Here is a 55,438-nt window from a genome sequence, read left to right as displayed (position 1 = left end):
GCCGTCACCCGGGTGACGCGTCGGCTGCGGATCTTTCCGCGGCCGGAGATGAACTTCCGCAGCAGGTCCTGTCCTTGTAGTCGAGGTAGGTGATCTCGGCCGCGTCGAGCAGGTTGGGCCGTGGCTTCACGGGCTTGCCCGGGGTGCGGGCGTCGGGGCATGGGGCGGCTTCTCCTTGCATGAACGATTCGGTTACGGCCTCGCCGGGCCGTGATCAGGTATGTGCGTATGTCAGGCGGCGTCGAGGAGGGCGTCGAAGGCGGCCGGCAGGTGCTTCCAGCCTTCGCGTCCCGACCCGTACTCCGCATCCGTCAGCAGGCAGGAATGGAGCAGCTGTTCCAGCCCCTCCCGGTCCAGGCCGGGCGACGTGAAGACGAGGTGCTGGCAGCAGTCGCCGTGGTCCGGGTGCCAGTCGAGTGCTGCAGCGGCCTGGCACATGGGCGGGACCACGTCCCAGGCCGCTTCGGGCAGTGACGCCAGCCACGGCCCGGTGCTCTCCACGCCAAGCGCTCCCCCGGCCGCGTCCCAGGCGAGCAGCGTGTCGGGGCGGTCCGCGAGCCAGATCCGGCCGCGGCTCCGGGCGGCGGCACAGCACAGATCTTCGAGTGCCTGGTAGAGGTGTTCGGGATGGAACGGCCGTCTGCGGCGCCACACGAACGTGGTGACGCCGCCCTCGTCCGCTTCCTGGGGCAGGAGCGCGCACGCGGGATGCTGGGCGGCTGCTGCGGCCTCGACGTCGAACCCGGCGAACGCGGCCCTCGCGAGTTCGGCGGACGCGGACGGCACCCGGCGCGCGGTGGGATGCAGCTGCGCGAGCAGGGCGTGGTCCCCTCGTCGGCCTCCTCACTGTCGACGATGGCCAGGACGGGCGCGTACTCCAGATGAGGTCTACTCTTACGGGGACAGCTATGGCGGGCTGCACGAGATGATCCGCACGATTGTCACGGTTCTACGGCCCGGCGGCATGTTCGCCTACCGGGACGTGTACGCGGTCAAGGCCCCGTCCCTGCTCGAGAGGGTCATCCAGACCTGCAGCGCGCTGTCGTGGGTGCGGTTCTTGCGGATGCTCTTGCCGCAGTATCTGCGTCAAGGTACGCATCCGTACCACCGCTCCGGTGACCTGGTGGTCCTCCGTCAAGACTCACGGATCGTGCCGGGGAGCCGCTTATGCAAGCTGCCGTTGTGGCCGATCAGGATCAACGAGGACGGTGCGGATCCAGGCGTCCACGGGATGCCGGAGATTGCGCCGAGGGTGAAGCCACGTTGCCGAAGTGCTCTTGAACGGCGCTCCCGGACGACCTATCACCTAACCGTGACCCCGATTGAAGCACCCATGTCGATACCGCGCCATGAGATCGGCAGTGGTGGCTGTAGTTCACCAAAGGCTTTTGCGGATGCTCCGTGACCGGGTACCTCCTCACCACATAGAACACGGTCTTGATCAGGTCATCCGGCCTCCCACGACCGAACCGTCGCTCTCCTGCCGCCTCGCTTCAGCCGCAGCGAGCAGCGGCCGTCCCCTCCGAGGGCACTATCTTGATCTTGCTCATGGAAATCTTCACGGCATGTCGATCCTTCGGATCCCACAAGACGGCTCTTCCGTCGGCGTCACCCAGCATGAGGTAAGGGTGTTCAGGCCGGAACTCCCCGCCCTCGACGGCGGTTTCCGTAGCTCGGCCGACCGGTGCTACACAGACCCACTCCGGCTTGATGCCGTAGTACGCGGCCGGGGTACGACCTGCCGCAGCTGCTGCGATGGCTCGTCGACCGGCTTCATCTGCGGGCTCGACAGCGAGCGCCCATGGGCCGGCTACAAAGCTGAAGAGGGCGATGAAGCACAGCATCAAATGCCCAAGCCACCGGTCGCGGATTGCAAAGTGGAAGTGCTTGGCATACCCCCAGAAGGCCGGCGCCAGAAGCCACATGCTCATCACTGCGATGACCTTCAAGGATGCGACAACCTGGTACACCACAGGTACCTCGACGTCCTCCAGACGCAGGTCAAAAGCATCAAGATAGAAGGTATGGACCACGAGGCCAATTCCGGGAAACACGCCGAGCACCAGCGGCAGAGCGACTGGGAGCAACCACGGGATCGCCGTACGCCAACTCCATTGCCGCACCAACAGCCAAATTCCCGCAAGTACGACATAGGACGCGGCGGTCAGGAACAGGATACGTGAGCCAGACGGGCGGTCCGGGGCCGTGACGGCCAGCATTGCGCCCATTCCTACAGCTGCCGCCCCGAAGACGAGGCCGACCAAGGGGCCAACCCATCTCGGCTGAACCACGATGCCTCGCCAGGTCAGCGCGATAGTGCCCAGCACCGCGAACACTGCGCTTACACCCATCAACCACCAGGAACGGAAGCCGCTGGACCACCGATCCGCGATACCCGCTCCGGCCACAATGGCGATCAGTACGAACTGGAGCAGCCACCACATCTGCCGGCGCAGGGCATTGCGACGAGGAGGCCCACCCGGTAGCGGACCGCGCTCAACACCCAGCAGGCGACGAACATCTACACCACTGGACGGGCTGGCTATGCCGGGCAACTCCTGCCTGGCCAGTTGCAGGGCCCGTCCTCGGTCAGAGGCAGTAATCCGCCTGGCGGTGTCACGGGTGCCCAAGGTCCTGGCCAGCCATGGACGAGCTTGCTCGTGCCAACGCCTGTACCACGGCCAAGACGTCAGGTCCGGAGGAGAGGCAGGTGGGAGGTAGGCGATCCATTCAGGGTGATCGGGCGGATCCCTGTGGACCATGCCCACGACTTCCACCACGAGATCCAGACACAGCCCATCCGCGAGAAGCTGCAGGCGTTCACGTGCTCCGGAGCACGCGCGAACTCGCGATCCGGTGAAACGAACTTCCACGGTGTAGCGGACGAGCCCGGCAACCACCGCATCGGCGCTTCCCTCCCGCGCCATGACGGGCCAGCCTCGTTGGGCAAGAGCCTCTTCGAGCATCTCACATTCGAGGCGCGTCCCTTCCAAGGCAACCACAGCGACAGCACGCTGATCAAAGGCGCTGATTAAGACCATTTTGCGACAAGCCCCCAGACGATGTACGGACGACCAGGGCCGCCCGTCTTCGCGTGCAGCCACCGACCTCCGACGATCTTGGCACCCGCTCTCGGTGCAGACGTGGCGAGATCGCGAACATGGGTCGCCGACCTGGCCTAGGGAAATCACTCACGGGACCGATTCCGCATGATCGGGGCAAAGCAGGAACGAAGCTGTCCGGCCGCCGGCGCCTATACCGCCCGCTGGACGGTGTCCAGACATCGAAGTCGTAGCTCATGTGCGCGAGGCTGCGACACAACACTGACGCTCAATGCACCTCAAACTGGTCAAGCATCAAGATATTGACGCCGCAATACCACCTATGCCTGGGATCGCTCTGCGTAGTTGGAGGGGCCGCGCATGCGCGGCCCCTCCAACTCCTCCAACAGGCTCAGTCGCCCAACTCCGCCATCGCCCTCAGCTTCGGCCGGTCGACCTTGCCGTTGGGCATGCGCGGCAGCTCGGTGATGGTGCGGAAGTGGCCCGGGACCATGTAGTCCGGCAGTCGCTCTTCCAGCGCTTCACGGAGCCCGGCGACCGGTACGGGATCGTCTCCCGGCTCGGGGACGACGAACGCCACCAGCACCTTTTCGATGCCGTCGTCGCCGCGCACGGCCACGCCGCAGGTCTCCACACCCGGAAGGTCGGCCAGGGTACGTTCGACCTCGGGCAGTTCCAGGCGGAAACCGCGGATCTTGACCTGGTCGTCGGCCCGGCCGAGGTAGTCCAGGCCGCCGTCGGGCCGGAGCCTGGCCACGTCGCCCGTCCGGTACATGCGGGCGCCGGGCCAGCCGGGCTCGGGGATAAAGCGCTCGGCGGTCACGTCCGGGCGTTGCCAGTAGCCGTAGGCCACCTGCTCTCCGCCGACGTAGATCTCGCCGATTCCGCCGGGGGCCACCTCCTCCCCCGCTTCGTCGAGCACGTAGACGCGGTTGCCGGGCACCGCCGTGCCGATCGGCGGCAGGGCGGGCCAGCGGTCGGCGTCGGCGGTGAGCGGATACCAGGTGACGACGTGCGCCTCCGACGGCCCGTACTGGTTCACGAGAGCGCACTGCGGCAATGCGGAGAACACGGCGCGCAGGGCGCGTGTGCACTGCAGCTGCTCTCCTGCCGTGATCACCTCACGCAGTGCCAGCGCCTCGGTCGGCACGCTGTCACTGACCAGCACGAGGGTCTGCAGGGCGACGTACGGCAGGAAGATCCTCTCGACGCGTTCGTCGAGAATGACCTGCCACAGGCGTGCCGGGTCGCGACGGTCCTCCTCCGCGAGGCACACCACCGTGCCGCCCACGGCGAGCGAAGCGAAGATCTCCTGGAAGGCGACGTCGAAGGAGATCGTCTGGAACTGCAGGGTCCGGCTGTCGGGGCCGCACTGGGAGACACGTGTCTGCCAGGCGACGATGTGAGCGAGCGCGCCGTGCGGCATGGCGATGCCCTTGGGCGCTCCCGTGGTCCCCGAGGTATACAGCACGTAGGCCAGGTCGCCGCGCTCGGCAAGTGCGGGAAGCGGAGCCTCCGGAACCGAAGGCGCTGCCTCTTCGTCGTCCAGGAGGATCAGCGTGCGCCTGCCGTCGGCGAAGCGGAGCGCGGTCTCCTGATGGCCGACGACCACCGTTGCTCCGGTGTCATCGAGCATGTACTCCAGCCGTGACTGGGGGTAGCTCGCGTCCAGAGGGAGGAAGGCCGCGCCCGAGCGCAGGATCCCGATCAGTGCCGTGATCAGGCCCGTCGACCGGCGGGCAGCCAGGCCCACCACGTCCCCGGGCCCGATTCCGGACCTGCGCAGCCGGTTCGCGAGGAGGCCGGACTCCTCCCACAGCTCCTGGTAGGAGACGTCACCGTCGGCACCGGTGAGTGCCGTCTTCTCCGGCCAGCGCGTGACGGCTTCGGCAACGAGGACCAGCACGGAGGCCGGCTCAGCGGTTTCCGCTCGCATCTCCGTGGGAAGTTCAGCCGTGGTCATCGTGTGTTGCCCTCCAGCGCGGCACCGGTCTTGCGCAGCACGTCATCGAGGATGTGCGCGATGCGTGTCAGGTGCGGGTTGCGCATGATGCTGTAGTGGTCTCCCGGCACGTGGTGGACGATCACGTTGTCCGCGACGCGTCGCCAGCCTTCCGCCGCCTCCGGAGAGTCCGCGGCCTGGATCAGGTGGACCTCGCCCGGGTAGCGGCCGGTGGGCCGGTATCCGGCCAGGCCCAGCATGTTGTCCCGGTAGATGCCGTGGCGGCGCATGATCTCGTCGAGGTCGAGCCCCTCGGGAACGGTGTCGCCGAGGCCCTCCAGGATGTCGGCGAACAGCCTTCGGGTGCCCAGGCGTTCGCTGCCGGGCGTGAGGGCGGGCATGGGCAGTCCCAGGTCGGCCATCAGGTCTTCGAGGAAGCTGCGCAGCAGGTACTCGTGGGTGCCCGGGTCGTTCGGGTCACCGTCGTAGAGGAACGAGTCGATGAGCACGATGGGCCCGGGGTCCACTCCCCTGGCGTGGAGCTGACGTGCCATCTCGAAGGCGACGGTGCCGCCGAGCGACCAGCCGCCCAGCAGGTAGGGCCGGTCGGTGGCGGCCTCCAGCTCGGCCAGGTACATCTCGGCGCGGGCGGCGTGGCTGGGGGCTGCTTGTCCGCCTTCGAAGCCGTAGACCGTCCGGTTGGTCAGGGCCGTGGCCAGCGAGGCGTAGCAGAAGACGCTGCCGCCTGCCGGGTGCACCAGTGCCAGGGCGGGGGCTTCGGTGCCGGACTGGATCTGGGCGAGGGCTCCCGGCCTTTCCTCGGTGCTGGCGCCCAGCTCGGTGATGCGCGCGGCCAGGTCGGCGACGGTGCGGTAGCGGAAGAGCACGCTGACGGGCAGGTCGACGCCGGTGGCGCGCCGCAGTCGCGCCATGACCTGCACCGCGAGCAGGGAGTGTCCGCCGAGCAGGAAGAAGTTGTCGTGAATGCCGATGTTCTCGGTGCCCAGGACGGATTGCCAGATCTCGACCAGGGTGCGTTCCACCGGTCCGGTGGGGGCCGCGTAGGGCGTGGTCTCGGGCTCCGGTTCGGCTGCTGGCGGGGTCAGGGCGGACCGGTCGACGGTGCCCTGGGCGGTAAGGGGGAAGCTGTCGACGAGCACGTAGGCGGTCGGCAGCAGCACCTCGGGCAGCAGTCGCTGGCAGTGGGCGCGCAGGGAGGCGCGCAGCGCCGGGTCCTCCGTGGCGTCGGCCGGGGCCGGGGTGGGCACGACGTACGCGGTCAGGGTGAGCTGGCCGGCGTCGTCGAGCATGGTCTGGACGCGGGCGTCGCCCACCGCTTCGTGGGTGAGCAGGACGGCTTCGATCTCGCCGCGGGGGATCCTGACCTGCTTGAGGTAGACGTGCTCGGCACGTGCTCCCAGGATTTCGAGGGTGCCGTCCTCTCGGAAGCGGCCGAGGTCGCCGGTGTCCGTCTCGGGGCTTCCGGGCACGGAGACGTGGACCTGGCCGGGCACACCGATGGGCGTGGGGTGCCCGTACTGGTCCAGGATCCGGACGCGGCGGCCAGGCAGCACGCGTCCGGCGATGTCGTGGCCGGCGGGGGCGTCGCCCTGGCAGCGGCGGGCTGCCACGTCGCCGAGGGAACCTGCCTGGTAGAGGGTCCACAGCTGTGAGTCGGGCAGTGCCTTGAGGCACCGCTGTTCCAGGTCGAGTGACAGCGCCTCGCCCGTGGTCACGATGCGCCGGGGGGCGTGGACCGAAGCGCCGGCTTCGACTGCGGTGACGATCTGGTGCAGCAGGCCGGGGCCGATGCGGAGTTCGCCGACGCGTCGCTGTGCGAGGGTGGCCAGTGTTTCGTCGGCTCGGCTGCTCACGAGCACGTCGGCCTCGGTGGCGAAGGCCACCTCGGGCGCGGTGATGTGCTGTTCGAGTTCGGCCAGGTCGTCCTGTTCCAGCAGGTTCAGGCTGGCGAGCGGCTCGTCGGGGTTGGCCAGGGCCCGGGCCAGCAGTTGGCCGAACGTGCGGCTCATGCGGGCTACGGTCTGCGGGCTGAACAGTTCCCGGTTGTACACCCAGGAGCCGCCGAGGCGGCTCTCGTGGGCGAAGAGGTTCATCTCCAGGTCGAAGCGGACGATGCCGCTGTCGAAGGGCATCAAGTCTGCTTGCAGGTGCGGCAGCCGCAGTCGCTCGTCGCTTGCGGTCTGGTAGTTGAACAGAACCTGGAAGACGGGGCTCACGGTCGGGTTGCGGTCGGGCTGGAAGTCGACCACCAGCTTTTCGAACGGCATGTCCTGGTGCGCGAAGGCGCTCAGGACCGCGTCCTTGCCGCGGCGGACCGCCTGCCGCAGCGTCGGCTGCTGCTTGAGGTCGGAGCGGATGACCAGGGTGTTGACGAAGAAACCGATCAAGCCTTCGAGCTCCTGGTGCGACTGGCCGGCCACGGGCACGCCGAGGACGATGTCCTCCTGGGCGCTGTAGCGGCTCATCAGCGCGGAGAAGCAGGTCATCAGGACCGTGAAGGGTGTGGTCTTCTCCTCCAGGGCGAAGGCGTGCACCACGCGGGCGAGGTCCTCGGGGAGCTCGAACTCCTCGACTCCGCCGTTGACCCGGTGGCCGTTGGGGCGTGCCTGGTCCATGGGCAGCTGGAGGATGCCCGGGGCGCCGGTCAGGCTCTGACGCCAGAAGTCGGTGAGCTCGCGTTCGCGGTCGCCGGTGAGCCGGCCTCGCTGCCACACCGAGTAGTCGATGTACTGCTGCGGCAGGGCGGGCAGGTTCGCCTCGGCTCCTCCGGTGAACTGGTGGTAGAGCGCGTCCAGCTCGCGGAAGAGGGTGGAGACGGACCAGCCGTCGCAGACGATGTGGTGGACGCACAGGGCGATGAGGTGCTCGTCGTCGGCGACGCGTACCGTCATGGCGCGCAGCAGTGGGCCCGTGGCCAGGTCGAAGGGCTTGCTGGACCATTCCTTGACGAGGGCGTCCGCGGCGTCACGGGGGTCGGCGCAGGTGCTGGTGTCGTGCTGAGTGATGGCCGGCTGGTACGGCGGGCGTACCTGCTGCACGGGCATGCCGTCGGTGGCGAGGAAGACAGTGCGCAGGACCTCGTGCCGGCGGATCACCGCTGCCAGGGCGCGGCCGAGGGCCGCGTGGTCGGGGGCGGCGTGCGTGCGCAGGACGATGGGGATGTTGTACGCGCTGCTCCCGGGCACGAGGCGGTCCAGGATCCACAGCCTTCGCTGGGCGAAGGAGACGGGGCCGGTACGGGTCTCCCGCCCCTGGTCACGTTCCGCGAGCAGCTTGGCCAGACGCTGCCGCTTCTGTTCGAGGGTGTCAGTAGATATGTGATCGGTCACGGGTGTTCCCGTCTTCGTCTGCAGATTGAGGGCGAGCCGGGCCCGGCTGGCGCGTGCCGGCCGGGCCCGTGGGGTTACGCGGCCTGGAGCTCGGCCGGTACCTCGTCGTGGATCCGGTGCACCGATCCGGCGACCACCCAGACGATGGCCGTCCAGGCGAGGACGCCGGCGAGGGCGAACGCGGAGGCGTTGCCCCAGGCCGAGGCGGCGGCGGCGCCCAGGACGGGACCGAGCGCGTTGGCGCCCCACACCAGCGGCAGGGACACACCGCCCACGCGGCCCATCATGTGCGGCGGCGTGGCCTTCTGCACCATCGTCATGATGCCGACGTTGGCGATGGGGGTGGTCAGGGAGGAGAGGAACTGTGAGAGGGCGACGACGACCACGCCGGCCGGGCCCTTGCCGGCTGCCAGCAGCAGGAGGAGGGCGGCGCCGAGCAGGGCGTGCGTGAGGATCAGCGTGCGGCCCACGCCCAGGTGGTGCAGGGCCTTGCGGGAGAAGATTGCGCCGATGACGAAGGCGACACCGCCGATGCCCATGACCAGGCCCAGCTGGGCGGGGCTGAAGTCGAGGTCGTCGTAGGTGTAGACGACGAGCATCGCCATGGTCATGGAGACGGCGAGGTTGCCGAAGAAGCCCATGAGGGTCAGGTTGCGCAGCAGTCGGTTCCCCACGAGGGTGGTGAAGCCGTGCTTGAGGTCGCTCACGGCCGCGCCCACGCCGCGGCCGCTGGCCTGGGGAGCCGGCTCCGGCTTGCGGATCGTCATGAGGGTCACGGTGGAGACCAGGTACGACACCGCGTCGACGGTCACGGCCTTGGCTGCGCCCAGCGCGCCGACCAGCAGACCGCCGAGGCTACGGCCGAAGACGGCGGCCAGCGAGCGGCTCATCTGCGTCTTCGCGTTGGCCTCGGCGTAGTCCTGGCGCTCGATCAGCGCCGGGAAGTGCGCCTGGTAGGCGAGCTGGAAGATCACGTCCAGGGTGCCCTTGACGACGGCGACCGCGTAAAGGTGGCCCACCGTCAAAGTGCCGGTGACGGCCACGAGCGGCAGGGAGCCGAGGGCTATGGCGCGGCCGATGTTCGCCGTGATCATCAGCGGCCGTCGGCGCATGCGGTCGGTGAGGACTCCGGCGATCGGCCCGAGGAGGACGAACGGGATCCACTGCAGGGCGGCCAGGAGGCCGACTGTGCTGACCGAGGCGTCGAAGACCAGGACGGCGAGGGAAGGCAGAGCGATCAGCGACACTTCGCTGCCGAGGAGACTCACGGACTCGCCCGTCCACAGCTTCATGAAGTCGCTGTTCTGGGTGAGTCCGGCTTTCTTCGGGGCTTCGGCCTCTGGGCTCTCTGCTTTCGCCTGCGTCGTCATTTCATTGACCTCATTTCACGTGGGGAGGGGGTGTCGGCGGCTGGAGGCGCGGTTACTGGGCGCCAGCAGCGGCGAGGCGCTGCCGCAGGCTCAGGGGCCGCATGTCGGTCCATACCTCGGCGATGTGCGCCAGGCAGGCGTCCTTGGGGCCTGAGAAGCCAGTGGGGGTCCAGCCCTCGGGGACAGGGCGGGCGTCGGCCCAGATGGAGTACTGCTCCTCGTGGTTGATCACCACGAGGTAGGTGCGGCTGTCGTCAGTGCGCACGGGAGTCACCTCGGTCGTGTGTGCGGGTTTTACGGGAAGGAGATGCGGTTGCCGAGTTCCTGCTCGACGGCGCGCCGGTAGACCAGTTCGCAGGCGACGGCGTCCTGGACGGGGAGGCCGAGGGTTTCGAAGACCGTCAGCTGGCTGTCCTCGGTCCGGCCCTCGGCCTGGCCGACGAGCACCTGTCCGAGCTCTGCGGCGATAGCGTCGGCGGTGATGGCGCCTTCGGCGATGGGAAGGAGGAGGTCACCCGCCTCGCGCAGGGCTGCTTCCTTGCTGTCAACGATCAGCCGGGCGGAGGCGACGGTGGCGGTGGGCAGCTCCCGGCAGCCCGGGCCGAAGGCACCGATGGCGTTGATGTGCACGCCGTGGTCCTTGGGCAGCTCCTCGGCGTTGAAGACGGGCTCGTCGCCGGAGACGGACGTCGCCGTGCAAAGCACGTCCACGTCGCGCAGGGCTTCGGCGCTGGAGTCGCAGACCTCGACCTGGGGGTAGAGGGTCCGCGCCCACTCCGCGAGCTGCTCGGCCTTGGCGCGGGTGCGGCTGTAGATCTTCACACTCTCCCAGGGGCGCACCGAGGCCAGTGCCTCCAGGTGTCCGCGCGCCTGCACACCGGCTCCGATCACGGCGAGGTTGGTGGCGTCGCGGCGGGCGAGGGCGTCGGTGGCGACAGCGGTGACCGCGGCGGTGCGGATCTCGGTGACGGATATGGCGTCGACCAGGGCGAGGGGCTGGCCGTGGACCGCGTCGACGAGGATCACCAGGCCCTGGACGCTGGGCAGTTCCCGCTCGCCGGCGCGGGGGAACATGCTGAGCATCTTCAGGCCGAGGACCGGCTCCTCGGCCTGGCCGCCGACGGCCGGCATGAGCAGGACCATGCCGCCGTGGCCGGGCGGCTCGACGGTCACCCGCGGGTGCTCGTACAGCTCGCCGCGAGCGGTCTTGGCCATGGTGTCGGCCATGGCGGGGATGGCGTTGTCGTAGTCGAGCAGCTTGCGTACGGCTGCTCCATCGATGACGTGCAGGTGTCCCACGGGCTTCTCCTTGTGGCGTGCGGCCTGTCGGCTGCGGCTTGATGCGGTCACAGGCCCGAGCGGGCCAGGTCGTATTCGGTGGTCCCGTCCAGGGCCAGCTGTGCCAGCGCCCGGCCGAAGACCGGCACGAACTTGAAGGCCCAGCCGGCCGCCTGAACGAGTACGCGTTCGCAGCCGCCGCCCTGCGGCAGGGGCCCGAGGTAGAACTGCCGGCTATGGTCGCGCGGCAAAGCGATCACACAGGAGCCGGTGTCGAGCGGCTGAGGGTCGAGCATCGGCATGTGCCGGGCGACAAAGTCGGTCGTGCGGCTGATCTGGTGCGCGTCAGGGCCCGGGCGGGGCTCGGCGGGCAGTGCGCGGGGGGCGATTTCGAAGTCGGGCGCGACGCGCACGAGACCGCCGGGGCTCCACGGGTTGCTGCCGAAGCCGTAGAAGAGGTTGCTGTCCTCGTCCGTGGGCTGCTGGAAGGCGAACCAGGTCGGCAGGTCGGCTCGCGGGTCGCGCTGACGGAAGTAGGCGGTCGCCATCTCGTACACCTCGACGTCCAAGTGGACGCCGAGCTGATTGAGCAGGTTGTTGGTCCACGCTCCGGCGGTGACCACGACGTGGCCTGCGCTCACGCGCTCTGCGCCGATGACGACGTCGACCCGGTCGGCGTGGGGTTCCAGCGCGGTGACGGGCGTGTTCGTACGGATCTGTGCGCCGTGCTGGCGCGCGAGATGGGCCAGGGACCACAGGGTGCCGCGCACGTCGACGGTGCCGCCGTCGGGCTGGAAGAAGCCCTCGTAGTGGCTGGGCAGGCGGGCGAAGCCGAAACGCTCCTCGATCGCCGCGGCGCCCAGCCACTCGTGTCGCAGCCCCAGGTCTTTGAGCACCTGCGCGGCGTCGGCGATCTGCCCTTCGTTCGTGGCCTCCAGCGTGTCGCCGAACCACAGGCTGCCGGTGCGGTGCACCAGCCGGCGCCCGGTCAGCGCCTCCAGCTCGTGCCACATCGGGAGCGCCTGGAGCGTGAGCTCCGCCAGGTCGCGCTGCGTGTACTGCACACGCCACTGCCGTTCGGCCCCTGCGGAGCTGCCCGTCTCGTTCGGTATGTCCCCGCTCTCGAGCACCAGCACCGAGGCGCCACGTGCGGCCGCGTAGTAGGCGGTGCTCAATCCGACGGCGCCGCCTCCGACGACCGCTATGTCATAAGAGTCATGAGCCATCAGGCTGTCCTTCCGAGAGACGTGTGTGCGGCGGGGCATGTGGCGATGGAGTGCTCCACCGCGTCCATCAGATGGGTCGCCTGGGTATCGTCGATGCTCGGCTGGCAGGGAAGGTTAAACATCTCCCGGAACCACCGGCGCTCGGCGACCGGGCATTCGCCCTCGCCATGGCCACGGGTGCGCCATTCCGGCATCAGGTGCAGCGGGAAGTACCGCAGCTGCAGCGTGCAGCCTTCGACGTCCATGGCGGCCAGCAGCGCGTCGCGGTCGATGACGTCCGGATCGACGAAGGCGGTGAACAGATGGAAGGGGTGGCCGACGTTCCCTGGTGTCTGGGGCACGCGGACGCCGGGGATCACGGAAAGCCGTCGCGTGTAGTAGCGGGCCAGTTCCCTGCGCCGTGCTTGGAGGGCGGGCAGCCTTCGCAGCTGGACGAGGCCAACCGCTGCGGCCGGTTCCGAGAGCGTGCCGTTGATGCCAGTGCCCCGGACCATCAGGCAGTCGCTCGAGTACGCGTCCTCCGGGAAAAGCGCGCCGACCGGAGCCTGTCGGGTGCCGTCGAAGACGTGCCTGGCGGGCACATACCGCGCGTCCACGAGGTTGTCACGCAACGCCAGGGCCCGGCGTGCGACGGCCGCGTCGCGAACCACCAGCATCCCGCCCTCGCCGAGGGTGGTGATGTTCTTGGAGGAGTGGAAGCTGAAGACGGCGAAGTCCCCGAAGCTTCCGAGGGGCCGCCCGTCCAGCGAGCCACCCAGGGCGTGCGCCGCGTCCTCGACGACTTTCAGCCCGTGCTTCTCCGCGAGCGCCATGATCTTCGGCATGTCCGCGGCCCAGCCGCCGTAGTGGACCATCACGATGGCCCGGGTACGGGGGGTGATGAGCTCGGCGATCCGGTCGGCGTCGATGTTGAGCGAGTCAGCTTCGACGTCGCAGAAGCGCACGCGCACGCCATAATCCAGCAGGGGCTGCACCGTCGCCAGGTAGGTCTGCGGCGTGGCGATGACCTCATCGCCCGGCCGGAGGCCGAGCAGATGGACAGCCAGCCTCAGGGCCGTGGTACCGCTGGTGACCGAGATGGCGTGCTCCACCCCCAGGTGGGCTCGGAACTCCTCCTCGAAACGGTCCCGCCACATGCCGCCGGACAGCGTCCGGCCCGAGCGCAGGACCTCTTCGAGCACCGCCAGTTCCTCGTCGCCGAGGATGCTGCCCCGTGCGGGCCTGGTGTGAGGACTTATAGGAACGACTGCGGTTGGTGCGGCATCCATGGTGTTTCCCCGCATCATCTGGGTCTTCTCCGTCGGCCATGGGCCGGGAACACAACACAAGTGGCGACAACTAAACAAACACACTACACAAGAAGCTTCAAGAGGCTCCGTAGAGTATAGGAAGTCTCCAGCGATTCAGTAGCGTTTCTATGGAGAGTCTTCAGCCAGTCCTCAGCGGCTGCTGACACAGTGTTGACAGACAGGCTCCATGTGACGGAGAGGAAGCCTCCCCTTGACCACCTGCCCGATGCATCAGACGCCGCCGGCCTACCCCTTCGGCAACCGACGCACCGTCCTGGACGCTCCCTCCGAGTTGGACGGCCTGCGCGACCGGCCTGCTATGGAGGTCACGATGCCCAGCGGAGACACCGCCTGGGTGGTGACGCGTTACGAGGACATCCGCGCCCTGCTGTCGGACCCGCGGCTGCATCGCGACCGCACCAGCGACGACCTGCCGCGAATCACCAAAGACAACTCGATGTTCCAGGACCCCAACGTCAGCCTGGACCCGCCGCAGCACCCGCGGATGCGCCGTCTGATCGCCAAGGCCTTCAGCGCGGCGCGCGTCGAGCGCATGCGGCCGCACGTCCAGGCCCTGGTCGACGAGCTGGTGGACGCGATGGAGGCCAAGGGCGGTACCGCCGACATCGTCGAGGACCTCGCCTTCCCCTTGGGCATCCGCACCCTGTGCGGCCTGCTGGGCGTGCCGGTCGAGGACCAGAAGAACTTCCGTCTGTGGACCGACGCCTACCTCTCGGTCAACCGCTACTCCGCCGAGGAGGTCGGCCGCTACCGCGGCGAGCTGTTCGGCTACATCCAGCAGCTAGTGGCCGCCAAGCGCGAGCAGCCCGCCGACGACCTCATAAGCTCGCTGATCGCCGTCCGCGACGAGGACGAGAACTTCCTGAGCGAGTACGAGCTCCTCTACTGGGTGCAGGGCCTCCTGATGGGTGGTTACGAATCCACCGCCAACCACCTGGCGGCCGCGGTCGTGACCCTGCTGGCCCACCCCGAGCAGCTCGCCAAGGTGCAGGCCGACCCGTCCCGGGTGCCGGCCGCCGTCGAGGAGCTGCTGCGCTACCAGGTGCTCTTCTCGCAGCTCGCAGCCGTGCGCTACGCCGCCGAGAACATCCAGGTCGGCGAGGTGACCATCCCCGCCCGCTCCGCCGTCATCCTCGCCCTGGAGTCGGCCAACCGCGACGAGGCCGTCTTCAAGAACCCCGAGCGCCTGGACATCGACCGTGACGACAACCGCCACCTCGTGTTCAGCGCCGGCCCGCACTTCTGCGCCGGCTCGGCGCTCGCCCGCCTGGAGCTGCAGACCGCGATGGAGACGCTGGTGCGCCGGTTCCCCGGCCTTCGCCTGACGAAGCCGGCCGACCAGCTCGTGCGCAACACCGGCGTCCTGGTCGAGGGCTTCACCGAGGTTCCGGTCACCTGGTAATCAGCCACTGCGCCGTCGACGGCCCATGGAGATGATCCCGTGGGCCGTAGAGGCGTTTCGGCTCCCCGGCTCCGGAGTACTCAGCGCCACCGGGCCGGTAGGCGGGCTTGTCGCTCGGGGCCGCGGCGGCTACCGAATGCCGGCTCGGGTCATCATGTCCGACACGGTGCGTTACAGAGCAGCGAGCACGCCAGATACCAGTGGCCATGTCTGCTGGCACTGCATCCATCAGCCGCTGGGCTTCGGCCACGGAGAAGGAACTCGCGAGCGTGGCTCACGCTGGAAAGCCCTGGTATCCGAATAACGCCACGGCGATATTACAGCGGACCACGGCACCTGGGGTCCGGCGGTCCGCTGGTGATGCATCAGGCTGCGACGCCGAGTTCCTTCCGGGTCCGGTGGATGAACTCGCGGACAGCCGGTTCGCGCCGCCAGGGGGCGAGGGCGGTGTTGAACTCGCGGACGTAGTCCAGCGCGCGGGTCGATTGCACGCGGGCGAGGATATCGACAGATCGGTTGCCCAGCTCCAGGCCGTGGTCGAGGTCACGGGCCTGGAGGTGGGCGGTTCCGACGATGGCCAGCCGCATGCCGACGGAGTGGGTGAATATCCCGGGCCGCATGGCGGCGGCCTGCTGGTTCCAGGCCAGGGCGGCCTAGGGGTTCTTCAGGTCTCGGAAGACCTCGGCGGCATCGGCGGAGAGCCGCGCGTGGTGATAGAAGTCGATCCACCCCGGCTCGTCACCGCTGTCCTCACGGGTTCGCTCGAGGAGGTTTTCGGAGGCGGCTAGGGCCCGGGAGGCGGCCCGCTCGTCTCCGGTCCGCGCGTGAGCGCGGGCTTCGATGAGCTTGGTGAAGGCCAGCACCCGGGGCACCGCGTCGTGCTTGGCACGTTCGAAGGCGCCCTGGGCCATATCGATGGCTTCCTCGGCGAATCCGCGCATGAGGGCCTGCATGGCCATGGTCGTCAAGACATAGCAGCCGAGCTGGACGTCCCCGCCGGCCCGGGCGAGGCGAAGGACCTGAATGAAGTGCCGCTGGGCGACCTCGTGCTGCCCGACGTCGAAGGCCGTCCAGCCGGCGAGGCGGGAGAGCTCGGAGGTGACGGAGAACAGCTCGCAGCCGACCTCGTCGGAGAACGAGCCCCGCAGCAGCGGGACGGCCTGCTGTTCCAGGCAGGTGGTTACGGAGTTCGCCCGCCAGTTGCCGCCCCCGAATTTGGAGTCCCAGCGGCGGGCCTCGTCGGCCGCGTCCCGCAGTTCGTCCAGGTCCAGGCGGCCGACTTGAGTGCCGCCGCGGTGGTGGGCGGTGTCGTCGGCGGGGGTGACGAGCCAGCGGGTGACGGGGGTGGTGAACGCGGAGAGCGCGAAGCTCGATCCGGTCAGGAAGTCGCGGCGGTTCACACTGCTCCAGAACGAAGTGGCGACGCGGACGGCATCAACGGGTTCCCTGGGGAAAACCAGCCCCAGATCCGCATCCGGTGTCTCGGCCTCGCCCATCCCGATCTCCGTCATCGAGACCGGGCGGCCGAGCCGTACAGACGTCCTCGATGCAGCCGCCGACAGCACGGCCAACCGCACCCTCGGCGGTGGCATATCCGGCCTTCCAGATCCGCCCAGAAGACTCATCAGACCGATAATGGGGGTACTGACTTCTTGGCGTGGCTGGCCCGCTCCGAATCGGAGACGGACGTTACTCCCGCGTCTCACACTTGGCCGAGCCTCCGCCGACCGAGTGCCGAGGCAGCCTCATCCGGCCCGACGGGCGCGCAGTCGCGGACCGGGCGCCCGATATCGGACGGCCAACTGGGCCTGACACGCGCGGCGAAGTCCGCGAAGTCCTCCCGCAGGTACCGCGGATCCGACGGCTTCAGCCGGACCCGCTGACGGCTGTCCGCCCACCAGACCTCGAAATCAGCGATCGTGCCTTCGGCGGGCCAGCGCTCTTCCTGCTCCGGCAACATCAGGGTGTCGACGAAGCCCACAATGGCCAGGCTGATGTCGACGAAAATCCCGATTGCCCCCGGTCTGGGCACCTTCACGACAGTGCCCCGGAAGACTTGTCCGAGACACAGGTCGCCCCGGATTCGCTCCCACGCCGCGCTCGTCATCACGAAACGCATCTTCGCAGCCTCGCCGCATGTGGAATCAGCCCGGCCCTGGAGTGAGCGTGAGCTCACACCGAGACCGGGCCGAATTCGCCGACAGCACCAAGACCTGCCGAGACCCAGACACGGAATTCCTCGTACGACGATGGCCTGGGCAGCGCGGCTCGCACCACCGCACCGTCCAGGCCATCTACTGATAGCTCAGGCTGCGAGCGGCAGAGCCGCGGCGGCCTCGTTGGCGATGCGCAGGAGGTCGTTCGGAGCCTTGGCTTCCTCGATGACCTCGTCGCCCAGGGTGAAGCCGAACTGGCGCTCGAGGACGCCGACCGTCTCCAGAAGGGCCACGGAGTCGTAGCCGAGGGCGGCGAACTCCAGGTCCGCCACGTCGCCTGCCAGGTCCGCCTCCGTGCTGTCGCCCGCCGCGGTACGCAGGGCGTCGAGGATGTCCTGCAGGGTGATCTGCTGAGTCATTTCTGCACTCCTGAGAAAGGTTGAGTTGGTCTGATGAAGGAGTCCGGCGCCGACAGGAGCCGGACTCAAGAGCGGATCAGTGACTGGAGTCGACGGCCTTGACGACCACGGCGGAGTTGAAGCCTCCGTGTCCGCGGGCGATCACGAGCGCGGTGGTCGTCTCCTGTCGCCTCGGCTCGCCCACGACCAGGTCCAGCTGGTGGTCGGGGTGCGCCTCGCTGACGTGGGCCGTCGGCGGGATCACCGAGTCCCGGATGCCCAGCAGCGCTGTGGCCAGGTCCAGCGGTCCGCCGCCCGAGTACAGGCGGCCGGTCATGGTCTTCGGTGCGGTGACGGGCACGCCGTAGGCTCCGAAGACGGCTCGCAGGGCCTCGGCCTCCACCGCGTCGCCCTCCCAAGTGCCGGCTGCGTCCGCGTAGACGACATCCACGTCGTCCGCAGTGCAGCTGGCGTCCGCCAGGGCCTGCACGATGGCCTGCTTGAGGGCGGGCTCGCGGCCGCTTCCCGGAGGCGGATCGAAGGTGGCGGCGTGACCAGCCACCTCGCCGTAGATCCGCGCTCCGCGTGCGGTTGCTGCTGCCTGCGATTCGAGGACGAGGATCGCGCCTCCCTCGCCGGGGACGAACCCTCGGGATTCGGCGGAGAAGGGAAGGTAGCCACACTCGGGATCCTGCGCGGTGCTCAGCGACCCGGTCGCCAGCTGAGCCGCCCACCCCCACGGGCAGAGGGCCGAGTCGACGCCACCGGTGACTATCAGCGACGCCCCCGCGCGCAGCTGGCGACGGGCGTGCACCACGGCGTCCAGGCCACCGGCCTGGTCGGCGACGATCACTCCGCTGGGGCCGCGCATGCCGTTGCGGATCGAAATCTGGCCGGTGTTGACGGCGTAGAACCAGGCGAAGGACTGGTACGCGCTGACGTACTCGTTGCCCTTGCTCCACAGGTTCTGCAGCTCCCGCTGGCCGAAAGCGAAGCCGCCCGACGCGCTGGCGGTGACCACGCCCGCGTCCAGCGAGTGCAGTTGCTCCGGCCCGGCGCCTGCGTCGGCCAGTGCCCAGTCGGCCGCCACGAGGGCCAGTCGCGTCATGTGGTCCGTCTGCGGCAGCAGCCTGCTGGGCAGGTGCTCCTCGGCGGTGAAGTCGGCGATCTCTCCGGCGAGCCGAGCCGGGTAGCTATCGGGGTCGAACCGGGAGATGCGCCGGATGCCGGACTCGCCCCGCAGGGTCGCCATCCAGTAGGCCTCGGTTCCAAGCCCGTTGGGAGCGACGATGCCGAGCCCTGTGACGACTGCTTTGTCCGTGTGCTGCACGGGGCCCGCCGCTGGCGTGCGGTGTTCGGTGGGTGCTGCGGTGGTGGTGCTCATGCGGCCATTCCTCCTGCCGGATCGCATGCGGTCAGCACGGCCGCGCTCTGAAAGCCTCCGAAGCCACTGCCAGTGCTCAGCACGTTCCTGACCTTGGCCGGGCGAGCGGTCACCGGGACGTGGTCGAGGTCGCAGCGCGGGTCGGGATCGTGCAGGTTCGCCGTGGGCGGGATCAGGTCGTGCTGCATCGCAAGGACGCAGGCGGCCAGCTCCAGAGAGCCGATCGCACCGAGCGAGTGCCCGATCATGGACTTGATGGAACTCACCGGCGTGGTGCGGGCGTGCTCGCCCAGGCTGCGGTGGATCGCGGCCGTCTCGTGCAGATCGTTCTGCTTGGTGCCGGATCCGTGGGCGTTGATGTAGTCGAGCTCTCCTGGAGTCACGCCCGCCTGGGCCAGAGCGGCTGTGACCGCTTCGGCCAGCTCCACGCCGTCGGAGCGCAGCCCCGTCATGTGGTAGGCGTTGCTCCGCGTGGCGAAGCCGGCGACTTCGGCGTAGATGCGCGCGCCGCGCTGCCGTGCGTGCTCCAGCTCCTCGAAGACGAACACTGCCGCGCCCTCGCCGAGGACGAAGCCGTTGCGCGTGCTGTCGAAGGGCCGCGACGCGTGGGCTGCGTCGTCGTTGCGCGTCGAGGTGGCGCGGATCGCGTCGAAGCAGGCCAGGGTGATGGGTGAGATGGGCGCGTCGGTGGCGCCACCGAGAACGATGTCGGCGGACCCTTCGCGGATGAGCCCCGCCGCATGTCCCACGGCGTCGAGCCCGGAGGTGCATCCGGTGGACACGACGTTCACCGGGCCCTCGGCGCCGACCCGCCAGGCGACTTCGGCGGCGACGGAGCTGGGAACCGCGTAGTCGTACAGGTGCGGTACTCCGTAGCGGTGGTCGACCAGGTCGTGCCGGCCACCGTCGCTGACGACGACATACTCCCTCTCCAGGCTCGTGGTGCAGCCGACCGCGGTGCCGATGGAGACGCCGACGCGGTGCGGAGCGAGATCGCTCGCGGTCAGACCGCTGTCGGTCATCGCCTCGTCGGTGGCCACCGAGGCGAACTGTGCCGCACGGTCCATCCGCCGGATCTCCTGGGGACTCAGCCCGTGCTGCTCAGGCGAGAAGTCGCACTCGGCAGCGATCTGCGAACGGTACCGAGAAGCGTCGAAAGAGCTGATCGGACGCGTGGCGGTGCGTCCGTTGGAAAGCAGATCCCAGTAGGCATCCGTGCCGATTCCCCCGGGGGCGACCACGCCCAGACCGGTGATGACGACTCGTCGGGTCATCGCACTCCTCCCGCAATATGCCGACCTTGTCTTGATGTCGACGTTCGCACTCCGAAGTGGAGATCGCCTGGAGGAGGGCTGGGCTATGACCCCAGCACAGCGGCTGGAACGGGATTTTCCGGGCTGACCGGACCGTCTCTCCATGTCTTGACGATCTTGCCTCCAGCGCTCGCGCATAGCGTTCCCCCGGTTCGGTGCCGCTCATGGCGCGAGCACCTGGCACAGCGAGAGAGGGACATCAGATGCGTGTCGTGCGCTACCACAGCTACGGAGCTCCGGAGGTCCTCCAGCTTGAGGAGGCCCCGGTACCCACCCCCGACGAGGGGCAGGTCCTGGTCCGTGCCGAGGCGATCGGCGTCAACTTCATCGAGACGCAGCGCCGGCAGGGCACCGGCCCCTTCCCTCCCGCGCTGCCCGCCACGCCCAACGGCGACGTCGTCGGGCGAGTGGAGGCCGTCGGTCCCGGGGTGAACACCGTCTCCGTCGGTGACCGTGTCGCCGCCCCGGTGATGGGTGCCGCCTACGCGGACTACGTCGTCACCGACGCCACGTTCCTCGCGGCGCTGCCCGACGAGATCGACGCGGCGCACGCCAGTGTGCTGGCCTCCCCGGCGCAGACCGCGCTGTGCGTCCTGCGCACGGCCTGGATCCAGCCCGGAGACACGGTGCTGGTGCACGCGGCAGCCGGTGCGATCGGCCACCTCATGACCCAGCTGGTGAAGATCTATGGTGCGGGGAAGGTCATCGGCACCGTCGGCTCCCCCGCCAAGGCCGAGTTCGCGCGGGCGCACGGCACCGATGTCGTCATCGACTACAGCGACGCCAACTGGGTCGACGCTGTCATGGAGGCCACTGACGGCCAGGGCGTGGACGTGATCCTCGACAGTGTCGGCGGCGACGTCCTGCTGCAGGGCCTGGACGCCCTGAAGCCGTTCGGCCGGCTGGTCTTCTACGGCGCCTCGGGCGGCACCCTGCCGCAGGTGCCGGCCATGCGGCTGATCCCGATGAAGTACGTCGTCGGCTGCGGGCTCGACCAGTGGTGGGCGCACCGCCCCGAGGAGATCCGCTCGGGTCTGCAGGAGCTGATCGGCCATGTCGTGGAAGGCCGGCTGAAGGTCTCGGTGCACGCCGAGCTGCCGCTCGACCAGGCCCCGGAGGCCCACCGCATCATCGAGAACCGCGCCCAGCTCGGGCGTGTGCTGCTGCGCCCTTGAAGACCATCAACCACCACCTGTGCGGAGAACAGACATGACTGACCAGGACCGTAAACTCGCGCTCGTCACCGGCGCCACCAGCGGCATCGGCCTCGCGGCGGCGCGCGGCCTGGCCCAGGACGGCTACCGGGTGTTCCTGTGCGCCCGTACGACGGAGAACGTCGATCGGACCGTCGAGCAGCTGCGGGCCGAGGGCCTGGAGGCCGACGGCGCGGCCGCCGACGTCCGGGACCCGCAGAGCGTCCACCAGTTCGTGGCGACCGCCGTCGAGCGGCACGGCATGGTGAGCGTCCTGGTGAACAACGCCGGCCGCAACGGTGGCGGCCCCACCGCCGGCATCGCCGACGAGTTGTGGCTCGACGTCATCGCCACCAACTTGAACAGCGTCTTCTGGGCCACGCGTGAGGTTTTGACCACGGGCGGGATGCTCGAGGCCGGGCAGGGCCGGATCATCAACATCGCCTCTACGGGAGGCAAGCAGGGCGTGGTCCTGGGTGCCCCGTACTCCGCCTCCAAGCACGGCGTGGTCGGCTTCACCAAGGCCACGGGCCTGGAGCTGGCCAAGACCGGGATCACGGTCAACGCCGTGTGCCCCGGTTACGTCGAGACGCCGATGGCCGAGCGGGTGCGCCAGGGCTACGCCGCGGCGTGGGAGACCACCGTCGACGACGTTCAGCAGCGGTTCAACGCCAAGATCCCGCTGGGCCGTTACTCGACTCCGGACGAGGTAGCGGGCATGGTCCGCTACCTGGCGACCGACACCGCAGCGTCCATCACCGCGCAGGCCATCAATGTCTGCGGCGGCCTGGGCAATTACTGACGCCCCCATACGCCCCATAGGAGGCAATGTCATGGCTCACGCCGGACAGCACACCGAGCACAGCATTCGGATCGCCGCTCCCGCGGCCACTGTCTACGCCCTGGTGGCGGACGTGACGCGGTGGCCCGTGGCCTTCCCGCCCACCGTCCACGCCGAACGCCTGGAGAGCACGGCCCTCGACGACGGCTCCCAGGAGGAGACGATCCGCATCTGGGCGCAGGCCAACGGTGAGGTCAAGGACTGGACCTCGCGCCGCACTCTCGCACCGGCGCAGCAGCGGGTCAGCTTCCGCCAGGTCGTCAGCGCGCACCCCGTGGCTGCCATGAGCGGTGCGTGGATCCTGGAGTCCGACGGGGAGAACGGGACCCTGGTCCGGCTGACGCACGACTACCGCGCCGTGGACGACGCGCCCGAGCACCTCGAATGGATCGCCCAGGCCGTCGAGCGCAACAGCACCGCCGAGCTTGAGCGGCTCAAGGCCGTCGCCGAGCGGGAGAGCGCCGACAGCGATGGCGTCACGTTCTCCTTCGAGGACGCTGTCGAGATCGACGGCACGCCGCGGGACATCTTCGATTTTATCGACCGCGCCGACCTGTGGACCGAGCGGCTCCCGCATGTGGCCCGTGTCAGCCTGTTCGAAGACAAGCCCGGAGTCCAGGTGCTGGAGATGGACACGCGCGCCGTCGACGGCTCCACGCACACCACGCGTTCCATCCGGCTGTGCTTCTCGCCGACGCGGATCCTCTACAAGCAGCTCAAGCTCCCTGGCCTGCTGTCCGCGCACACCGGGCAATGGACCTTCACGCCGGGGCGCAACGGTACCCGTGCCACCTCCCGGCACACCGTGTCGGTCAAGCCGGAGACCATCGCCGGCATCCTCGGCCCCGACGCCACCTTGCAGGACGCGAAGGCGTACATCCGCAAGGCGCTTGGCACCAACAGCTTGGCCACGCTCAACCTGGCCAAGCAGTACGCGGAGAAGCGTTCGCAGGAGCGTGCGGCATGAGTGAGCTCGTCGTGACGAACGAGGCGCAGCAGGCCTACCTGGAGGTCCAGCACTTCTACGCCCGGCAGATGCGGCTGCTCGATGAGGGCAAGGCGGAGGAGTGGGCGCAGACCTTCACCGAGGACGGCGTCTTCGCGCAGAACGTCAAGCCTGAGCCCTGGCAGGGCCGGGAAGAGATCACCTCGCGCATGCGAGTGGGCCTGGAGCGCCTGGAGGCGCGTCCCGTCACCCGCCGGCACTGGCTGGGCATGGTCATCGTGGACGACGGTGTGGAGCCCGGAACCCTGCGGTCCCGCTTCTACGCGATGGTCTACGAGACGCCGCACGGCGGTGATCCCCGCCTTCACCTGAGCACGACGGGCGAGGACGTCCTCGTGCGCGGGGAAGACGGGGAGCTGCGGGTGCGGTACCGCCTGGTGGACCACGACGGCGTCGCCTGATTGGCAGGAACAGCCTTGGGCTGTCTCAGGCGAGACAGCCCAAGGGCCGGCCGCCGTTGTAGGCGACCATTTCCTTGAAGACCGGTGCCGACGGCAGGTACGCCCCCTCAGGTGCTCCCTGCAGTTCGGCACAGGCACGGTGCAGGTTGGCCACGAGCCGTTCAGGGTCACGCAGACCGGCGAATTCGCCCAGGGTCGCGCGGCGGGCGGCGTCGAGCGGATCGATGCCTCGTCGCACGCAATGCGCGGCGAGGTCGAGCACCCACGTCAAGTAGGCCTCGGTGGTGTCGATCACCTCCGGGCCGCAGGCCGGTCCGTGGCCGCACACGATGGTGCGCGCGCCCAGTTCACGCAGGCGGCCCACGGTGCGCAGTAGTCCGCGCACCGAGCCCATCAGGGCGAACGGCGTGCAGTCCGACATCAGCAGGTCGCCGGCGAACAGTACGCGTGCACCGGGCAGCCATACGGCCGTGTCGTTGGTGGTATGGGCGGCCCCGAAATGCAGCAGTTCCACCTCGACGTCGCCGAGGTGGAGCGTGGCCTGGTCCCCGTAGGTGAGGGTGGGCAGCGCCACCTCAAGGTCTCCCCACTGGACGTCCGGCCAGACGTGGGTAAGTGCGAGACCCCGCTCAGCCATCTCGGGGCGGGTGCGCTCGTGAGCCACGATGACCGCTTCCTGCTGGAAGAGGAAGTTTCCGTGCGTGTGGTCACCGTGATGATGCGTGTTGACGACCGTCCGTACGGGCAGAGCCGTCAGGGACGCGATCTCCTCGCGCAACCGCAGCGTGCGGCTGAGCGTGGCGGCGGTGTCGATCAGAAGGACGGAGCGGTCGCCGACGATGACGCCGGCGTTGTTCAGGCACCATCCGCCATCGGGCTGGATGAATGCGTGAACACCGTCGGCGATACGCTCCATGCGGGACTCAGCCATGGATGGCGGGCAGGCCTTCGTGGACCACGTCGCACACGTGCGGGTCCCCCTTGATGATGGGGAGCAGCTTCTGGAACTGCTCGCGGAATTCCGGCTGGGCAAGGGCGTCCTTGAATGCCTCCTCGGACTCCCACTCCGCGATGTTGAAGTAGACGTTGGGCTCCTTGGTGGACCGCACGAGACGGAAACGGATGAGGCCCGGACGGGTGCTCATGAAGGACCCGATCTCCGCGTAGATGGCCTCGAACTCCGAGGGCTCGCCGACCATCGTGACCTTGTTCATGAAAACGACCACAGCATTGACTCCGCTTCTGCAGGTGTTCGACTCCAGAATCGTAAGAACCGCCGCTGGAGAACCACATGACGAACTATCGAAGGTTCCTCTCCGACCCGTACAGGATGCGCCGCTGAGCGTGCTTCTCACCTGGCACTCTGGCCGACCACAGAAAAAACCTGCCGGCAGGTATGTACCGAGGAAGAAAGAGCCACCTCCCGGACCTGCAGCACTTTGTGGAAACTTGTCGCCGGGAGCTCGCGGGGCGACTCCCCCGGGGCCGCCGCTCTGCGGCCGTTTTCCTACAGGTGGGGGTATTTCACATGGAGTTCGGAGTTCTTGGCCCGCTGTCGATGACCGACCAGGGTGTTTCGCAGCTGCCGTCCGCACCGAAGACCCGGCAGCTGCTGGCTCTGCTGATGCTCAATGCGAATACCCCGGTCCCGGCCTCGGTGTGCATCGAAGAACTGTGGGGCGATCTCGCACCGCGCAGTGCCGTTCAGACGCTGCACACGTACATCCTGCACATACGACGGGCCATCACGGCCGCACCGTCGGTGGAATCCGCCCGGCACGCCAAGGACATCCTGCACACCCTGCACCAGGGCTACATGCTGCGCATTCCGACGGGCAGCCTCGACCTGCATACCCTCGGGGAGCGCATGGAAGAGGCGCGGTCGGCGCAGGCGTCCGGTGACGACCAGCGCCTGTCCTCCGCCTTGCGCCGGGCCCTGGCTGTCTGGCGGGGACCCACGCTCATCGACATACAGCCCGGGCCGCGGGTGGAGACCCGGATCGCCGGACTGGAGGAGCGCCGCCTGACGATCCTCGAACAGTGCATCGAGGCAGAACTGCGGCTGGGCCTGCACCATGAGCTCCTGGGTGAACTGCGCTCGCTGATCACCGAGCACCCCACCCACGAGAACCTGCACGCGCAGTACATGCTCGCCCTGTACCGCTCGGGTCGCGTGGCGCACGCGCTGGACGCGTATCACACGCTGCGGGAGCGGCTCGACGACGAGCTGGGTCTGGAGCCGTCGCCCCGGCTGCGTCAGCTCCAGACGGCGATCCTGGCCTCCAACCCGGCGCTCAGCGTCGAGACCCCGGAGCACTCCAAGCTGTCCCTGGACCTGATCCGGCAGGCGCCCCACGGTGCCCCGTCCATGGCCGCGCGACCCACCAGCGCGCACCTGGTGCAGGCATGACGACCACGACGCAACGGGAGGCGGCGCTGGAGGCAGCCGGCCTCCCGTTCCTAGAGGGCCTGCGCGTCACCGGCATCGAGCGTCCGCGGGAGACCGGCTTCTCCGCCGAGACGCTCTGCGTACGGGCCGAGGGGTCGGACGGCACGGAGCGACGTTTCGTCGTGAAGGTCGCTCCGACCAAGCCCGGCATCTACCCGGACGCACGCTTCGAGGAGCAGTACCGGCTGCAGCAACTGCTGAGTACGGCGACGGACATACCAGTTCCGACCGTGCACCACTACGAACCAGACCCGCAGGTGCTCGGTGCGCCGTTCATGGTCATGGACTGGGTCGACGGCTGGGTGCCGACGGACTTGCCCTCGTACCACCGAGCCGGCTGGCTCACGGAGCTGACGCCCAGCGAGCTGCGAGGGCTGTGGCTGAACTCCCTTGAGACCATGCAGCGGATTCACCGCCTCGACGTGGACGCGCTGGGCCTCGGATTCGTGGGGCTGCCCCGCTACGGCACCTCCGGGACGGCCCAGCAACTGCACTACTACGAGCGGCACCTGGACTTCTTCGGCTGCCGGGACCACGGCACGGCCGCGCGGGCGCTCTCCTGGCTGAAGGACCGGATGCCCGCCGACGAGCCGGCGCCCGGCCTGCTGTGGGGTGACGCCCGGCTGGGCAACCTCATCTTCGGCAGCGACCTGCGTCCGGTGACGGTCCTGGACTGGGAGATGACCGGCCTCGGGCCCGCGGAGACGGACCTGGCGTGGTTCCTGTGGATGGATCGCTTCCTCAGCGAGGGGACGGGCGCCGAGAGACTGGCAGGCCTGCCCTCACGCCAGGAGACGATCGACTACTACAGCGACCTGCTGGGCCGCCGGCTGGAGAACCTCGAGTACTACGAGGTGCTCGCAGGATTCCAGTTCTGCCTGATCACCAGGCGCGTCGAAGACCTGCTGCGCTCCTCGGGTGCACTGGCCCCGAGCACCAAGATCGCCCTGCATGCCAACGCCACGGCTCAGCTGGGCCGTCTGCTGGCGGAAACAGGAGCCTGAGGCCGACGCCCAGCAGCACCGTCACCGTCATCAGGGTGATTCATCATCCCGCTTCGATCTCACCTCCAGTTCCCTCTGGAAGGGTTGCGGCATCCCTGTCCGTCTTCCCCTTCCGGAGGGAGCAAGCGCGATGCCTGTCGCACCTGAGCTGTTCCGAGGGATCTTCGGGGCACTCTCCAACTCCGTCGCGGTCGTCACCGCTGCGGCCCCCGACGGTCCGCGTGGCTTCACCTGCACAGCGGTCAGCGCCCTGTCCAAGGACCCTGCCCTGTTGCTGGTATGCGTGGACGCACGGTCCCAGACGCTCCCCACGATGCAGACCACCGGCGGTTTCGCCGTCAACTTCCTGGCCAGTGACAGCGAGAGCCTGTCCCGCCGCTTCGCCGGTCCCGCCGAGAACCGGTTCACCGGCGTCTCCTGGGCCGCATCCGCCCACGCCCACGGGGCACCGCTACTCACAGACCACTGCGTCGCGGTCGCCGAGTGCCAGCTCCGCCGGACGATACGCGCCGGCGACCACTGGATCCTCATCGGATCCATCGAGCACGGCGCCGTATACGAAGACCGTCAACCGCTCACCTATTGCCGCCAGACATACGGCAGCGCGCCCGTTCAGCCCCTCGCCGCCGTGGCGTAGGCACAGGAGTCAGCCATGAAGTTCGGAATCAACCTGTTCCCCACCGTCGGGCCCGCGCAGAAATCGTCGGCGGACCACTTCCGCGACGCCCTGCACCTGGTGCAGCTCGCCGAAGAGCTCGGCTACCACCATGCCAAGACCGTCGAGCACTACTTCTTCGACTACGGGGGCTACAGCCCCGACCCGGTGACCTTCCTGGCCGCCGCGGCCGCTCGCACCAGCCGGATCCGCCTGATCACCGGGGCAGTCATCCCGGCCTTCACCCACCCCGTCAAACTGGCCGGTCAGCTCGCGATGCTCGACAACCTCTCCCACGGCCGCCTGGACGTCGGTTTCGCCCGGGCCTTCCTGCCCGATGAGTTCGCGGCGTTCGAGATCCCGATGGACGAGAGCCGCGAGCGGTTCGAGGAGGGCGTGCGGGCCTGTGAGCTGCTGTGGAGCGGCGACGACGTGGTCCACGAGGGGCGCTTCCACCGCTTCGGACCGGTCAGGTCCCTTCCCAAGCCCTACCAGGACCCGCACCCGAAGGTATTCGTCGCCGCGTCCATCACGCCGGACTCGTGTGCGGCGGCGGGGCGTGCCGGTCGCGGGCTGATGCTGGTGCCCTCGATCAACAAGCCCGAGCAGACGCGCGCGATGATCGACCTGTACTGGGAGGAACTGACCGCTGCCGGGCACGACCGCTCACGCGGCGAGGTCCACCTCAGCTACAGCAGCTATCTGCACGAGGACAGCGCGATGGCTCGCGAAAAGGGCCGTGTCTATTCGAAGTACACCAACGAGAAGATGGCTGAGGCCATCTCCGCATGGGCCAGCACCACCAGCAGCGACTACAGCGGATACGAACGGATCGTCACCAAGATCAAGAACGCTGACTTCGACAAGCAGGTCGACGCGGGCAGGACTCTGGTCGGCTCCCCGGAAGAGGTGAGGGAACACGTGCGCCGCATCCGTGACTGGTACGGCGACGCGACCGTCAGCCTCCAGGTCATATCCGGCAACATGCCGCTGGCCGAATCGGAACGGACCATGCGCCTGTTCGCGCAGGAGGTCATGCCGGAGTTCACGGGCGAAGAGGTCACCGCGCTGCCGCAGACGTAACTGTCCGCGACAGTACCGAACAACCGAATAGGCGAGCGCCCCGTGCGGGCCGGAGGAGTCCGGTCCACACGGGGCTGCGTCAGCTCTAAGCCATCATCACTTGAAGGAGATGGCCTGTGCGCCCAGACCCTTGCTGGGGTCCGAGAGCAGGACGGTCACGATGCCGACCTTGTTCACCGAAGCGTCGACCGCGCCGGTCGCCTGGTTGGTACCCAGGTTGTAGCCGTCGAACTTCTTCTTGACCGTGAACGGAACGGAGAACGAGCCGTCCGAGCCCACGGTGACGGTCGCGGCAGCCTTGTCGCAGGCGGCGCGCTGCGAGAAGTCAAGGTCGCACTCGGCAACGCCGATCTGCGCACCCGGGGTGTAACCGGAGCCCGACACCGTGATGGTCTGGCCATCGGCCAGGCCCGTGCTGGCGCTCAGGGACAGAGCCGGAGCCGCCATGGCGGTCCCGGCGGCCAGCGCCGTGGCGGCGACCGCGGTACCGACGAGAGCGACAGAACGCAGACCCTTGCTGATTGCCTTCATTTTCACCTCAGTCTAACGGATTTCCTTGATGCCCACGCCCCTTGCGGCGTCGACACAGATGAATCTATAGCGTTCTCCTGGAGATTACGTTGACGCGGAATGAAGCATTCCTAGAGAATTTCTTGGGTGGCTCTGGAACGTGACTGGCGGGCACTGTAGGGCAGTTGACGCCGCATCAAGGCAATGTCATTTGATCTATCTAAATGGGCATTTCATTCCCATAAACGCTCCGAGGCGCAGCCTCGTGGTGCTCCAGGAGGAAGAGTGGGAGCCATTCAGGAAAGAGGCGGAGCCGTAAATTTCTGGATGCGGTATCTACGCTTTGCGCGGCATCCGCTTCCGGCCCTCTGCAGGGAGGGGGCGGGTCACTTGGCGGGGCGGCGGTGAGGCGCCACAGGGCTCGACAGGGAGGTTGACCAGCTTCAAGGCGCCGAGGGCTTCGTCGTCGTCCCGCGCCGTTGGAAGGTCGAGCGGACGATCGGCTAGCTGATGAAGGCCCGCCGCAATGCCCGGGCCTACGAGCGCCTGCCCGAACTGGCGGAAGCGCACCTGGCCTGGGCACTGATCACGATCATGACCCGGCGTCTGGCCCGGGCGGCAGGCGGAGCGGGTCGGCCCTCCCGGAAGTTCAGCCAGAGGGCCGGCCCGCGGCCATGACGGCGGCTGCTCTACATGAGGTTGAGCAGTCCGAGTAGCTGGGTGAGGACGGGGTGGGCGGAGCGGTCCTGGGCGGAGCAGACGGTGGTGGAGCGGTCGGTGCTGTGGTAGTAGACGTTCGAGAACAGCACGACGGGTCCGTAGCTGTCGCGGCGGCAGTCGATGTGCGGCTTTCTCCTTCTCCGTTTCCGCGAGGTCACCCGCCTGCACTCTTCGGTGAAGGCGGCTTCGCCGCTGTCCGCAAACGCCGGATGGACTCAAACGCCGGCCCACCGGCGTCTACGGTGTGCCGGCTATCGCGAACAACGGTTGAATCACCAGATGATCACCACGTGGCCGTGCGTGCCCTCGGCACCTCGGGGACCGGACGCCCCCTCGCTGCCGGACTCTCCCTTGTAGAGGTCCCTTTGCACGGCGGTCCCGCCTGCTCCGCCGCGTGCCCCGGCGCCGCCCTTGCCTCCAACTGCCACTCCAGGCGGCAACAGGCTGCCGGCCGGGCCCGCGGGGCGCGCGGCAGCCCCACCGGGGCCGTTCACCACGAGGTGGCCGCGGGGCTCCGGCCGCTTCGACTCGGAGTCGGAATCGGAGTCGGAGTCGGATGTGCACTCCTGGTTGTCCTCAGCAGCCCCCACCCGCCACCCCCGCTTGGAATCGTTGCCCCGTCGTACCCGTTGCCTCCCGGCAGCCCCCGGCCGCCTTGAGAGCCGTGGAGCACGTGGACGTGCCGCCCGTAGCACGAGCTGGTTTCAGCGGCCGCGGACCGGTTGGCGCCGGGGGACGATGAGCCCCCCTGCCGCCCCCGCCCCCACCGTGTGCGGGCAGCGCGACCCGGCCGGAGCCACCACCGCTGGCGTGCGCCAGGCGGAAGGAATCGTGCGGATCGAAGCCCTCCTGGTCATGGCGCAGTGAGAAAATGATCATCGACGCCTCTCCCTCCTCGCCCTCGGCGGCCTTCCCTCCGGACGCGCCATGACGTCCGTCCCGACCGAAGTAGGTGGCCCCACCCCGGCCTCCCGCGCCGCCCGCGCCACCGCTCCCGCCGTGGCCCCCCGCACCGACGGACACCGTGAGCTGCCGAGCCGGTGTCACGCGAAGGGTGCAGGTCACGTAGGAACCGCCTCCGCCGCCCCCGCCACCCGAACTTCCGGCCCCTCCCCCGCCGTCGTCACCCCTGGCGAGCGACCCCGAGGCCAACACGTTGTGCGCCTCTCCGCCGCCACCGCCACCCCCGCCGCCACCGCCGCCCCCCACAGGTGGACGGTCACTTCCTCGACTCCCGGAGGCACCTGTCACGGATGCGCTCCCGGCGTGGAGAAAACCTGCCGGCCGCCGCCGACGGGCGCGGCCACCGCCGCGCCCGGTGCCAGAGCCGCCGGGACCGCCGCGACGGCCGCCAGCAGGGCCGCCACCCGCGTCACTGATCGGTACCCGCCACCCCATGCCCGTCCGCTCTTTACCTGCTCGCTCATGCGTTCCTTCCTCATATGGCTTCCGGCCCGGCACTCGGGCCGGAGCCGGTCGCATCCGCCTCGCTCTGCACTCGGGGTAACAGCCGGAATGATCAGAAGGTAGTCCGATCTACCTCGAATCGGGGAGGGCTCGTTCTGTATGGACGGTGCGGGCCCGCGCCCTGGTGGGGAGTCGGCGGTCAGCAACCGACAACGCGGGAACAGGGACCGCACATACTCGGCTTGCCCTCGCCCGAGGCGTTCACGGCGTAGACGAGGACCACCTACTCGTGGCCCGCGATCAACCCGGTGAGACGCGCTGCCGGCGAAGTCCGGGTAGCCCGTGACGGCAGGGAGGTTCTGCGGCGTGCTCTTGTCGTACACCCACACCGCTCAGTGGTCGATCGCATCGCTGTACGGTCCGGCCGGCGGGGACCAGCTCACATCGACGACACCAGCCCGGGCAGTGGCGGTCTGCGCCTGGGGCCACCCGGCGGCGGTCGGCGCCGCCTTCCCCCGGCCATCGACAACGGCTGCGCCGCGACCGCGCCCGTGGTGTGGTCACCGCCAACCGGACGCGAGTGAGGCGTCTCAGCAGGTTCTCCAACAGGCTCTGAGAGGTCGTTTTGGCCTGATTTGCAGCACTTCACGCGCCTCGGAGCTGCACTTGCGCCTCTTACGTTGCGGGCTTGCGCGCGGCATGGCGGGAGCAAGCGACGATATAGGCACCTCTTGGAGCGAGACAGGCTCTGGGGAGCGAGACGGGCGATTCGGACTCTCCGTGAGTCGCAGTAGCCACATCAACACACCAGCATCTCAGGAGTTGCCTCTCGACACTGGGGCGCACCGGGATCAAACAGACTTCACCGATGAAAACGACCTCTGAGAGGTCGTTTTCGCCTGTCTTGATTGCCTATCTGTCGATTCGTGATGCACTTGATGATGGTGCAGGTGAGGTCATCGAGGCAGTCGCTGCCTGCAGGGCGGGTGGGGTTATGGATGGTTCCCAGGATGCCCGGCCTTCTGGGATGCGTGCTTCCGTCGTCACAGGTGCGCGCCTGGGCGTACTCAATCCGGCGCGGTACGCCGGATGCATGGCGAAGCGACGTCCGTACCCGAGTCTGAGTGATCTGTCCGATGCCCGCTGGGAGTTGATCGAACCAGTCCTTGCTGCCTGGCGCTTCGAGCGCTGGGGCAGGGCCCTGGACTTCGGCCGGCCGCCCGGGTGCGACCTGCGCGACATCATGAACGCGATCTTGTAGGTCGAAGGCGTTACCTCCCGCATGACTTCCCGCACTGGAACACGGTCTATGGGCACTTCGCCAAATGGGCGGACGAGGGAGTGTTCGCCTAGCTCAACGGCCTGCTCCGGCAGTTGCTACGGGAGCAGGAGGGTCGAAACGGTGAGCCGTCGGCCTGCGTGATCGATGCTCAGAGCGTCAAGACCTCCACCAGCGTCCCGGCTGAAGGCCAGGGCATCGACGCCGGAAAGAAGATCGTCGGAAGGAAGCGGAGCATCGTCACCGACACGCTCGGACTCCTCCTCGCCGTGCTGGTCACCGCGGCCAGCGTGCAGGACTCCATCGCTGGAACCCGGCTCCTGGACCAGGTCGCCGCACAACACCCCGGCATCCGCAAGGTCTGGGTTGACGGCGGCTACCGCCAGCACCTCGTCGAACATGCCGCCGCCCTCGACATCGACATGGAAATCACCGCTCGCAAGCCCGGGACCAGAGGCTTTGCCCCGATCCCGAAGCGGTGGGCAGTCGAGCGGACCTACGGCTGGCTGATGCTGCACCGCCGCTTGGCCCGCGACTACGAAAGCCTGCCCACCCGCTCCGAAGCCCTGGTGCACCTCGCGATGACCGACCTCATGGGCCGCCGCCTCACCGGCGAGAACACCATCTCCTGGCGCGACCCGAAGAATGCCGCCAAACGACAATCTCGCGATGAAACATCGGACGAAAACTACCTCCTCTTAGCCAGCCGAGAACGATACTGCCGGCAGGTAGCCGGTCGGGGATTGGACCAGCGGCAGCCTCACAGTGGAGTGCAGGCTCGGTTCCAGGCTTGCGAGTACCTCGGCCGCCGGGTATGCGAACAGGTCGATGTCCCGGAGAACCACCGGTACAGCGGACGGTCCGGTCGGCGTGAGTGCGCACCGGCGAAGATGGGCAGCTGCGAAACCATCCCTGTCGAGGTCGGTACGGCCCAGGCGGTCCGTGCAGTCACCGTAAACAAGAAGCTCCAGCCCCTCATAGCAGGCTGTGAAGGCCCAACCGGTTTGGCAGACCCAGGTCTCGCGCACATCCGCCAGAGTCGCGACGGCCCACTGAGTCTCCCGCTCGGACATGCCGAACCGCAAAACGCCTGCATTACGCGGCAAGGCAAGGCCGATCCCGGGCAGCAACTCCAACATCTCTCGATGGTGGTCCGGGCGCGCCTGCCAGACCAATCGCATATGAGCCCGGCAGCCTGGCTGGCCGGCCCCGCAGGGCCAGCCCCCCTCACGCAGGGCTACTTGCGCAGCGCCAGCACCTCGTCGATGCTGTCCGCTTCTCCCGCCGTCTTGTCCTCGCGGTACTGAAGAACCCGAGCGAAGCGAAGCGTCACTCCAGCCGGGTACCTCGGCGACGTCTGAACGCCGTCGAAGGCGACCTCGGCCACCAGCTCGGGGCGTACGACCACTCCCCAGCGCTCTTCGCTGACGACAAGCTTCTGCAGCCTTTCGGTCTGCCAGGTCAGCATGGCGTCGGTGAGTCCCTTGAAGGTCTTGCCGAGCATGACGAACTCACCGTCGGGGAGGCGGGCTCCCAGGTGCAGGTTGGAGAGGTAGCCGGTGCGTCGGCCGTGGCCCCATTCGGCCGCCAGCACCACGAGGTCGAGGCTGTGCACCGGCTTGACCTTCAGCCATGAGGCGCCCCGCCGGCCGGCGCTGTAAGCAGAGTGCAGCGCCTTGATCACCACACCCTCATGACCGCGCTCCAGGGCCTGGGCGGAGAAGGTACGGGCAGCATCCCGTGTTTCTTCGGCATCGGGCTGCGACAGCAGGAGCCGGCGGATGCGCAGTGGCTCGGGAACGATTCTGCAGAGTTCGCTGTAGCGCTTTTCGGCCGGTGCGGCGAGGAGGTCACGGCCGTCGGCGGCGAGGACGTCGAAGAAGACCGGTGTGAGCGGCAGAGCCGCCTGCGCGGCGACGACGTCGGTGCTTGAACCGATGCGGCCGGAGGTCTCCTGGAAGGGCCGGGGGCGCCCTTCGGCGTCCAGGGCGAGCACTTCGCCGTCAAGAATCACGCTCTGGGCGTCGAGTGCGAGGACCGTGGTCACGACTTCGGGTACGCGAGCGGTGATGTCGTCCAGGGTGCGTGTGAAGACACGGACGTCGGTAACGTCACGGTGCACCTGGATCCTGATGCCGTCGAGTTTTTCCTCCACGGCGCAGGGGCCCAGCTTGTCCAGCGCCTCGTCCACGGTTTTGGCCGTGTGCGCAAGCATGGGCTGTACCGGACGGCCCACCTCAAGGTGGAACTCTCCAAGGGCTGCCGGGCCTCCGGAGAGCAGGGCCTGGGCAACCGTGCCGAGGGAGCCGGTGATCATGACGCCCTTGCGGACGTCTTCGGGCTCGGCTCCCGCGACCACCGCGAGGGCCTCGGCGGCGAGGGCGTCCAGCGCTCCCTGCCGTAGCTCACCACTGATCAGGGCGAAGAGGAAACGCTGCTCCAGCTCCGTGGCGGCGGACATGAGCTCGTGGACCAGCTGTTTGCGGGTGGTCTGTGAGCCCTTGCCCTTCACGGCAGCTATGCGGGTGAGGGTCGCATCCACGTCAAGGACGGTGAGCGCGGCTGCTTCAGCCGCTGGGGTCGGTTCCTTGAGGGTGTTCCACCCCACGCCGATACGACGCTGCGGCAGACGCCCCGCCAAGTAAGTGATCACCACGGGGGCTTCCGCGGGTTCGGCCTGCTTGAGCAAGCGCTCGAGTACGGCGATTTTCTCCGTGCGCGCCGCAGTGGCGGCTGTCTGTTCCCAGGCTTGGGCTATGTCAGCCAGCAGCATGTGTCTCTCCCCCGCATCAGGTTCTCGCGTCGCCCGTCGAGCCGTTTCGCATCAGTCGATGAGTTCTTGTTTGCGGAGTCGGCTCACCCATGCCTGTGCGGTGTGGCGTGGGACTTCAAAGTGTTTGGCGACGGCGCCCACACTGCCGTTGACCCGGTGGTAGATGTCGATGACGGTGTCCGCTTCCGGCATGCGCCGATAGGGGCGGGTCTTGGCGTCCGCCGTCTGAGCCGCCGTCTGAGCACGGTCGGAAGTGCTGGCCGGTGCCGGGGCGACCTCGGTGGCCGGGGCGGCAGGCGGGGGCGTGGTGCTCGTGGGGGTGATGGCCCGCACGAGGAGGTCGAAGTCGATGGGTGGCAGGGCATGGGTGTGCAACCCCTGTTTGCCGGCTGCCCGGACGGTCATCTCGACGATCCGTGGCGTGTCCGAGGTGTTCACTCGGACAGTGGTCTGCGGGCCGGTGGAGTCCGGCTCGCCGTCGTCGCGGGTAGGAGTGATGACAATGATGTATTCGCTCACTGGGTGCCTCCTCAAGAGTCGCAGTCTACTCTCGATAGAGACTCTCCCAAAAGTCACTGGAGCCTGTGGATACGCAAGGCAAGAGTTGCTTTCATGGAACCGGGCGCCCGGCAGCCTTCCCCCGGGGCGTGCCGGGCGCTCTTGCGTGTGGGCGCGCACCACTCGTCCTGGTGATGTCGTCACCTCACCCACATGGTCCCGTCAGCTCATCCGCGTGGTCTCGTCAGCGGCCTCCGCGCAGCTTGGGCGCACGGACCAGCGAACCGACTGCCACTGCTGCCACTCCAATCACCATGGCTGCGGCCGTCGCAGCATCGGTGGTCCGGTCGAACGACAGCAGCAGCGGCACTCCTACCGCGCCACCGAGCTGGGTGGTGACGTTCACCAGTCCGCCGGCCGTGGCCATGTCGCGCGCCTCCGTGCACTGCGCCAGCGTCCCGTTGGCGGAGATCATGATCCAGCTGATTCCGATGCCCATGACCACAACCGCTGGCAGCACCTGCTGGGCGTAAGGGCCGTCCGGGGTCAGGAAGGAGAGCCAGCCCATGGCCGCCGCCACCATGGCGGTGCCTGAGGAGAGCAGAAGGCGCGGCGTCAGACGGCGCAGCAGATGGGGGGCGGCGACCATGGAGTTGGCGATGACCACAGCGGCGAGCGGCAAGATCGCCAATCCCGCACGCGTCGGGGACCAGCCGTTGGTGTCCTGCATCGCATAGCTGATCATCGTGAAGCCGCCGAAGGTGCCGATGTTCGCGCTGAAGACGGCGAGGTAGACCCCTGCGCGGGTGCGGTCTGTCAGGACGCGCATCGGCAGGAGGGGTCCTCGGTCGGCTCCGGCGACCGCCGGGTCGTCAGCGGGGATGGCGTACGTGGCCACAGCCACCGCGGCGAGGGCCAGGGGGGCGAGACCGTACATGCACCAGCGCCAGGTGGCGTGCTCCGTCAGCAGTCCGCCGATCAGGACCCCGAGGCCTCCTCCGCCGCCGGCGACCGCGGTAAAGACGCCGATGGCCTTGGCGCGCTCGCGCATGTCGGGGAAGGTCCGGGCCACGAGCGCCATGCTGGCCGGGGCCAGTGCCACGGCGCCGAATGCGCCCTGCACGGCCCGGCAGGCGAGCAGGCCGGTCATGTCGTCTGCGGTTCCGGCCAGGAGGGAGGCGGCGCCGAATCCCACCAGGCCCACGGTGAAGGTGCGCCGTCGGCCGAGTCGTTCGGAAAGGCGCCCGGCTACCAGGAACAGCAGGCCGAAGGCGAGGGTGTAGCAGGAGACCACCCAGGCTTCCGCCCCGCGCGGCAGGTCGAGCTCGCGCTGCATGGTGGGCAGCGCCACGGGCACGAGATTCATCTCCATGACGATGGTCAGCTGGGCGACCGCCAGAGCGGCCAGGGCCCACCAGCGGCGCGGGTCCACAGACACCTGGTCCGCGTCCCGGCCAGCGACGGCGTGCGTTGCAGTCATGCCGCTCTACTCCTGGACCAGCTGCGCGAACGGCAGGCGAGGCGCTACTTCCTGGGCGAAGAGCGTCAGCATCCGGGCGGTCTCCTCGAGGGAGAGGTGGCCGGAGTGGGTGGTGAGAGTGAGGTCGACGTCCTTGCCGTACCACTCGGCGATCTGCTCGACCTGCCCGACGATCTCCTGGGGGGTGCCCGCGAGCAGACGCCCCGCCTCGACCTTGTCGTCGAAGTCGGAGGAGCCGCGGGTGGCCGCGTCGGCGAGCTTGTTGTAGCCGGGATAGGCGACACTGGCCATGCGGGCCCAAGCCAGGGTGGCGGCGGAAATCTTGCGACTGTACTGCTCTTCGACCGTGCGGCCGATGCGGCGAGCGGTGTCGCTGTCCTCGTCGACGTAGCAGGCGTAGCTCAACTCGATCCGGCCGCCCTCAGGGTCCAGGCCAGCATCCGCCCGGCCCTTGCGGTAGGCGGAGATCAGTGACTGCACCCGCTCGGTGGGCGAGACGGAGGCGATGATCTGCAGGCCACGGCCCTTACGGCCGGCAGTCTCGCAGGATTCGGGGCTGGTGGTGACCGCGGTGAGCACCGGGGGGTGGGGCTGCTGGACAGGCCGCGGGAGCATGGTCACCGGGCCGAAGCGGTGGAAGCGCCCCTCGTGAACGACGTTTTCCTCGGTCCACAGGCGCTCGCAGGCTTCGACGGTCTCCTCGAAGCGGTCGCGGCTTTCGTCCATCGGTATGCCGAAGGCGGCGAACTCATCCGGCAGGAAGCCGCGTCCGACGCCGACGTCGAGGCGGCCGCCGGAGATGCCGTCGAGCATCGCGAGCTTGCCGGCGAGCTTGATGGGGTGGGAGAACGCCGGGATGACCGCCCCGGTGCCCAAGCGGATGCGTGAGGTACGCGCTGCTGCGGCGGCGAGGAAGGTCACCGGGTCCGGACTGTAGCCGCCGTAGTCGAAGAAATAGTGCTCGACCAGTTTGAGCTGGAAATATCCGAGCTCCTCGGCGAGTTCAGCGATCTGCAGTCCCTCGTCGTAGTAGCTGGCGGCGCTCTTCTCCTGAGGGCCCACCGTCGGGAAGTACAGGATGCCGAACCGCATGCGCTCTCCTCGTCCATCTGCCATGACTGCGTTGCCTTAAGGCTCCCAATCCGTGCTTGAGCGGTGATCGAGAAGGCACAGTGGCGGTATCGAGTCTTGATGGAGACTCTTTCAGAGTGTTGATTCTGTTTCTAGACTCACGATGTCGTTTTCTGCGGCCTTGAGGAGTGGACGAAATGACGCAGCCTGAGAGCACGCCGGAGCAGTCTCCTGGTGGTCCCGTACGCCGTGCGGTGGTGATCACCGGCGGGGGAACGGGCATTGGCCGGTCCGCCGCACATGCCTTCGCCGACGAGGGCGCCCATGTGCTGATCGTGGGTCGTGAGGAAGAACCCCTCAAGGAGGCGTCGGACGGCCGGCCGACGATTTGCTACCGCAGCATCGACATCACTGCTCCCGGGGCCCCCGAGGAGATCGTTGCGGCGGCGCTGGAGGAGTTTGGGCGAATCGACGTGCTCGTCAACAACGCCGCGGCCGTCAAGCGTCAGCCTCTGGGCAAGATCGACCGTGCCATCGCCGAAGAGCAGATCGCCACGAACCTGCTGGCACCGCTGCTGCTGTCGCAGGCTGCGCTGCCGCATCTGCAGGAGGCCCAGGGCGTCATCATCAACGTCAGCGCCTCGGCTGCGGTCCGCGGCTGGCCGACCAGCTCGGTCTACGGCGCGACGAAGGCCGGCCTCGACTTCCTCACCCGCACGTGGGCCGTCGAGCAGGCGCCACACGGGGTGCGCGTGGTGTCCGTCTCCCCCGGCCCCATCGAGACCGGCATCGCCAAGCGTTCGGGGATGAGCGAGGAGCAGGTCGCGCAGTTGCGCGTCGCCCAGCGCGCAGGCGTGCCCATGGGCCGCATCGGTCAGCCCGAGGAAGTCGCCTGGTGGATCGTGACCATGGCCCGTCCCGAGGGCGCGTTCGCGACCGGCGTGGTGCTGCCGGTCGACGGCGGCGCCGCGACCCGCCTGTAGGAGGCGTCCATGCGTTATCAGGGAATGCAGCTCGACGGCCGGGTCGCTGTCGTGACCGGAGCCAGCAAGGGGTTGGGGCGCCAGATCGCCGAGGCGTTCACCGCCCAGGGCGCCCGTGTCGTAGGGGCGGCGCGCGACATCGCGCCACTCGAGGAATGGGTGGAGAGCTGTTCGGGCCGGGCTCTGGCCCTGCCTGTCGACGTACGGGACCCCGCGTCCGTCGACACACTGATGAAGACCGCCCATGACCGCTTCGGAGCCGTGGACATCATCGTGGCCAACGCCGGCGTGGCTCGTCCCGGTCCCGCCGCAGCCCTCTCGCCCGAGGACTGGTCCGACGTCATCGGCACCAATCTCATCGGCGTCATCAACTGCACCCGGTCGGCCGTTCCATACCTCAAGCGCTCACCCGCCGGGCGGATCATCAACCTGTCGTCGGTCCTGGCCACCCGCCCGGTCAAGGGCGGAGCAGCCTACTGCGCGACCAAGGCCGCCGTTGAGGCCTACACCAAGGTGTGCGCTCTGGAACTGGGCGGCAGCGGCATCACCGTCAACGCCTTGGCTCCCGGGTTCATCGACGCCGGCATGGGGCGTGCACTGCGGACCAACGAAGCGATATGGGCGACGTACAAGGACAAACTCGTCACGGGCCGCATGGGCACGAGCGACGAGGTGGCCCGCGCGGCCGTCTTCCTGGCCAGCGAAAGCAGCTCGTACGTCAACAGCCACGTGCTCGAGGTTAACGGCGGTGTCACGTGGTAGCCACCGCACGCCAGGACAAGCGCACCATGCTGGCCCTGACGACCACGGGCGAGGGACCGACCGGCGTGCGCCTGAGCACGGTGGCGGAACCGCTGCCCCTCCACGGGGAGGTCCTCGTCGACGTACGAGCGGCCTCCATCAACCGCGGCGAACTGGCCCTGGCCGCAATGGCGCCCGCCGGAGCCCGCCTGGGCTGGGACGTTGCGGGAACAGTGGCGCCGGGCGCACAGACCGACTCGGATCTGGCGCCGGGCACCCGGGTGGTGGGCCTGGCAGAGCAAGGCTGGGCCCAACGCGTCGTGCTGCCCCGCTTCCGGATGGCGACCGTTCCGGACGACGTGTCCGACGAACACGCCGCAGCGCTGCCCGTGACCGGATTGACCGCGCTCTACGCACTCCGGGAGGCTGGCCCGCTGCTCGGCCGCACCGTGCTCGTGACCGGTGCCAGCGGAGGGGTCGGCCGGATGCTGGTCCAGCTGGCCCGACACAGCGGTGCACGCGTGATCGCCTGGGTCGGTTCGCCACAGCGCGGAGCGGGGCTGGAAGAGCTTGGTGCCACGGAGGTCTCCACCTACGAAGAGGCCTGCGGCAGTGAGGTAGACGTCGTGCTCGACAGCGTGGGCGGTGAAGTGCTCACCAAGGCCTTCCAGGGCCTGCGCCCGGGCGGCAAGGCCGTGGTGTACGGCAACACCACCCGCAGTGAATTGTCACTGCCGGCGGACTGGGGGCGTGCCCGGCCCGGTGTCTCGTTGAAGTACCTCTTCCTCTTCGACGAGGTCACACGCCGGGACGTCGCGACGGACCTCGCCCTGCTGCTGCAGCTGTGTGCGCAGGGCCAGCTCGATCCCCAGGTGGCTCTGACGACGCCGTGGGACAAGGCCGCCGGTGCCCTTCGGGCCCTTGAGGAGCGATCGGTCAACGGCAAGGCCGTCCTCCAGGTGGCCTAGCGGATCCAGGCAACGGCGCGGATCGCTGTGGCAGCGGATCAGCCGGCCACAGCGGACGCAGTCCCCTACTTCACATTCAGGAGCAGCTCGATGCATACGCCTCGCATCTGCACGTGCCATACGGGCGCGACGGTCTGGCTGACCGGCCTGCCCAGTGCGGGCAAGACGACCATCGCCAACCACCTGGCCGACCGTCTGCGCGCGGAAGGCCGCCGGGTGGAGGTGCTCGACGGGGACGAGATCCGGCGCTTCCTCTCGGCAGGGCTCGGCTTCTCGCGCGAAGACCGGAACACCAATGTGCAGCGGATCGGCCTGGTGGCCGAAGTCCTCGCACGTAACGGAATCATCGTGCTGGTACCGGTCATCGCCCCCTACGCGGATTCTCGGGAGGCGGTGCGCCACCGCCATGAGCGCTCGAAGACCGCCTACCTGGAAGTACACGTGGCCACCCCCGTGGAGGTCTGTTCCGCCCGTGATGTGAAGGGGCTCTACGCCCAGCAGGCGCAGGGCAGGCTGTCGGGTCTTACCGGCGTCGACGACCCGTACGAGGCGCCGCAATCGCCGGATCTCCGCCTCGCCCCCCACGAGCAGAGTGTCGTCGAGTCCGTCGCATCCGTGCACGCCCTGCTCCAACGGAAGGAACTGGCATGAGTACGGATCCGCGCGTCGTGGAGACGACGCAGTCTCAGGCGTCGGGCAGGGCCTTGCGCCATCTGGATGTGCTGGAGTCGGAGGCGGTGCACATCTTCCGGGAGGTGGCGGGTGAGTTCGAGCGGCCGGTGATCTTGTTTTCCGGCGGCAAGGACTCGATCGTCATGCTGCACCTGGCGCTGAAGGCGTTCGTCCCGGCGCCGGTCCCGTTCGCGCTGCTGCACGTGGACACCGGGCACAACTTCCCCGAGGTGATCGCCTACCGCGACCGGGTCGTCGCCGAGCAGGGCCTGCGGCTGCACATCGCCTCGGTGCAGGACTTCATCGACGACGGGCGGTTGCGCGAACGTCCGGACGGCACCCGTAACCCGTTGCAGACAGTCCCGTTGCTGGACGCGATCGAGCGGCATCGTTTCGACGCGGTCTTCGGTGGTGGCCGCCGCGACGAGGAGAAGGCACGCGCGAAGGAGCGAGTGTTCTCGCTGCGTGACGAGTTCGGTGGCTGGGACCCGCGTCGGCAGCGCCCGGAGCTGTGGCAGCTCTACAACGGCCGCCACTCCCCGGGCGAGCACGTGCGGGTCTTCCCGCTGTCGAACTGGACCGAGCTGGACGTGTGGCAGTACATCGCCCGCGAGGAGATCGTGCTGCCCTCGATCTACTACGCGCACGAGCGCGAGGTCTTCGCCCGGGACGGCATGTGGCTGGCTCCCGGTGAGTGGGGCGGGCCGAGGGACGGGGAGCGCGTCGAGAGACGGTTGGTGCGCTACCGCACGGTCGGTGACATGTCCTGCACCGGTGCCGTCGACTCCCAGGCATGGACCGTCGAGACAGTGATCGCCGAGATCGCCGCGTCCCGGCTGACCGAGCGGGGCGCCACCCGGGCCGACGACAAGCTGTCGGAGGCCGCCATGGAGGACCGCAAGCGCGAGGGGTACTTCTAACCATGACCACAGTCACCGATACCACTGCGACTTCGCTGCTGCGTTTCGCGACGGCCGGTTCGGTCGATGACGGCAAGTCCACGCTGGTCGGGCGGCTGCTGCATGACTCCAAGTCGGTGCTGGCCGACCAGTGGGAGGCCATCACCCATGCCTCGCGCAGCCGCGGTCACGACGCTCCAGATCTTGCACTGCTGACCGACGGACTGCGGGCCGAGCGGGAGCAGGGCATCACCATCGACGTCGCCTACCGCTACTTCGCCACTGCGCGCCGACGTTTCATCCTGGCCGACACCCCCGGCCACGTGCAGTACACCCGCAACATGGTCACCGGCGCCTCCACCGCCGAACTCGCGCTCGTACTGGTCGACGCCCGCAACGGCGTCGTGGAGCAGACGCGCCGCCACGCGGCCGTCGCCGCTCTGCTGCGGGTTCCCCATGTGGTACTGGCTGTGAACAAGATGGATCTCGTCGACTATGCCGAGTCCGTCTTCGCCGCCGTTGCTGAGGAGTTCGGCCGCTATGCCGCCTCGCTGGGCGTGGAGCAGGTCACGGCCATTCCCATCTCCGCCCTGATCGGCGACAACGTGGTCACGCCGTCCGCGCACATGGACTGGTACGGCGGGCCCACTGTCCTGGAACACCTTGAGACCGTCCCCGTGGGCACCGATCCCACCGGGCAGCCGGCCCGCTTCCCCGTCCAGTGCGTCATCCGCCCCCAGACTGCCGAGCACCGTGACTACCGCGGCTACGCCGGCCAGATCGCCTCTGGCACGCTCAGCGTCGGCGATAGCGTGACCGTCCTGCCTTCGGGCCGTACGAGCACCGTTGCCGCGATTGACGCACTGGGAGAGAGCGTGGACGTGGCCTGGGCTCCGCAGTCGGTGACCATCCTCCTTGCTGACAACCTCGACGTCTCCCGGGGCGACCTCATCGCCCCTTCTATCGCCGCTCCCGTCACGACGCGGGACATCGAGGCCACGGTGTGCCATGTGGCCGACCGGCCGCTGCGGGCCGGTGACCGGGTGCTGCTGAAGCACACGACCCGTACCGTCAAAGCGATCGTCAAGGACATTCCGTCCCGCCTCTCGCTGGACGACCTCTCCCACCACCCGTGCCCCGGTGAGCTGGCTGCCAATGACATCGGGCAGATCGTCTTGCGCAGCGCAGAGCCGCTCGCCGTCGATCCCTACGCCCACTCCCGCCACACCGGATCGTTCCTGCTGATCGACCCAACCGACGGAACCACCCTGACAGCGGGCATGGCCGGCCCGGCTTTCACCGCGGCGCCCGGAACGGTACCCGGTAGCCAGGAGGAAGCGTGATGCCAGGCACTCTTCGCCCGCTCCACGGCCTGATCCCTCGCAACCGGACGAGTTCCTGCACGCGGAAAAACGACAGGCGCGGCAAGCCATGTGCGCGTTGAGTACCGTGGCTGCCACTCCCCCGCCGCTGACTGCGGCGCCGTACACAGCGCGTGTCGAACACGTCACCAAGGTCTACAGGGACTCAGCCGTCAGCCAACCCGTGCTGCAGGACGTGTCATTCGACATCGCGCCCGGCGAATTCGTTGCGGTGCTGGGACCTTCAGGATGCGGCAAGTCCACTTTGCTGTCTCTGCTTGCCGGACTGGACCGGCCGACATCCGGCCGTGTCCATGTTCCAGGAGAACCACCCGCCCTGCTCTTTCAAGATCACACGCTATTCCCCTGGCTGACCTCGGGGAAGAACGTCGAGCTGGCGCTGGAGCTGCGCGGTGTCCCCAAGGCAGAGCGCAAGCCGGAAGCGGAGCGACTCCTCCAGCTTGTCCACGTTGCCGACGCCTACAGCAAGCGGCCGCACCAGTTGTCGGGAGGAATGGGCCAGCGCGTGGCCATGGCCCGCGCACTCGCCCAGAACAGCCGGCTTCTCCTGTTGGACGAGCCTTTCACTGCCCTGGACCCGGTCATACGGGACGTGCTCCATGATGAGCTGATCCGCATCTGGCAGCTGGCGCAGCTTTCTGTGGTGCTGGTGACCCATGATGTGCGCGAGGCGGTCCGTATGGCGCAACGGATTGTGCTGCTCTCTCCGCGGTCGGGGGGCATTGCCCGGGAGTGGAACGTCGATGTTCCTTATCCGCGGAGCAAGAACGGCCCGACTGCTGTTCGTCTCTCTTCGGATATCGTCATGGAGCTCCGTAAGGAGGCCGTTCGGCATGACCAGTGCGGGCATTGAAAACATCGCTTCAAGAAATCACCCGTGGTGGTGTGAAGCGGTGATCCGTGAAGTTGCAGCCGGGCAGACCCGGCGCTTCGTTCTGCAGAGGGGGATCGTTTCCCTGTTCGGCCGGCTGGGGCGGGCCACCGTCATGCCGTTGCTGATGATTGTGGGTTTCCTTGTGCTCTGGCAGCTGGCGGCGGTGGCCGGATGGCCGGCGGGACTTGTGCCGCCAAGCGCAGTGGGACGCAGCCTCCTGGTCTCCTGGCGTGAAGGCACCTTGTTGCCTTGCGTCCTTCACAGCATCGGGCGATGCCTGGCTGGTTTCGCCGTCTCCGTCGTGATCGGCGTCCCCTTGGGCGTGCTGCTGGCACGTGTGAGGCCCTTGCGTCTCGCGGTCGGACCAGTCCTGGCTGCTTTTCAGGCACTGCCTGCGGCAGCGCTCGTGCCGATAGCCGTGATGATGCTCGGCCCGTCTGAATCATCCGTGTACTGCGTCGTCCTGTTCGGTGCCGTGCCGTCCATCGCCATGGGCGTTGTCCAGGCCATCGATCAGGTTCCGCCGTCCTTACTGGATGCAGGGAAGAGCATGGGTGCTTCCGGCGTGAAGGGGCTGACTCGTGTCCTCGTGCCGGCGGCGATGCCGGGTGGAATCGTCGCGCTCAAGCAGGGCTGGACGTTCGGCTGGCGGGCCCTCATGACCGCTGAGCTCATCACCGCGAGCTCTTTTCCGGGTGTTGGGCAGATGCTGGACGAAGGGAAGCGGCATGGGGACCTCAGCGCGGTTCTCGGCGCTGCAGCCTTGATTTTGCTCATCGGGGTGCTCATCGAGGTAGCACTGTTCAACCCGGTTGAGCGCAAGGTGTTAAGGCTCCGAGGTCTCACGCCGAAAGCATCCTCTTGGCATCCCGTCTAGCCCCTGTCGAGCATCTCTCTACTTTTCCTCGAAAGACGCTGGAATCGTCGTCTCGCCCCTCTGGAAAGCGATGATGTACCACCTCGACGCGATCTAGCATCTACGCGCCCGTCCCCCTTTAGCAGAGACCTTGGGAGCCTCATGTTTCACCGTATCGGGCGATTCTCCGTAGATCGCCCATGGCTGGTCATCATCGGCTGGATCATCGCAGCCGCAGCACTCATAAGCCTGGCTCCGGGCCTTAAGCCGACGGCGGACGAGACGGAATTCCTTCCGTCCCACTACGAGTCCGTAGTGGCCGGGCAGATCGAGAAGCAAGAATTCCCCGAGCACGAACAGCCGGCCGCGATCGCTGTGTTCCAGCGGGTCGACGGCTCGCCTCTCACCGAAAGCGACAAGCGAGATGTGGCGAAGCTGTCCGCAGCGCTCCAAGACCGCCGACACGAGAAGATCTCGAAGGTAACGACGAACCCGCAGGCGATCTCTCCCGATGGGAAGATCGCCCTGGGGTTCATCTCCGCCACCACGAAGAACGCCTTCGACGAGACGCTGCTGAAGTCGGTCAAGGAGCTTCGCAGCGACGCCTCTTCCCTGCTCGCCGACACCGACCTCAAGCTCGGGATCACTGGCCAGGCCGCCACCGCGCTGGATTCTCAGGAATCCGCCGGTGACACCTACGCCATGACCATGGGGGCCACGCTGCTCCTGATCATCCTGCTGCTGCTGGCCATCTTCCGCAGCCCGCTCATCGCCGTCCTGCCGGTCGTCCTCATCGGCATCGTCTCCATGGTGGTCACCGGCCTGATCGGCACGGCCAGCGCGGTCGCCGGCCTCAAGGCCGACAGCTCCGTCTCATCCATCCTCATCGTGGTGCTCTTCGGCGTGGGCACCGATTACATTCTCTTCCTCCTCTTCCGCTACCGCGAGTACCTGCGCAACGGGGAGGAACCGAAGACAGCACTGATCACTGCCGTGTCACGCGTCGGCGAAACCATCGCTTCAGCCGCAGCGGCCGTCATCGTCGCCTTCCTCGCCCTGCTCATGTCCACACTGGGCATGCTCCGCGCCATGGGCCCCTCCCTGGCCATCTCCGTCGCCGTCACCCTGGCCTCCGCTCTCACCCTCGTGCCCGCCGTCTTCTCCCTTCTCGGGACGAAAGCCTTCTGGCCCTCGAAGGCCTGGAAGACTCAGCCGCGCACCGACATCTCGAACCGCCTCGGCACTGTGGTCTCCAAGCGCCCCGCAGTCACCGCGCTGCTCTCCGGTGGCCTGCTCGCAGCTCTCGCCGTGGGCTGCCTGGGCTTCCAGACCGAGTTCGACACGAGCAGCTCATTGCCGCAGAAGGCCGAGTCCGTGCAGGCACTCAAGGTGCTCCAGCACAGCTTCTCCGCCGGCAAGTCTGACCCCACCACCATCTACCTCCGGTCAACCGACGGCTCTCGCCTGCAGCAGAAGCAGCTCGAGGCCTACCAGGCCGAGCTGAAGAACACCGACGGTGTCGCGCAGATCGCACCCGCCCTAGTGAGCAAGAACGGCAGCACTGCCCAGTTCAGCGTCGTCCTGGACTACAAGCCCGCCGAGACCAAGGCCATCAGCCTCGTCTCAGGACCGCTCCGCGATGCCGCGCACCACAACACGCCCGAGGGCACCGAAGCCGTCGTCGGCGGCACCACGGCAGTCCTCGCCGACGTCCAGACGGCAGTTGAGCACGACTACAAGCTGGTCTTCCCGGTCGCCGGGCTCGCCATCATGGTGATCCTCGGACTCCTCCTGCGCAGTGTCGTCGCCCCGTGGTACCTCATGATCTCGGTCGGCCTCGGCTTCGGGGCCACGCTGGGCGCGACCGTCTGGCTCTTCCAGGACGGCCTCGGCAAGAGCGGCCTGCTGTTCACCCTGCCGGTCATCGTCTACCTCTTCGTCGTGGCCATCGGCACCGACTACAACATCCTGGTCGTAGCCCGGCTCCGGGAAGAGATCCACAGCGGCAAGACACCGCGGGAGGCCGTACGCAACGCAGTCGCCCACTCCGCGCCGACCGTCTCGTCTGCCGCGATCATCCTCGCTGGCACCTTCGGTGTCCTGCTGCTCACTGACAATTCGATGTTGCAGCAGATGGGCTTCTCCGTCGCGTTCGGAATCCTCCTGACCGCTTTCGTGATGGCCATGCTGCTGGTGCCGACGCTGACCGGGCTGCTGGGGCGTAAGGCCTGGTGGCCGGGACGTCACGCCGACCCGAACCCCATCACCGAACCCGTCGAACCTCTCGGCTCCACGGGCGATCCGCAAGATCCGGTCCTGGACAAGGGCGTCCGGCTCTAGATCACGCCGGTGTCTCCGGCAGTAACCAACGCACGCGCCTAGGCGGCTGGCGAATCACATCACATGTTTCTTGGCCCTGCGCAGACGCACGTCGGCGCGGGGCCAAGGGCCACTCGGCCCTGCAACCAGTCCAGCGGCAAGGCGAGCAGACCATTCCCGAAGGGCTTCCCTATGCCGCTCTGGATCAGCCGCACTGGCAAGAGAACGAAGAGATTTCTCCTGCAGACGATGATCACGCTGGGTCAGATGTACTTCGCCACCAGCATCCAGTCGCCGCCACCACAGCAGGACGGACCTCCCCCGGGCCATCCGGAGCGACTGTGCCCCGAGGTTCCATCGAGCGCAGTGGAACTGACGTTGGCCCGGCAACTGACGTACATAAAGTTCGATGAATTGAAGCCAACGAGGAGCTGACAGCCTTCTCGCCCGGCGGCAGCTTCCCGGCACGGGGGCCATCGAACTGCCAGACCCGGCCAACCGCATCGACTGTTGGCCCGCGCAGAGGGCAATCCCCCTTCGTCCAGCGAGCAGGCAAGGAGGAGGCGGGCTCAAACGGTCAGTGCATCACCGCTCTTCAGGAGGTCAGAGTAGACCTCTGAGGGTGTCCGGTAGCCGTGCATCTTGCGGGGCCGGTTGTTCAGCTCGGCGGCGATGGAGGCGAGGTCCTCCTGGCGGATCGGACGACCAATGCGGAGCCGCTGCGTGGGCTTCCGGTCGATGGCCCTCCGACGGCGCGGATCGTACAGGGAGAGGTAGATCGCCTCATGCGAGATCTGCATGGCGGAGTCGCTGGGGGACCGGCGCCGCAGCCAGCCGGAGATCTGCTCCGGCGACCAGCTCAGCGCGAGCTTCTCCTCAACGACCGCGCGAAGGGCAGGCAGCAGGGCGAGCTTCGCTGGCTTGGGGCGGCGGGCCCGCTGATGCGCCTCCTGATCCGCGGCGGTGGCTCGGTAGTGTCGCGCCCGCCGTTGCGTGCGATCTCTCGTGAGATCGTCGACGGCGCCCTCCCCAGCGGGCAATGCGGCGGGCGGACTCGCCGGCCGCGATGCCGCGCGAGATCTCCCTCTCGGCCGACGGCCGTGAGGTGTCTCTCCGCGCGCCTTCGCGGAGCCTGCCGGACACCGCCGGTCTGGGGGAAGAAGAACCTGAACCGGTGCGACGGGATGCCCATAGCCCGGCCCATCGAGTTGAACGACTCACCCTCCCGCCATCGCTAGCCGATCTCATCTTGCTGGGCCACCGAGGCCCCGTAGTCGCGCACCACACCCCCACAACGATGTGATCGTCTACCTAGTGGTGCATCGCCCCATTGAGCACGCCACCGTTTATAAGACAGGTCATCTGCCCCGTCGGTTGACTGGCGGCCGATGGCGCCTGGTGGCCTGCCGGAGTCAGAACCCGTCTCGGAACCCTCGAATCAAGCTTCGAAACGGGTTCTGAGAGGTCGTTTTCATCGGTGAAGTCTGTTTGATCCCGGTGCGCCCCAGTGTCGAGAGGCAACTCCTGAGATGCTGGTGTGTTGATGTGGCTACTGCGACTCACGGAGAGTCCGAATCGCCCGTCTCGCTCCCCAGAGCCTGTCTCGCTCCAAGAGGTGCCTATATCGTCGCTTGCTCCCGCCATGCCGCGCGCAAGCCCGCAACGTAAGAGGCGCAAGTGCAGCTCCGAGGCGCGTGAAGTGCTGCAAATCAGGCCAAAACGACCTCTTGAGCGGCGCGAGGGTCGTGCCCTACCAGGAGGTGGGCCCGTCGCCTTGGCCGGTCCTATGAATTGTGACGTCCTTGTCTCCCTCTCTGGACTGCTTGAGGAAGTCGTCTCTATCGTCGTCCTGCTGCTTGTTCTGCTTGTCTTCGTCGGTGCCGGTGACGACCTTCTTTGCCTGGTCAGCAGCTTCACCGAGTCCGTCTTCGATGCCCATCGGACGCTCCTCTCACTGGTGAGCAGATGCCACCATAGTGGCGCATAAGCCTCACAGTTGCATATGTGCGTCCGAGCCTCCGAGCGCCAGCAGAGGGTCCAAGGAACAGCCCCACTGCACCGCCCACCCCAGCCGGTTCGCCGGCGCCCGCTTCGACCGCGCGACCGCCAGCGCCGCCGTGTCCAGACGGAAGAATTGCTCCAGCTCCCGGGCGTCGGAGCCGCAGCGAACCGGCCGTAATGGGAGACCTGGTCATCAGGGAGAAATTCACCTGGCATGACCCGGAACGTAGGACCGCTGAACAGCGCAAACAGGGCGAGTCGTCGAACCGGTACCAAGATCGGCCAGTTGTCGCTACTGACCGTTCCGATCCTCCCCGAGGGCCGACCTGGTGCCCGAACGCACCGCCGGCGACGAGGACGGCCCGGCCCCCGAGCTGCCGGTCACCCTCGACATGCCGGGCAAGGTCGCCGACTTCCTCCGCGCCGCCGAGCTGGAGCCCGCCGAGCGGGCCGCGCTCGACTAGGGGGTGACCGTACGGCGCGGCCAGGGCTACACCCTGCGCGTCACCGCCGTCCCGGCCGTGCACCACCGACTCCTCGCCCACTGCCAGCCACTCGACGACGGCCCGGGCGCTCCGACGGTCCCGGCCCAACGCAAGGCCCGTCGCGAGTACGAGAACCGCGTCAGCACCCTCACGCCGAGCCCCTGATCGTTCTCACCGGGGCTTTCCTGTACCCCGACTACTCACACCTGCGTTCGGAACCTGGCCCGACGAAGACGACCAGGCGACGGGGCCCGAGGCGGTGCCCGATGCGAGCCCACCAGCCCCGGGGCCGGGCCCCGCGCCATGGGTTGAGGAACGTCATTGCCGAGACGCGGTTACGACCTAGTCCCGGCGGGCGCTACGGCCCCGGGGTCCTAGGCGTCGAGATCTTCGCCGATAAGGAGGAAGGTGAGGGCGTCGATGGCGTCGTCCTGCATGAACCGGAGGGTTCCGCCCACGAGCCCGTGCGGGTCGCGGAGGAAGGGGGTGGTGGCCTGATTGCCGGGGCGGGAGGTGGCCCTGGCGGGAGCGTCTGCTGCGGAGGCTGCCCCTGCCGTGGGAAGGAGTGTCAGCAGGGCGGCGGCGGACCCGACGAGGAGTGGGTGGGAGGTGGCCGCGCAACGAAAGCCGCGTCCGGCACCCCGCGCCGATCGAACCATGATTGTTCTCGCCGCCGACCACGGTTCCATTGATCCCCGAGGCCGTTCAGGAGGGCGCGGAGTTCGTCGGGTTCTGTTGCGCGGGGTCCAACCAGGCTTCTTACGGTCAGGAAAGCTCTGGAGCCTCAGTTGGGCACGTGGCCCTAGTGCGGAGTGCTGGTTCCTGTCCGCTCGGTTCCTGTATGGGGAACTGGCCGATGGTCGGGTCCCCCAGGGCGCGGTGGGTAAGTTCGAGGACCATGGCGATGACCTGGTCGGCATCGATGTCGTCACCGGTGGAGATCAGGTCGTCCAGGAGGCCGTCGGCCGCGTGGTAGATCATGCGGAAGGCTGTGCTGGGATCGGTGGCCTGGAAGGCTCCGGCCTGGGCACCTTGGGTGACGAAGGCGCAGATGAGATCGATGACCCTCTGGTTGGCCTGTTTGCAGATCTCCAGTGCCTTGGCGTTGGCGGATCCGTAGACGATGCGGTGCAGCTCGGCGTTGCGTACGGCGTGGTGGATGAGGGCGGTCAGGAGTCGGTCGATGGTGGGCCACCAGGCGGAACCTTCACCGAGGATGTTCTGGGTGGTGGTGACGATGGTGTCGACGTAACGTTCCCACAGCGCTCCGAGCAGGTGGTCCTTGGAGTCGAAGTACAGGTAGAAGGTGCCTTTGCCGATTTGGGCGGCGTCGGCGAGTTCGACAATGGTGGCCTGGTTGAAGCCGACAGTGGCGAATACCTTCTCGCCTGCCCGCAGGATGTCCTCTCTGCGGTCGTCCTGGCTTTTGGTGACCCGTTTGCGTCGCGTGCGCGGTGTCATCGGCGCACCTCCGTCCAAGCTGGCCTGCGCTCTGGGTTGTTACTGGTCGGCACTATATATGACCGACCGCCGGTCACCTGGTGACTGACCACCGGTCAATGGTTGACCCGCATCACCCGACCTGTTTGACTGACCACCAGTCACTCGGCCGGATGCCTGCCGCTGAGCTGGCTGCCGGCCGGCCCAACCCCCGGGGCCGGCCGGCCATCCATCACCTGTCACCTGCTCTCCCGAGGACGAGATGACAACGGAGCAAGCAACCCCACCGCCCGCAGTAGCACCCCAGCCGGTGGGGAGTCAGGGCAGATTCTGGGCCATCGCCTACACGCTGCTGTTCTTACTCACCGGGACCAACGTCCCCACCCCCCTCTACCGCGGCTTCCAGGAGCAGTTCGGCTTCTCGCCGCTCATGCTGACCCTCATCTTCGCGGTCTACGTGGCAGCGCTCGTGCCGTCCCTGTTGATCTTCGGGCCGCTCTCCGACGCGATCGGGCGCCGCAAGGTCCTGGTCCCGGCCATCGTTGTGGCCGCGCTCGGCTCCGTGGCCTTCGCCCTGGCCACCAATGTGACCTGGCTCTTCGGCGCCCGCCTGCTCCAGGGACTTGCCATCGGCGCCGCCTCCGGCGCACTCACCGCGGCACTCAACGAGGCCGAGCCCACCGGCAACCGCCGACGTGCCGCTCTGGTCTCCACCGTCGCATCCGTCGGCGGCCTCGGCACCGGCCCGCTGCTGGCAGGAATTCTGGCCCAGTACGCTCCCCATCCGTACGAACTTCCGTTCATCACGGAGATCGTCCTGCTGGTGCCGGCGTTCATCGCCGTGATGCTGCTGCCGACCACTCGCCCCGCCACGAAGTGGCGGCCGCGGCGCCCGTCGATCCCACCGTCCGTGCGCGGCGTGTTCGGTACCAGCGGAACAGCCAGCTTCCTGGCCTTCACCGTCGTCGGGCTGTTCCTCGCCCTGGTCCCCACCTACGTCACCAAGCTGTCCGGCAGTGACAACCTCGCTCTCGCAGGCGGGGCGGTCACCTTGATGCTGGCCTGCTCGTGCATCGCCCAACTGCTCGTCTACGGCAAGAAGGCGCGCATCCTCCAGATGACCGGCCTCGCACTGCTCGCTCTCGGGCTGGTTCTCCTCGCCACAGCCGGAGGTACCTCCTCCCTGCCGCTGCTCCTGGTGGCCACGGTGATCGGCGGAGTCGGCCAGGGGATGGCCTTCCTCGGAAGCATCACCGAGGTCAACCGCACCGCACCCCCGGACCGCCACGCCGACGTCATCTCCAGCTTCTACGTCGTCGTCTACCTCGGCGTCGGAGTCCCCGTCATCGGCGTTGGCCTCCTCGCCCGCGTGACCGGCCTGCTCCACGCCGTCCAGTGGTTCACGGCAGTCGTCGCCGTGCTGTGCCTGATCGACCTGGCCGTTCTCGCCCGCCGCAAGCAGACCGCATGAAACCCGAGCCACACGGCTACCGACCGAGGTACTCCCCCACTTCCCGGAGAGAAGCGATCCATGAAAATCACCGAACTCGCCGATGCCTACCAAAAGCTCATCAAGGCAGCAGAAGGCATTACCGACTCGACGCCGGTCACCGGCACTGAGCGTGCGGACGTGGACTGGCGGCTCGCCCACATCACTCTCAGCGACCGCATCCTGGCGAGCGCGGCACGCGACATCCTCGGTGGCGCTGAGGGCGTCGTTGTCGACAACCTGCCGGCCATGGACGCCCAGGCCATTGCCGGACTCATCGCCTCGACGACCCACCTGCAGCGCATCGATACGTTGCGCCGCAACGCCGCGGAACTGATGGACCTGCTGGAGCAGATACCGGATGCCGCTGGAGGCACCGTTGTGGACCTGCGTATTCATGACCGTGACGGCCGCCATGTTTCCGACTCCCAGATGGCGTGGTCCGATCTAGTCGGCCTCAGAAGCGCACAGAATATTCCTGGGCATACCGACAGCCTTGCCGAGCTCGCCAAGCGTGTGTGACTTCGCTCGCAGCCGGTGGATTCGGTACCGGACGGCGCCGGTGCCGTGTCCGCCCCGGCTCGCACATACAGGTCTGGGTGGGGTTGCCGACTCCCTCTCGGGAATCGGCAACCCCACCCAGACTGCCATCGCAATCTCATCCGGCTCGGTCGGCGGAGAGGGCAGGATTCGAACCTGCGTGGGCCGGAGCCCGGCTGAGGCAGTACCTCGAGCCCCCGTTGGGCCACTTCGGGTACCTCTCCTTGTCGAGCAAGGGCCCTCTGGCTGTGGGGGGTGCCTTAGTTCCTGCTCAACCGCAGTCAGAGCCGTTCTGGCCCCCTGCGCGAACCACTATGCCAACTTCCGCTGACTAGCTGCTGACGGGCACCTGATGCCTCGGTGCGGGGCTTAGCGGTATGCCCCGGCTCTCGGGGTCGATGCTCGTGAGCACGGGGTCCTGTTCCAGGACGGCCCGCTCGTACTCCCGCATGATGGGCGATGGTAGGAGCCCCAGGTCGTCCGACAGCTGAAGACGTAGGTCCCGGTAGACATCGAGAGCGTCCGCCTGACGGCCGGATCGGTAGAAGGCCACCATCAGCTGCTGCCGGAAGCGTTCTTTGTAGGGGTGCTTGACCAGCAGTTCGCGGAGTTCGGGGATGATGCGCTGGTGGTTGCCGGCCTCCAGCTCACAGTCGAACAGCAGCTCCAGTGCGGAGAGGTACGACTCTTCGTAGAGGCTGGCGGCTGCTTGGGAGATCGGTCCTCCTGCATATCCGCCGAAGGCGGGGCCTCTCCATAAGGCAAGGAGCGCGCGGGTCTCTCCCGCGATCTGCTCGGCGGTGCCGTGTTGGTGTCGGAGCCGGCCGAGTCCGTTGAGGAAGGTCGCGATGTCCAGCTCGTCGTCGTCGATGATGAGTCGGTAGCCGGAGGGGTGTGTGATGAGCCTAGGTCCGGAAACCTCGGGTTCCAGAGCTGCCAGCCCCCGACGCAGTCGGCTGACATGAGCCTGCAATGCGTTTTCGACCCTCTCCGGGGGGTTGCAGTCCCAAAGCTCGTTGACCAGCGCCTGTGTGGGAACCAGTTTGCAGGCGTTGGCTAAGAAGGCCGTTAAGAGGCTCCTTTGCAGGGCCCCTTTGGGCCGCAGTGAGCCGACGGGTGAACTGACCTCGATAGCTCCCAGGATCCGGAAGTTCAGCATGACGCCTCCAGCGGCGAGAATCCGTGAGTGGGTCTTCAGGCACCGTGGCACGAGCACCGTACGCGCTCA

52 protein-coding genes, 1 tRNA gene and 3 pseudogenes (1 of these 56 only partly in view) are annotated in these 55,438 nt (G+C 67.8%); 25 read left to right on the top strand and 31 right to left on the bottom strand.

The genetic code is table 11. The annotated features are described in order from the left end of the window. The 10 genes and pseudogenes from rpsR to ACZ6MA_RS26955 form a co-directional block, all read right to left on the bottom strand. A pseudogene (gene rpsR, locus ACZ6MA_RS27000) lies at positions 1–181 on the bottom strand (30S ribosomal protein S18) (it extends 76 nt beyond the left edge of the window). A gap of 50 nt (positions 182–231) precedes the next feature. Beyond that, positions 232–881 (bottom strand): annotated as a pseudogene (locus ACZ6MA_RS26995) (GTP-binding protein); the annotation flags it as partial. Between the two features lie 612 nt (positions 882–1,493). Further along, the gene (locus tag ACZ6MA_RS26990) at positions 1,494–3,104 is read right to left on the bottom strand and encodes a hypothetical protein (RefSeq protein ID WP_469436638.1); all 1,611 of its coding nucleotides are present in this window, start codon (positions 3,102–3,104) and stop codon (positions 1,494–1,496) included. 349 nt (positions 3,105–3,453) lie between these two features. Continuing rightward, on the bottom strand, positions 3,454–5,025 hold the full coding sequence (locus tag ACZ6MA_RS26985; protein WP_469436636.1) for an amino acid adenylation domain-containing protein: 1,572 nt from the start codon (positions 5,023–5,025) through the stop codon (positions 3,454–3,456). Further along, positions 5,022–8,354: a condensation domain-containing protein gene (locus ACZ6MA_RS26980; protein ID WP_469436634.1), complete on the bottom strand. Its 3,333-nt coding sequence runs from the start codon at positions 8,352–8,354 to the stop codon at positions 5,022–5,024. Before ACZ6MA_RS26980 ends, ACZ6MA_RS26985 begins: the two co-directional genes overlap by 4 nt. A gap of 74 nt (positions 8,355–8,428) precedes the next feature. Beyond that, a complete protein-coding gene (locus ACZ6MA_RS26975) occupies positions 8,429–9,724 on the bottom strand; it encodes an MFS transporter (protein ID WP_469436633.1) in 1,296 nt (431 codons plus the stop codon). A 52-nt stretch (positions 9,725–9,776) separates the two neighbouring features. After that, positions 9,777–9,989 carry an MbtH family protein gene (locus tag ACZ6MA_RS26970; protein ID WP_469436631.1) on the bottom strand — a complete coding sequence of 71 codons (213 nt, stop codon included), beginning with the start codon at positions 9,987–9,989 and terminating at the stop codon, positions 9,777–9,779. Positions 9,990–10,018: 29 nt separating this feature from the next. Continuing rightward, on the bottom strand, positions 10,019–11,023 hold the full coding sequence (locus ACZ6MA_RS26965; RefSeq protein ID WP_469436630.1) for an ornithine cyclodeaminase family protein: 1,005 nt from the start codon (positions 11,021–11,023) through the stop codon (positions 10,019–10,021). 47 nt (positions 11,024–11,070) lie between these two features. Then, the gene (locus ACZ6MA_RS26960) at positions 11,071–12,228 is read right to left on the bottom strand and encodes an NAD(P)/FAD-dependent oxidoreductase (RefSeq protein ID WP_469436629.1); all 1,158 of its coding nucleotides are present in this window, start codon (positions 12,226–12,228) and stop codon (positions 11,071–11,073) included. After that, positions 12,228–13,496, bottom strand: coding sequence for a DegT/DnrJ/EryC1/StrS family aminotransferase (locus tag ACZ6MA_RS26955; protein ID WP_469436628.1), 1,269 nt, complete (start codon positions 13,494–13,496; stop codon positions 12,228–12,230). The genes ACZ6MA_RS26960 and ACZ6MA_RS26955 overlap by 1 nt, the downstream gene beginning before the upstream one ends. A 247-nt stretch (positions 13,497–13,743) precedes the next feature. Here ACZ6MA_RS26955 and ACZ6MA_RS26950 point away from each other — a divergent pair, with 247 nt between their 5' ends. Beyond that, complete coding sequence (locus tag ACZ6MA_RS26950; protein ID WP_469436626.1) at positions 13,744–14,940, top strand: cytochrome P450; 1,197 nt, start codon at positions 13,744–13,746, stop codon at positions 14,938–14,940. A 365-nt stretch (positions 14,941–15,305) separates the two neighbouring features. Here ACZ6MA_RS26950 and ACZ6MA_RS26945 read toward each other — a convergent pair whose 3' ends face one another. The 6 genes from ACZ6MA_RS26945 to ACZ6MA_RS26920 form a co-directional block, all read right to left on the bottom strand. Continuing rightward, complete coding sequence (locus tag ACZ6MA_RS26945) at positions 15,306–15,560, bottom strand: hypothetical protein (protein WP_469436625.1); 255 nt, start codon at positions 15,558–15,560, stop codon at positions 15,306–15,308. 33 nt (positions 15,561–15,593) lie between these two features. Then, positions 15,594–16,436: a sporulation protein gene (locus ACZ6MA_RS26940; RefSeq protein WP_469436624.1), complete on the bottom strand. Its 843-nt coding sequence runs from the start codon at positions 16,434–16,436 to the stop codon at positions 15,594–15,596. 206 nt (positions 16,437–16,642) lie between these two features. Then, positions 16,643–17,059, bottom strand: a complete 417-nt coding sequence (locus ACZ6MA_RS26935) for a hypothetical protein (protein ID WP_469436623.1) — start codon at positions 17,057–17,059, stop codon at positions 16,643–16,645. A gap of 186 nt (positions 17,060–17,245) precedes the next feature. Further along, positions 17,246–17,515 (bottom strand): acyl carrier protein, encoded by a 270-nt coding sequence (locus tag ACZ6MA_RS26930; protein ID WP_469436621.1) that lies wholly within the window; start codon positions 17,513–17,515, stop codon positions 17,246–17,248. 76 nt (positions 17,516–17,591) lie between these two features. Next, positions 17,592–18,878, bottom strand: a complete 1,287-nt coding sequence (locus ACZ6MA_RS26925; RefSeq protein ID WP_469436619.1) for a ketosynthase chain-length factor — start codon at positions 18,876–18,878, stop codon at positions 17,592–17,594. Further along, positions 18,875–20,152 carry a beta-ketoacyl-[acyl-carrier-protein] synthase family protein gene (locus ACZ6MA_RS26920; RefSeq protein ID WP_469436618.1) on the bottom strand — a complete coding sequence of 426 codons (1,278 nt, stop codon included), beginning with the start codon at positions 20,150–20,152 and terminating at the stop codon, positions 18,875–18,877. The genes ACZ6MA_RS26925 and ACZ6MA_RS26920 overlap by 4 nt, the downstream gene beginning before the upstream one ends. Before the next feature lie 242 nt (positions 20,153–20,394). On the opposite strand from ACZ6MA_RS26920, the gene ACZ6MA_RS26915 reads away from it, so the two are divergent. The 4 genes from ACZ6MA_RS26915 to ACZ6MA_RS26900 are packed head-to-tail and all read left to right on the top strand — an operon-like array spanning position 20,395 to position 23,632. Further along, positions 20,395–21,366, top strand: a complete 972-nt coding sequence (locus ACZ6MA_RS26915; RefSeq protein WP_469436617.1) for a quinone oxidoreductase family protein — start codon at positions 20,395–20,397, stop codon at positions 21,364–21,366. Positions 21,367–21,400: 34 nt separating this feature from the next. Beyond that, entirely contained in the window at positions 21,401–22,186 is a 786-nt protein-coding gene (locus ACZ6MA_RS26910) for an SDR family NAD(P)-dependent oxidoreductase (RefSeq protein WP_469436615.1), read from the top strand. Between the two features lie 31 nt (positions 22,187–22,217). Further along, the gene (locus ACZ6MA_RS26905) at positions 22,218–23,192 is read left to right on the top strand and encodes an aromatase/cyclase (protein WP_469436614.1); all 975 of its coding nucleotides are present in this window, start codon (positions 22,218–22,220) and stop codon (positions 23,190–23,192) included. Beyond that, positions 23,189–23,632 (top strand): nuclear transport factor 2 family protein, encoded by a 444-nt coding sequence (locus tag ACZ6MA_RS26900; RefSeq protein WP_469436613.1) that lies wholly within the window; start codon positions 23,189–23,191, stop codon positions 23,630–23,632. Before ACZ6MA_RS26905 ends, ACZ6MA_RS26900 begins: the two co-directional genes overlap by 4 nt. Before the next feature lie 25 nt (positions 23,633–23,657). Here ACZ6MA_RS26900 and ACZ6MA_RS26895 read toward each other — a convergent pair whose 3' ends face one another. Next, positions 23,658–24,563: an MBL fold metallo-hydrolase gene (locus tag ACZ6MA_RS26895; RefSeq protein ID WP_469436611.1), complete on the bottom strand. Its 906-nt coding sequence runs from the start codon at positions 24,561–24,563 to the stop codon at positions 23,658–23,660. Continuing rightward, positions 24,556–24,846 (bottom strand): antibiotic biosynthesis monooxygenase family protein, encoded by a 291-nt coding sequence (locus ACZ6MA_RS26890; RefSeq protein WP_469436610.1) that lies wholly within the window; start codon positions 24,844–24,846, stop codon positions 24,556–24,558. Before ACZ6MA_RS26890 ends, ACZ6MA_RS26895 begins: the two co-directional genes overlap by 8 nt. Positions 24,847–25,160: 314 nt before the next feature. On the opposite strand from ACZ6MA_RS26890, the gene ACZ6MA_RS26885 reads away from it, so the two are divergent. The 4 genes from ACZ6MA_RS26885 to ACZ6MA_RS26870 all read left to right on the top strand — a co-directional run bounded on the left by ACZ6MA_RS26885 (position 25,161) and on the right by ACZ6MA_RS26870 (position 28,823). Then, positions 25,161–26,042, top strand: coding sequence for an AfsR/SARP family transcriptional regulator (locus tag ACZ6MA_RS26885; RefSeq protein WP_469436608.1), 882 nt, complete (start codon positions 25,161–25,163; stop codon positions 26,040–26,042). Next, entirely contained in the window at positions 26,039–27,085 is a 1,047-nt protein-coding gene (locus ACZ6MA_RS26880; RefSeq protein WP_469436606.1) for a phosphotransferase family protein, read from the top strand. The genes ACZ6MA_RS26885 and ACZ6MA_RS26880 overlap by 4 nt, the downstream gene beginning before the upstream one ends. Positions 27,086–27,215: 130 nt before the next feature. Next, positions 27,216–27,722, top strand: coding sequence for a flavin reductase family protein (locus ACZ6MA_RS26875; RefSeq protein ID WP_469436604.1), 507 nt, complete (start codon positions 27,216–27,218; stop codon positions 27,720–27,722). A 15-nt stretch (positions 27,723–27,737) separates the two neighbouring features. Next, the gene (locus ACZ6MA_RS26870) at positions 27,738–28,823 is read left to right on the top strand and encodes an LLM class flavin-dependent oxidoreductase (RefSeq protein ID WP_469436603.1); all 1,086 of its coding nucleotides are present in this window, start codon (positions 27,738–27,740) and stop codon (positions 28,821–28,823) included. Between the two features lie 96 nt (positions 28,824–28,919). On the opposite strand, the gene ACZ6MA_RS26865 is transcribed toward ACZ6MA_RS26870, so the two are convergent. Further along, positions 28,920–29,354: an enediyne antibiotic chromoprotein gene (locus ACZ6MA_RS26865; protein WP_469436601.1), complete on the bottom strand. Its 435-nt coding sequence runs from the start codon at positions 29,352–29,354 to the stop codon at positions 28,920–28,922. Positions 29,355–30,791: 1,437 nt separating this feature from the next. On the opposite strand from ACZ6MA_RS26865, the gene ACZ6MA_RS26860 reads away from it, so the two are divergent. Continuing rightward, positions 30,792–30,920 carry a hypothetical protein gene (locus ACZ6MA_RS26860; protein WP_469436599.1) on the top strand — a complete coding sequence of 43 codons (129 nt, stop codon included), beginning with the start codon at positions 30,792–30,794 and terminating at the stop codon, positions 30,918–30,920. Positions 30,921–31,300: 380 nt separating this feature from the next. Here the strand turns inward: ACZ6MA_RS26860 and ACZ6MA_RS26855 are convergent, their stop codons facing one another. Continuing rightward, the gene (locus ACZ6MA_RS26855) at positions 31,301–31,480 is read right to left on the bottom strand and encodes a hypothetical protein (protein ID WP_469436597.1); all 180 of its coding nucleotides are present in this window, start codon (positions 31,478–31,480) and stop codon (positions 31,301–31,303) included. 1,073 nt (positions 31,481–32,553) lie between these two features. Between ACZ6MA_RS26855 and ACZ6MA_RS26850 the strand changes: the two are divergent. After that, positions 32,554–33,374 (top strand): annotated as a pseudogene (locus ACZ6MA_RS26850) (IS5 family transposase); the annotation flags it as partial. Between the two features lie 602 nt (positions 33,375–33,976). On the opposite strand, the gene ACZ6MA_RS26845 reads toward ACZ6MA_RS26850, so the two are convergent. The 4 genes from ACZ6MA_RS26845 to ACZ6MA_RS26830 all read right to left on the bottom strand — a co-directional run bounded on the left by ACZ6MA_RS26845 (position 33,977) and on the right by ACZ6MA_RS26830 (position 38,582). Then, on the bottom strand, positions 33,977–35,512 hold the full coding sequence (locus tag ACZ6MA_RS26845) for an ATP-dependent DNA ligase (RefSeq protein ID WP_469436595.1): 1,536 nt from the start codon (positions 35,510–35,512) through the stop codon (positions 33,977–33,979). A 51-nt stretch (positions 35,513–35,563) separates the two neighbouring features. Continuing rightward, the gene (locus ACZ6MA_RS26840) at positions 35,564–36,031 is read right to left on the bottom strand and encodes a hypothetical protein (RefSeq protein WP_469436594.1); all 468 of its coding nucleotides are present in this window, start codon (positions 36,029–36,031) and stop codon (positions 35,564–35,566) included. A 223-nt stretch (positions 36,032–36,254) separates the two neighbouring features. Further along, positions 36,255–37,490, bottom strand: coding sequence for an MFS transporter (locus tag ACZ6MA_RS26835; RefSeq protein ID WP_469436592.1), 1,236 nt, complete (start codon positions 37,488–37,490; stop codon positions 36,255–36,257). A gap of 6 nt (positions 37,491–37,496) precedes the next feature. Continuing rightward, positions 37,497–38,582, bottom strand: coding sequence for an LLM class flavin-dependent oxidoreductase (locus ACZ6MA_RS26830; protein ID WP_469436590.1), 1,086 nt, complete (start codon positions 38,580–38,582; stop codon positions 37,497–37,499). 176 nt (positions 38,583–38,758) lie between these two features. On the opposite strand from ACZ6MA_RS26830, the gene ACZ6MA_RS26825 reads away from it, so the two are divergent. From ACZ6MA_RS26825 to ACZ6MA_RS26780, 10 genes are all read left to right on the top strand, one after another. Continuing rightward, entirely contained in the window at positions 38,759–39,544 is a 786-nt protein-coding gene (locus ACZ6MA_RS26825) for an SDR family NAD(P)-dependent oxidoreductase (protein ID WP_469436589.1), read from the top strand. A 9-nt stretch (positions 39,545–39,553) separates the two neighbouring features. Next, positions 39,554–40,306, top strand: coding sequence for an SDR family NAD(P)-dependent oxidoreductase (locus ACZ6MA_RS26820; protein WP_469436587.1), 753 nt, complete (start codon positions 39,554–39,556; stop codon positions 40,304–40,306). Beyond that, complete coding sequence (locus ACZ6MA_RS26815; RefSeq protein WP_469436585.1) at positions 40,300–41,253, top strand: zinc-binding dehydrogenase; 954 nt, start codon at positions 40,300–40,302, stop codon at positions 41,251–41,253. The genes ACZ6MA_RS26820 and ACZ6MA_RS26815 overlap by 7 nt, the downstream gene beginning before the upstream one ends. Positions 41,254–41,343: 90 nt before the next feature. Continuing rightward, positions 41,344–41,904, top strand: a complete 561-nt coding sequence (cysC, locus tag ACZ6MA_RS26810; protein ID WP_469436584.1) for an adenylyl-sulfate kinase — start codon at positions 41,344–41,346, stop codon at positions 41,902–41,904. Further along, positions 41,901–42,845: a sulfate adenylyltransferase subunit CysD gene (gene cysD, locus ACZ6MA_RS26805; protein WP_469436583.1), complete on the top strand. Its 945-nt coding sequence runs from the start codon at positions 41,901–41,903 to the stop codon at positions 42,843–42,845. Before cysC ends, cysD begins: the two co-directional genes overlap by 4 nt. Positions 42,846–42,847: 2 nt before the next feature. Further along, positions 42,848–44,167, top strand: coding sequence for a sulfate adenylyltransferase subunit 1 (locus tag ACZ6MA_RS26800; protein ID WP_469436582.1), 1,320 nt, complete (start codon positions 42,848–42,850; stop codon positions 44,165–44,167). Positions 44,168–44,255: 88 nt separating this feature from the next. After that, a complete protein-coding gene (locus ACZ6MA_RS26795) occupies positions 44,256–45,059 on the top strand; it encodes an ABC transporter ATP-binding protein (protein ID WP_469436581.1) in 804 nt (267 codons plus the stop codon). Next, positions 45,040–45,957, top strand: a complete 918-nt coding sequence (locus ACZ6MA_RS26790; protein WP_469436579.1) for an ABC transporter permease — start codon at positions 45,040–45,042, stop codon at positions 45,955–45,957. The genes ACZ6MA_RS26795 and ACZ6MA_RS26790 overlap by 20 nt, the downstream gene beginning before the upstream one ends. A gap of 141 nt (positions 45,958–46,098) precedes the next feature. Beyond that, on the top strand, positions 46,099–48,276 hold the full coding sequence (locus ACZ6MA_RS26785) for an MMPL family transporter (protein WP_469436578.1): 2,178 nt from the start codon (positions 46,099–46,101) through the stop codon (positions 48,274–48,276). Positions 48,277–48,339: 63 nt separating this feature from the next. After that, positions 48,340–48,690 (top strand): DUF6059 family protein, encoded by a 351-nt coding sequence (locus ACZ6MA_RS26780; protein WP_469436576.1) that lies wholly within the window; start codon positions 48,340–48,342, stop codon positions 48,688–48,690. 134 nt (positions 48,691–48,824) lie between these two features. Here ACZ6MA_RS26780 and ACZ6MA_RS26775 read toward each other — a convergent pair whose 3' ends face one another. From ACZ6MA_RS26775 to ACZ6MA_RS26765, 3 genes are all read right to left on the bottom strand, one after another. After that, on the bottom strand, positions 48,825–49,295 hold the full coding sequence (locus tag ACZ6MA_RS26775) for a hypothetical protein (RefSeq protein WP_469436575.1): 471 nt from the start codon (positions 49,293–49,295) through the stop codon (positions 48,825–48,827). A gap of 710 nt (positions 49,296–50,005) precedes the next feature. Next, positions 50,006–50,194: a hypothetical protein gene (locus ACZ6MA_RS26770; protein ID WP_469436573.1), complete on the bottom strand. Its 189-nt coding sequence runs from the start codon at positions 50,192–50,194 to the stop codon at positions 50,006–50,008. 51 nt (positions 50,195–50,245) lie between these two features. Continuing rightward, a complete protein-coding gene (locus ACZ6MA_RS26765) occupies positions 50,246–50,398 on the bottom strand; it encodes a DUF4158 domain-containing protein (RefSeq protein WP_469436713.1) in 153 nt (50 codons plus the stop codon). A gap of 187 nt (positions 50,399–50,585) precedes the next feature. Here ACZ6MA_RS26765 and ACZ6MA_RS26760 point away from each other — a divergent pair, with 187 nt between their 5' ends. Further along, entirely contained in the window at positions 50,586–50,720 is a 135-nt protein-coding gene (locus ACZ6MA_RS26760; protein ID WP_469436571.1) for a hypothetical protein, read from the top strand. Positions 50,721–50,723: 3 nt separating this feature from the next. After that, the gene (locus ACZ6MA_RS26755) at positions 50,724–50,906 is read left to right on the top strand and encodes a hypothetical protein (RefSeq protein ID WP_469436569.1); all 183 of its coding nucleotides are present in this window, start codon (positions 50,724–50,726) and stop codon (positions 50,904–50,906) included. Positions 50,907–51,115: 209 nt separating this feature from the next. Here the strand turns inward: ACZ6MA_RS26755 and ACZ6MA_RS26750 are convergent, their stop codons facing one another. Both ACZ6MA_RS26750 and ACZ6MA_RS26745 read right to left on the bottom strand, forming a co-directional pair. Beyond that, positions 51,116–51,400, bottom strand: a complete 285-nt coding sequence (locus tag ACZ6MA_RS26750) for a hypothetical protein (RefSeq protein WP_469436567.1) — start codon at positions 51,398–51,400, stop codon at positions 51,116–51,118. Positions 51,401–51,506: 106 nt separating this feature from the next. After that, positions 51,507–52,202 (bottom strand): TetR/AcrR family transcriptional regulator, encoded by a 696-nt coding sequence (locus ACZ6MA_RS26745; RefSeq protein ID WP_469436566.1) that lies wholly within the window; start codon positions 52,200–52,202, stop codon positions 51,507–51,509. Positions 52,203–52,491: 289 nt separating this feature from the next. Here ACZ6MA_RS26745 and ACZ6MA_RS26740 point away from each other — a divergent pair, with 289 nt between their 5' ends. After that, positions 52,492–53,652, top strand: a complete 1,161-nt coding sequence (locus tag ACZ6MA_RS26740; protein WP_469436564.1) for an MFS transporter — start codon at positions 52,492–52,494, stop codon at positions 53,650–53,652. 60 nt (positions 53,653–53,712) lie between these two features. Then, a complete protein-coding gene (locus tag ACZ6MA_RS26735; RefSeq protein WP_469436562.1) occupies positions 53,713–54,192 on the top strand; it encodes a hypothetical protein in 480 nt (159 codons plus the stop codon). 153 nt (positions 54,193–54,345) lie between these two features. Here the strand turns inward: ACZ6MA_RS26735 and ACZ6MA_RS26730 are convergent. Both ACZ6MA_RS26730 and ACZ6MA_RS26725 read right to left on the bottom strand, forming a co-directional pair. Further along, positions 54,346–54,434, bottom strand: a tRNA-Ser gene (locus ACZ6MA_RS26730). Positions 54,435–54,541: 107 nt separating this feature from the next. Then, on the bottom strand, positions 54,542–55,369 hold the full coding sequence (locus ACZ6MA_RS26725) for an AfsR/SARP family transcriptional regulator (protein WP_469436560.1): 828 nt from the start codon (positions 55,367–55,369) through the stop codon (positions 54,542–54,544). Positions 55,370–55,438: the final 69 nt, after the last annotated feature.

The sequence above is a fragment of the Streptomyces sp. NPDC042259 genome (assembly GCF_055582085.1).
The sequence above is the reverse complement of the archived record's forward strand: the minus strand, read 5'-3'. Positions and strand labels throughout refer to the sequence as shown.

Excerpts from the sequence above, each read along its gene's own strand:
- ACZ6MA_RS26985 (WP_469436636.1), bottom strand. The coding sequence starts at position 5,025 with ATGACCACGGCTGAACTTCCCACGGAGATGCGAGCGGAAACCGCTGAG.
- ACZ6MA_RS26975 (WP_469436633.1), bottom strand. The coding sequence starts at position 9,724 with ATGACGACGCAGGCGAAAGCAGAGAGCCCAGAGGCCGAAGCCCCGAAG.
- ACZ6MA_RS26960 (WP_469436629.1), bottom strand. The coding sequence starts at position 12,228 with ATGGCTCATGACTCTTATGACATAGCGGTCGTCGGAGGCGGCGCCGTC.
- ACZ6MA_RS26955 (WP_469436628.1), bottom strand. The coding sequence starts at position 13,496 with ATGGATGCCGCACCAACCGCAGTCGTTCCTATAAGTCCTCACACCAGG.
- ACZ6MA_RS26950 (WP_469436626.1), top strand. The coding sequence starts at position 13,744 with ATGCATCAGACGCCGCCGGCCTACCCCTTCGGCAACCGACGCACCGTC.
- ACZ6MA_RS26945 (WP_469436625.1), bottom strand. The coding sequence starts at position 15,560 with ATGCGGCCCGGGATATTCACCCACTCCGTCGGCATGCGGCTGGCCATC.
- ACZ6MA_RS26940 (WP_469436624.1), bottom strand. The coding sequence starts at position 16,436 with ATGGGCGAGGCCGAGACACCGGATGCGGATCTGGGGCTGGTTTTCCCC.
- ACZ6MA_RS26935 (WP_469436623.1), bottom strand. The coding sequence starts at position 17,059 with ATGCGTTTCGTGATGACGAGCGCGGCGTGGGAGCGAATCCGGGGCGAC.
- ACZ6MA_RS26930 (WP_469436621.1), bottom strand. The coding sequence starts at position 17,515 with ATGACTCAGCAGATCACCCTGCAGGACATCCTCGACGCCCTGCGTACC.
- ACZ6MA_RS26925 (WP_469436619.1), bottom strand. The coding sequence starts at position 18,878 with ATGAGCACCACCACCGCAGCACCCACCGAACACCGCACGCCAGCGGCG.
- ACZ6MA_RS26920 (WP_469436618.1), bottom strand. The coding sequence starts at position 20,152 with ATGACCCGACGAGTCGTCATCACCGGTCTGGGCGTGGTCGCCCCCGGG.
- ACZ6MA_RS26915 (WP_469436617.1), top strand. The coding sequence starts at position 20,395 with ATGCGTGTCGTGCGCTACCACAGCTACGGAGCTCCGGAGGTCCTCCAG.
- ACZ6MA_RS26910 (WP_469436615.1), top strand. The coding sequence starts at position 21,401 with ATGACTGACCAGGACCGTAAACTCGCGCTCGTCACCGGCGCCACCAGC.
- ACZ6MA_RS26905 (WP_469436614.1), top strand. The coding sequence starts at position 22,218 with ATGGCTCACGCCGGACAGCACACCGAGCACAGCATTCGGATCGCCGCT.
- ACZ6MA_RS26900 (WP_469436613.1), top strand. The coding sequence starts at position 23,189 with ATGAGTGAGCTCGTCGTGACGAACGAGGCGCAGCAGGCCTACCTGGAG.
- ACZ6MA_RS26895 (WP_469436611.1), bottom strand. The coding sequence starts at position 24,563 with ATGGCTGAGTCCCGCATGGAGCGTATCGCCGACGGTGTTCACGCATTC.
- ACZ6MA_RS26890 (WP_469436610.1), bottom strand. The coding sequence starts at position 24,846 with ATGAACAAGGTCACGATGGTCGGCGAGCCCTCGGAGTTCGAGGCCATC.
- ACZ6MA_RS26885 (WP_469436608.1), top strand. The coding sequence starts at position 25,161 with ATGGAGTTCGGAGTTCTTGGCCCGCTGTCGATGACCGACCAGGGTGTT.
- ACZ6MA_RS26880 (WP_469436606.1), top strand. The coding sequence starts at position 26,039 with ATGACGACCACGACGCAACGGGAGGCGGCGCTGGAGGCAGCCGGCCTC.
- ACZ6MA_RS26875 (WP_469436604.1), top strand. The coding sequence starts at position 27,216 with ATGCCTGTCGCACCTGAGCTGTTCCGAGGGATCTTCGGGGCACTCTCC.
- ACZ6MA_RS26870 (WP_469436603.1), top strand. The coding sequence starts at position 27,738 with ATGAAGTTCGGAATCAACCTGTTCCCCACCGTCGGGCCCGCGCAGAAA.
- ACZ6MA_RS26865 (WP_469436601.1), bottom strand. The coding sequence starts at position 29,354 with ATGAAGGCAATCAGCAAGGGTCTGCGTTCTGTCGCTCTCGTCGGTACC.
- ACZ6MA_RS26860 (WP_469436599.1), top strand. The coding sequence starts at position 30,792 with ATGAGCCCCCCTGCCGCCCCCGCCCCCACCGTGTGCGGGCAGCGCGAC.
- ACZ6MA_RS26855 (WP_469436597.1), bottom strand. The coding sequence starts at position 31,480 with ATGAGCGAGCAGGTAAAGAGCGGACGGGCATGGGGTGGCGGGTACCGA.
- ACZ6MA_RS26845 (WP_469436595.1), bottom strand. The coding sequence starts at position 35,512 with ATGCTGCTGGCTGACATAGCCCAAGCCTGGGAACAGACAGCCGCCACT.
- ACZ6MA_RS26835 (WP_469436592.1), bottom strand. The coding sequence starts at position 37,490 with ATGACTGCAACGCACGCCGTCGCTGGCCGGGACGCGGACCAGGTGTCT.
- ACZ6MA_RS26830 (WP_469436590.1), bottom strand. The coding sequence starts at position 38,582 with ATGCGGTTCGGCATCCTGTACTTCCCGACGGTGGGCCCTCAGGAGAAG.
- ACZ6MA_RS26825 (WP_469436589.1), top strand. The coding sequence starts at position 38,759 with ATGACGCAGCCTGAGAGCACGCCGGAGCAGTCTCCTGGTGGTCCCGTA.
- ACZ6MA_RS26820 (WP_469436587.1), top strand. The coding sequence starts at position 39,554 with ATGCGTTATCAGGGAATGCAGCTCGACGGCCGGGTCGCTGTCGTGACC.
- cysC (WP_469436584.1), top strand. The coding sequence starts at position 41,344 with ATGCATACGCCTCGCATCTGCACGTGCCATACGGGCGCGACGGTCTGG.
- cysD (WP_469436583.1), top strand. The coding sequence starts at position 41,901 with ATGAGTACGGATCCGCGCGTCGTGGAGACGACGCAGTCTCAGGCGTCG.
- ACZ6MA_RS26800 (WP_469436582.1), top strand. The coding sequence starts at position 42,848 with ATGACCACAGTCACCGATACCACTGCGACTTCGCTGCTGCGTTTCGCG.
- ACZ6MA_RS26795 (WP_469436581.1), top strand. The coding sequence starts at position 44,256 with ATGTGCGCGTTGAGTACCGTGGCTGCCACTCCCCCGCCGCTGACTGCG.
- ACZ6MA_RS26790 (WP_469436579.1), top strand. The coding sequence starts at position 45,040 with ATGACCAGTGCGGGCATTGAAAACATCGCTTCAAGAAATCACCCGTGG.
- ACZ6MA_RS26785 (WP_469436578.1), top strand. The coding sequence starts at position 46,099 with ATGTTTCACCGTATCGGGCGATTCTCCGTAGATCGCCCATGGCTGGTC.
- ACZ6MA_RS26780 (WP_469436576.1), top strand. The coding sequence starts at position 48,340 with ATGTTTCTTGGCCCTGCGCAGACGCACGTCGGCGCGGGGCCAAGGGCC.
- ACZ6MA_RS26770 (WP_469436573.1), bottom strand. The coding sequence starts at position 50,194 with ATGGGCATCGAAGACGGACTCGGTGAAGCTGCTGACCAGGCAAAGAAG.
- ACZ6MA_RS26750 (WP_469436567.1), bottom strand. The coding sequence starts at position 51,400 with ATGGTTCGATCGGCGCGGGGTGCCGGACGCGGCTTTCGTTGCGCGGCC.
- ACZ6MA_RS26745 (WP_469436566.1), bottom strand. The coding sequence starts at position 52,202 with ATGACACCGCGCACGCGACGCAAACGGGTCACCAAAAGCCAGGACGAC.
- ACZ6MA_RS26735 (WP_469436562.1), top strand. The coding sequence starts at position 53,713 with ATGAAAATCACCGAACTCGCCGATGCCTACCAAAAGCTCATCAAGGCA.
- ACZ6MA_RS26725 (WP_469436560.1), bottom strand. The coding sequence starts at position 55,369 with ATGCTGAACTTCCGGATCCTGGGAGCTATCGAGGTCAGTTCACCCGTC.